At 48.9% G+C, this 57,671-nt stretch carries 47 protein-coding genes (1 of these 47 only partly in view); 14 read left to right on the top strand and 33 right to left on the bottom strand.

Features of this window, described 5'->3' with window-relative positions; translation table 11 throughout:
• Window positions 1–178: 178 nt before the first annotated feature.
• Window positions 179–3,529: a hypothetical protein gene (locus tag L6R44_RS11315; protein WP_237424262.1), complete on the top strand. Its 3,351-nt coding sequence runs from the start codon at window positions 179–181 to the stop codon at window positions 3,527–3,529.
• Window positions 3,530–3,693: 164 nt separating this feature from the next.
• Window positions 3,694–3,999: a hypothetical protein gene (locus L6R44_RS11310; protein ID WP_237424261.1), complete on the top strand. Its 306-nt coding sequence runs from the start codon at window positions 3,694–3,696 to the stop codon at window positions 3,997–3,999.
• Window positions 4,000–4,110: 111 nt separating this feature from the next.
• On the opposite strand, the gene L6R44_RS11305 is transcribed toward L6R44_RS11310, so the two are convergent.
• Window positions 4,111–4,782, bottom strand: coding sequence for a DUF6884 domain-containing protein (locus tag L6R44_RS11305; protein WP_237424260.1), 672 nt, complete (start codon window positions 4,780–4,782; stop codon window positions 4,111–4,113).
• Between the two features lie 169 nt (window positions 4,783–4,951).
• On the opposite strand from L6R44_RS11305, the gene L6R44_RS11300 reads away from it, so the two are divergent.
• The 6 genes from L6R44_RS11300 (at window position 4,952) to L6R44_RS11275 (ending at window position 10,695) form a co-directional block, all read left to right on the top strand.
• Window positions 4,952–5,482: a hypothetical protein gene (locus L6R44_RS11300; RefSeq protein WP_237424259.1), complete on the top strand. Its 531-nt coding sequence runs from the start codon at window positions 4,952–4,954 to the stop codon at window positions 5,480–5,482.
• 132 nt (window positions 5,483–5,614) lie between these two features.
• Window positions 5,615–6,349, top strand: coding sequence for an HNH endonuclease (locus L6R44_RS11295; protein WP_237424258.1), 735 nt, complete (start codon window positions 5,615–5,617; stop codon window positions 6,347–6,349).
• Between the two features lie 95 nt (window positions 6,350–6,444).
• Entirely contained in the window at window positions 6,445–7,344 is a 900-nt protein-coding gene (locus L6R44_RS11290) for an ImmA/IrrE family metallo-endopeptidase (RefSeq protein ID WP_237424257.1), read from the top strand.
• Window positions 7,345–7,464: 120 nt separating this feature from the next.
• On the top strand, window positions 7,465–7,899 hold the full coding sequence (locus L6R44_RS11285) for a hypothetical protein (RefSeq protein WP_237424256.1): 435 nt from the start codon (window positions 7,465–7,467) through the stop codon (window positions 7,897–7,899).
• Window positions 7,900–8,484: 585 nt separating this feature from the next.
• Window positions 8,485–9,831, top strand: coding sequence for an ISNCY family transposase (locus tag L6R44_RS11280; protein WP_237424288.1), 1,347 nt, complete (start codon window positions 8,485–8,487; stop codon window positions 9,829–9,831).
• 60 nt (window positions 9,832–9,891) lie between these two features.
• Window positions 9,892–10,695, top strand: a complete 804-nt coding sequence (locus tag L6R44_RS11275) for a hypothetical protein (RefSeq protein WP_237424255.1) — start codon at window positions 9,892–9,894, stop codon at window positions 10,693–10,695.
• Between the two features lie 69 nt (window positions 10,696–10,764).
• Here L6R44_RS11275 and L6R44_RS11270 read toward each other — a convergent pair whose 3' ends face one another.
• From L6R44_RS11270 to L6R44_RS11115, 32 genes are all read right to left on the bottom strand, one after another.
• Complete coding sequence (locus L6R44_RS11270) at window positions 10,765–13,296, bottom strand: DEAD/DEAH box helicase family protein (RefSeq protein WP_237424254.1); 2,532 nt, start codon at window positions 13,294–13,296, stop codon at window positions 10,765–10,767.
• 517 nt (window positions 13,297–13,813) lie between these two features.
• On the bottom strand, window positions 13,814–15,211 hold the full coding sequence (locus L6R44_RS11265) for an RES domain-containing protein (protein ID WP_237424253.1): 1,398 nt from the start codon (window positions 15,209–15,211) through the stop codon (window positions 13,814–13,816).
• 60 nt (window positions 15,212–15,271) lie between these two features.
• Complete coding sequence (locus tag L6R44_RS11260; RefSeq protein ID WP_237424252.1) at window positions 15,272–15,895, bottom strand: DUF2913 family protein; 624 nt, start codon at window positions 15,893–15,895, stop codon at window positions 15,272–15,274.
• Between the two features lie 86 nt (window positions 15,896–15,981).
• Window positions 15,982–17,328: a VasL domain-containing protein gene (locus L6R44_RS11255; protein ID WP_237424251.1), complete on the bottom strand. Its 1,347-nt coding sequence runs from the start codon at window positions 17,326–17,328 to the stop codon at window positions 15,982–15,984.
• 34 nt (window positions 17,329–17,362) lie between these two features.
• Window positions 17,363–17,812 (bottom strand): type VI secretion system baseplate subunit TssE, encoded by a 450-nt coding sequence (tssE, locus tag L6R44_RS11250; protein WP_237424250.1) that lies wholly within the window; start codon window positions 17,810–17,812, stop codon window positions 17,363–17,365.
• Window positions 17,813–17,858: 46 nt separating this feature from the next.
• The gene (locus L6R44_RS11245; protein ID WP_237424249.1) at window positions 17,859–18,221 is read right to left on the bottom strand and encodes a DUF6201 family protein; all 363 of its coding nucleotides are present in this window, start codon (window positions 18,219–18,221) and stop codon (window positions 17,859–17,861) included.
• Window positions 18,218–19,084 (bottom strand): DUF6402 family protein, encoded by an 867-nt coding sequence (locus L6R44_RS11240; protein ID WP_237424248.1) that lies wholly within the window; start codon window positions 19,082–19,084, stop codon window positions 18,218–18,220. The genes L6R44_RS11245 and L6R44_RS11240 overlap by 4 nt, the downstream gene beginning before the upstream one ends.
• Window positions 19,084–21,555 (bottom strand): type VI secretion system Vgr family protein, encoded by a 2,472-nt coding sequence (locus L6R44_RS11235; protein WP_237424247.1) that lies wholly within the window; start codon window positions 21,553–21,555, stop codon window positions 19,084–19,086. Before L6R44_RS11235 ends, L6R44_RS11240 begins: the two co-directional genes overlap by 1 nt.
• Before the next feature lie 4 nt (window positions 21,556–21,559).
• Window positions 21,560–22,084 (bottom strand): type VI secretion system lipoprotein TssJ, encoded by a 525-nt coding sequence (tssJ, locus tag L6R44_RS11230; RefSeq protein ID WP_237424246.1) that lies wholly within the window; start codon window positions 22,082–22,084, stop codon window positions 21,560–21,562.
• 35 nt (window positions 22,085–22,119) lie between these two features.
• The gene (gene tssG / locus L6R44_RS11225; protein WP_237424245.1) at window positions 22,120–23,202 is read right to left on the bottom strand and encodes a type VI secretion system baseplate subunit TssG; all 1,083 of its coding nucleotides are present in this window, start codon (window positions 23,200–23,202) and stop codon (window positions 22,120–22,122) included.
• On the bottom strand, window positions 23,166–24,935 hold the full coding sequence (gene tssF / locus L6R44_RS11220) for a type VI secretion system baseplate subunit TssF (RefSeq protein ID WP_237424244.1): 1,770 nt from the start codon (window positions 24,933–24,935) through the stop codon (window positions 23,166–23,168). The genes tssG and tssF overlap by 37 nt, the downstream gene beginning before the upstream one ends.
• 41 nt (window positions 24,936–24,976) lie before the next feature.
• Window positions 24,977–26,584 (bottom strand): type VI secretion system protein TssA, encoded by a 1,608-nt coding sequence (gene tssA, locus L6R44_RS11215; protein WP_237424243.1) that lies wholly within the window; start codon window positions 26,582–26,584, stop codon window positions 24,977–24,979.
• Window positions 26,585–26,630: 46 nt separating this feature from the next.
• A complete protein-coding gene (locus L6R44_RS11210) occupies window positions 26,631–27,533 on the bottom strand; it encodes a hypothetical protein (protein ID WP_237424242.1) in 903 nt (300 codons plus the stop codon).
• Between the two features lie 66 nt (window positions 27,534–27,599).
• Complete coding sequence (locus L6R44_RS11205) at window positions 27,600–28,613, bottom strand: AcrVA2 family anti-CRISPR protein (protein WP_237424241.1); 1,014 nt, start codon at window positions 28,611–28,613, stop codon at window positions 27,600–27,602.
• Between the two features lie 2 nt (window positions 28,614–28,615).
• Complete coding sequence (locus L6R44_RS11200) at window positions 28,616–31,987, bottom strand: ImcF-related family protein (RefSeq protein WP_237424240.1); 3,372 nt, start codon at window positions 31,985–31,987, stop codon at window positions 28,616–28,618.
• Window positions 31,980–33,188, bottom strand: a complete 1,209-nt coding sequence (locus L6R44_RS11195; protein ID WP_237424239.1) for a hypothetical protein — start codon at window positions 33,186–33,188, stop codon at window positions 31,980–31,982. Before L6R44_RS11195 ends, L6R44_RS11200 begins: the two co-directional genes overlap by 8 nt.
• A 2-nt stretch (window positions 33,189–33,190) precedes the next feature.
• The gene (locus L6R44_RS11190) at window positions 33,191–33,454 is read right to left on the bottom strand and encodes a PAAR domain-containing protein (protein WP_237424238.1); all 264 of its coding nucleotides are present in this window, start codon (window positions 33,452–33,454) and stop codon (window positions 33,191–33,193) included.
• A gap of 100 nt (window positions 33,455–33,554) precedes the next feature.
• Window positions 33,555–34,388: a hypothetical protein gene (locus tag L6R44_RS11185; RefSeq protein ID WP_237424237.1), complete on the bottom strand. Its 834-nt coding sequence runs from the start codon at window positions 34,386–34,388 to the stop codon at window positions 33,555–33,557.
• 7 nt (window positions 34,389–34,395) lie between these two features.
• On the bottom strand, window positions 34,396–37,308 hold the full coding sequence (locus tag L6R44_RS11180; protein WP_237424236.1) for an N-acetylglucosaminidase: 2,913 nt from the start codon (window positions 37,306–37,308) through the stop codon (window positions 34,396–34,398).
• A gap of 10 nt (window positions 37,309–37,318) precedes the next feature.
• Window positions 37,319–37,801, bottom strand: a complete 483-nt coding sequence (locus tag L6R44_RS11175) for a DUF3828 domain-containing protein (protein ID WP_237424235.1) — start codon at window positions 37,799–37,801, stop codon at window positions 37,319–37,321.
• A gap of 75 nt (window positions 37,802–37,876) precedes the next feature.
• The gene (locus L6R44_RS11170) at window positions 37,877–40,234 is read right to left on the bottom strand and encodes a type VI secretion system Vgr family protein (protein WP_237424234.1); all 2,358 of its coding nucleotides are present in this window, start codon (window positions 40,232–40,234) and stop codon (window positions 37,877–37,879) included.
• Complete coding sequence (tssH, locus tag L6R44_RS11165) at window positions 40,231–42,903, bottom strand: type VI secretion system ATPase TssH (protein ID WP_237424233.1); 2,673 nt, start codon at window positions 42,901–42,903, stop codon at window positions 40,231–40,233. Before tssH ends, L6R44_RS11170 begins: the two co-directional genes overlap by 4 nt.
• 164 nt (window positions 42,904–43,067) lie before the next feature.
• Entirely contained in the window at window positions 43,068–43,559 is a 492-nt protein-coding gene (locus tag L6R44_RS11160; RefSeq protein ID WP_021241774.1) for an Hcp family type VI secretion system effector, read from the bottom strand.
• Between the two features lie 2 nt (window positions 43,560–43,561).
• Window positions 43,562–45,241: an OmpA family protein gene (locus L6R44_RS11155; RefSeq protein ID WP_237424232.1), complete on the bottom strand. Its 1,680-nt coding sequence runs from the start codon at window positions 45,239–45,241 to the stop codon at window positions 43,562–43,564.
• Window positions 45,241–45,930 carry a type VI secretion system protein TssL, short form gene (tssL, locus tag L6R44_RS11150; RefSeq protein WP_237424231.1) on the bottom strand — a complete coding sequence of 230 codons (690 nt, stop codon included), beginning with the start codon at window positions 45,928–45,930 and terminating at the stop codon, window positions 45,241–45,243. Before tssL ends, L6R44_RS11155 begins: the two co-directional genes overlap by 1 nt.
• Window positions 45,927–47,276 (bottom strand): type VI secretion system baseplate subunit TssK, encoded by a 1,350-nt coding sequence (gene tssK, locus L6R44_RS11145; protein ID WP_237424230.1) that lies wholly within the window; start codon window positions 47,274–47,276, stop codon window positions 45,927–45,929. The genes tssL and tssK overlap by 4 nt, the downstream gene beginning before the upstream one ends.
• Before the next feature lie 13 nt (window positions 47,277–47,289).
• Window positions 47,290–48,843, bottom strand: a complete 1,554-nt coding sequence (tssC, locus tag L6R44_RS11140; protein WP_237424229.1) for a type VI secretion system contractile sheath large subunit — start codon at window positions 48,841–48,843, stop codon at window positions 47,290–47,292.
• Between the two features lie 36 nt (window positions 48,844–48,879).
• Window positions 48,880–49,377, bottom strand: a complete 498-nt coding sequence (gene tssB, locus L6R44_RS11135) for a type VI secretion system contractile sheath small subunit (protein WP_237424228.1) — start codon at window positions 49,375–49,377, stop codon at window positions 48,880–48,882.
• Between the two features lie 984 nt (window positions 49,378–50,361).
• A complete protein-coding gene (locus L6R44_RS11130; RefSeq protein WP_237424227.1) occupies window positions 50,362–50,640 on the bottom strand; it encodes a hypothetical protein in 279 nt (92 codons plus the stop codon).
• Window positions 50,641–50,702: 62 nt separating this feature from the next.
• Window positions 50,703–51,026, bottom strand: coding sequence for a hypothetical protein (locus L6R44_RS11125; protein WP_237424226.1), 324 nt, complete (start codon window positions 51,024–51,026; stop codon window positions 50,703–50,705).
• Between the two features lie 41 nt (window positions 51,027–51,067).
• On the bottom strand, window positions 51,068–51,880 hold the full coding sequence (locus tag L6R44_RS11120; RefSeq protein WP_237424225.1) for a hypothetical protein: 813 nt from the start codon (window positions 51,878–51,880) through the stop codon (window positions 51,068–51,070).
• A 128-nt stretch (window positions 51,881–52,008) separates the two neighbouring features.
• Window positions 52,009–52,539 (bottom strand): thermonuclease family protein, encoded by a 531-nt coding sequence (locus L6R44_RS11115; protein ID WP_442876506.1) that lies wholly within the window; start codon window positions 52,537–52,539, stop codon window positions 52,009–52,011.
• Between the two features lie 277 nt (window positions 52,540–52,816).
• Between L6R44_RS11115 and dcm the strand changes: the two genes are divergently transcribed.
• From dcm to L6R44_RS11085, 6 genes are all read left to right on the top strand, one after another.
• On the top strand, window positions 52,817–54,235 hold the full coding sequence (gene dcm, locus L6R44_RS11110) for a DNA (cytosine-5-)-methyltransferase (RefSeq protein WP_237424224.1): 1,419 nt from the start codon (window positions 52,817–52,819) through the stop codon (window positions 54,233–54,235).
• Between the two features lie 12 nt (window positions 54,236–54,247).
• Window positions 54,248–54,424 (top strand): hypothetical protein, encoded by a 177-nt coding sequence (locus L6R44_RS11105; protein ID WP_237424223.1) that lies wholly within the window; start codon window positions 54,248–54,250, stop codon window positions 54,422–54,424.
• A 121-nt stretch (window positions 54,425–54,545) separates the two neighbouring features.
• A complete protein-coding gene (locus tag L6R44_RS11100; RefSeq protein ID WP_237424222.1) occupies window positions 54,546–54,857 on the top strand; it encodes a hypothetical protein in 312 nt (103 codons plus the stop codon).
• Between the two features lie 350 nt (window positions 54,858–55,207).
• Entirely contained in the window at window positions 55,208–55,462 is a 255-nt protein-coding gene (locus tag L6R44_RS11095) for a hypothetical protein (protein ID WP_237424221.1), read from the top strand.
• Between the two features lie 174 nt (window positions 55,463–55,636).
• Window positions 55,637–56,197, top strand: coding sequence for a hypothetical protein (locus tag L6R44_RS11090; protein WP_237424220.1), 561 nt, complete (start codon window positions 55,637–55,639; stop codon window positions 56,195–56,197).
• Between the two features lie 779 nt (window positions 56,198–56,976).
• Window positions 56,977–57,671, top strand: the 5' portion of a protein-coding gene (locus L6R44_RS11085) for a DUF1173 family protein (protein WP_237424219.1). 595 nt of this gene lie beyond the right edge of the window; only the first 695 of its 1,290 coding nucleotides appear in the window; the start codon lies at window positions 56,977–56,979; its stop codon lies beyond the right edge, outside the window.

Below are 57,671 nucleotides of genomic sequence, written 5' to 3'. Positions count from 1 at the left end.
TCTGTCGTAAAACATCATATCAAGTTAATTAGGTAATTCTACCGAACCCATTTCGACGGGTCTGGCTTAGTTAGATAGTCCGCACATTTCCGTCAGGCTGTTTTTCAGTGTCACGGGGTTATTAGGTGTTCAGACTAAGTTGGTATGCTATGACCAAATCGAGGCAGGTAAGGAATAAATGATGGGTGAGTTGATCATCAAAAATAGCGTAGAGCGTATTGAGCGCTTTCAGTCTCTGGCCTCTGGGGAGTTCTGGTCTGCTTTAGTGGATATCCCTGAAGAAGGCATAAGTGCCGGTGACACCCTGCTTATCGTATCGTTACGCTACGTAGAGAATGAACTACATACGGTGATCCTTCGCTCCCATCCCCGTGTTTATGGCAAAACCATTGCTGTTCAGATGACTAATAGCCAGGGTGAGGTTCACGAGCGTGGGAAGACGATGACAGAACATCGCTTCCTGAGGCAGGATTTTCTCAACCGCTTCCAGTTTCAGCCAGAGCATAAGCAGATCCGTGCTGCCGAGCTGCGGCATGTTCAGGAGGAGGTGGCCAGGCTTCAGTCTGAACTCACCGGACTTGTCAGCAACCCGCAAGCCCTCAGAAGTCTCGCTCTTGAGCAATTCGAAGAGGAAAAGTGTAAGGCGGATTCCTCTGATCAGCGTGGTGGAACTCTGGCCCTTCCGGCTCAGCAACAGACGATTGCCTCCCTTGCCGTGGGCAGCGTCCAAAATGCGCTGTCATCGGATTTAACTGAGGCGCGTATCGATGAGATCCGAAACGCCGCCAGGCAGGAAGGTCGGGTGAACGAAATTATCAGCCAGACTATCTCCGCAAGATCGAATGACATCACCAGAGCCATTCAACGGATGACGCCGTATTTTGAAGAACAGGGCGCGGCGATGATTGCGACGTCTGAAGCCTCACGGGAGCATGTGAAAAAAATTCAGGATGGTGTTGGGAGTCTGGAGCTCTACGTTGGCAAGGATGTTGAGGTAGTGACGATTTGCGAGGGGGAGTCAGCCCCGGAAAACATTCCACTTCAGATTGTTCAGGCAAAGCTCATGGTCGATGAGGAACTGGCCGTGTGGACCGATCTGAACCAATGGTTTGATTTCTCAGACATGGACAGATTCCATCAGACACTGAAAGCGCATCCTTCGCTGGTGGACCAGATTTTCCCGTCTGAACGCGCCATTGTCTGTATGGCCACAACACGCCGGTACATTGACTACCGTGACCCTTGGGAAAACCGGGAGCGCAACGCGCAGAACAAAGTGGTGTTCCTGCTGGTAAGGGATGGACAAAACGTTTATCAGGTCTTTTCTTCTGTCGAAAGCCACCTGGGTGCCAACCAGCTGTTTCCTTCCGAAAGTGAGCAACAAGCCCATTTCAAGGGGATGGATGGCAGCACCATCAAATTCGAAGATGTCAGTTACACGGACCGGCTCAAGGCGCATGACCTGATGGCTCTGCATTACCGCCGCTTTTTAATCCTCATCTGCGGGCTGGATCACCGGCTGAAGCTCTTTGGTGCTTTCTACGACAAACACACACCCTTCAGCTTCCTGAGCCTCGAATTTCAGGAACAGTTCATGACCTTCCTGCATGACAGTGACGGCAGCGGATTACTGGCTGCACCTGAGCTTCGCCCATCGCTTAGCGAGTTCGTAGATCGTGCCAATTCTGCGTTACAGTCCGGATCACGGGTGCTTTGCGCCTGGCGGGAACTGATTTCTCCTCGCACGGCGCCAGGCGCTGCACAGGAAGACCGCGATTATAACAGCAGCTACCGGGGCTGGAGCTGGAAAGCGAGCCCGCTCAAAGATTATGAGATTGTCATTGCCAGTAGCCAGGGCGAAGACCTTATCGTGAATGCGCTGTGCGAAAGGCATTCCACAGGTAAAAAAATCAGCTGTAAGGTCAATGTGTCGAAGTTCCAGGTCAGGGATACCATGGGATACCTGTGCATGGATACCATTCTGCCAGAAGACCTTGAGTGGTATATCCGCCGCCGGAAGTTTCGCAACAACCATATTTACTACATCCGGATGTTTAAGATGGCGCTGGAATTTATCCGGCAGGAACGCCTGGAAGAACAGGCCTATCGTATTGAGCTGAATCAGGCATTGGTCGATGGCCATATTGGTACACCGGAAAGCCGCCCGGGGATCATTGATAAATGCATCATCACATTCCGGGCCAATAATCGTGGTGAGCCGCTCTCTATTGCCATGGCGACCCAAAAGGGCAGGGAAGGGCTGCTGAATCAACTCTATCAGCTTGGCGGGGCCGGAAGAAGCCAATTACCGGCGGTGAAGGCCTTCATTGAACAGAAGGGGTTAACGCTTATTCGTCTATCGGTAAATGCCACGGGTAAACTGCTGGCTTACGCCACACCAGCTGCCTATGAATGTGATAACCGACTGGAGGCCCATGCCTGGGTACACAAGCTAACGTTGGCATCCAGCACCAAAGGGGTTATTCGGCAGGCTAATAAGGACTGGGTCAAACTGAACCCAATCACGCCGTCTGAAAATACTCTGTTTGAAGAGCCGCTGCTGGTGGCGGAATGGGCAGGTAAAAAAACCGCATTTTCAAGTTATCAGGAAAAGCAGCGCCTGTTTGACCTTTGCAGCCGGGGTCCAGAATTACTCCGCCAGTTCGTGGACATGAAGAACCCTGAAACCTTTCTCCAGATGATGTCTCAATGGCTTGTGGCTTATGAGGAAATTAATGAGACCGGATCAACCGTTGAAAACCCAGCAATGATGGTGCCGGTTGCGGTAGAGCGTGTTAAAGGGAAGGCACAATTGGTGTATCTCGGGACCAAAAGTCCTGAAGTGTGGTTTATGCATCATGCCCCGAATGAGCAGATGCGGGAGATGTTTACCGAAGAATACATTGAGTTCTACGAAAATGCGGAATCAATGCGAACCCGGCTGTTGGCGAAATTAGAGGCTGGAGTGTCGCCCGGGTTGAGTTTTTACACAAAAACAGAAGGCGAAATTCAGGAGTCAGTCTTTGATGGCAACCGTAAATCCGGTTATAGCCTCTGGTCTACCGGTAACCTTACTGAATTGCCGACACTGCTGAACGATCAATGGATCTACCTAGTGTCTGGTTTCGACCGAAATGGCCAGCTATATTTGACGCCATCATTCATTGATGACGAGGGTACCGTCATGATTGACGAAGCCATCGAGTATCCACGGCCAGCGGGATTATCACCTGTTACCGTCTGGGAATTTGAGCGCGACCATTTCGCGAAAACGGCGGTGGATCGTGATGGAAAGCCGGTAATGCTGACGCACTGGTACGATATCGCCCCTGAAAAACTGACGGTACAAGATGTCTTAGGGGGGATCTCCCCGGCAGATTTTGTAGTGCGGACGTACCGAATGGACTCAGAAGAGCAGGCAATGAAGAATTTCAGCCGGGGGTCGGGCCGACTGCGGTACGCATCGGAAAACGAGAAATGGCCGCAGCCGCCGGAGGGGGTTACGCGGATCGTTAAACGCGCCTGGTGACTTGTCTGTCCCGATTGCGACACAATAGCTCTAAAGCCACTCAGGCCCGCTGAATACATTTTGAAATGTGAGAAGTGTGGTGAAGAATATCTGATGAATAAACAACAAAAATCTGGTGCCGTGAAGTAAGAACGGTGGAACAGAGAAACAGTGAGGTGACAAGCATGAAAGAACTGATTTCGGTAGCGCAAGCAGCTTTGGACTATATCGACGCCTTACCCAGTGACGTAGTGGCAAAACTCCCTGCGATGCCAGGTTTTGATCGCGATTGGGCAACGAATGTTATTGCCGACGCAATTGTCGAAAGTAACGAGAACCATGAGCTGGTGAAATCTAAGGTAATTACATTGCCTGAGACCGATTTCTTTAATGGTCAGGACAACACGAATGAGGCGTATTTCCTCGCCGATGATATCAGAGAATTACTTCGCTCTAATGGCATCGAATTTAGTGAATGCGAATTCCCTTAAGAAGTATGTTGCCCCTGCGATAGACCGCGAGAAAAGTTACTTTACCCTACGGCCCTCCAGCCGGTGATCGGGATTTCCTGCAAGGCGCCAAATACTGTTAACCTAAGCGCCTTATTCGATTTTCATTTGCTCGTAGAGTGTTGAAACAAGATGTTTTGCATGTTTGATATTGAGAGTCGTCATGTTTGCACCCAGCTCGCCCATCATGGACTGATTTGCACATTTCACATACGGCAGTAGGTTACCGGCATAGGCTTTAGTTGTGGCAATAGTAACCTGTGTAAACGGATCTGATAGCTTATTGATACCTTCAAGCAGGTCCCGCTCTATCGCTTTCAGATAGAGGGGGGATGCAGCCAGAACAAACCGATCCGCGCTGTGGATACCGAGAAGTTCAGAAAGCGAACTAATGTGGCCTGGCAAAATCGGTTCACGAATGTGCAGTGCCCATACGTCTGACGAGTTGTGGGGCATGAATGAGAAGCTTGCTTCATAGGGCATTGTGGGATCGGAACTATGACGAAGTCCGAGACCTGCGGAAATAACCCAAAGCGATACATTCGGAAAGTGATTGCTTATTTCTAACGCAGTTTTCCAGTGTGCACCTCGATACAAATTTTTTGCTTCAGTAATGTCTTTACGTAACTGATACCGGTGTCTGACCATCAATGACCATTCTGAAAATGCCTGATGGATATCAGTAATATCACTTGGAAAAATAGAGTCTTTCACGTCGCCATTTTTACTTTTCGCACATGTTGTTATTAAATGAATATTACTCATACTAACTCCATTAAACTACACACACGTTTTATTAAATACGTTGTAAGATATTTAAAATTTGGTGTGCAGGCATTGTTTGGGATTCATTTGATTATGCTAGCATAACTATTACGGAGAGAGTATAAGCCAAAATAAAAATCAAACAATGCAAAACGCAGGAGTAAGTATTATGGATTTAATTGACAAAGAGATCAGTAAAATTACGATGGAAGGATTTGGCTGGAACTTAGACGAGTTTAACCATGCAACACCTGTAACATCACATTTCGTGTATTTCAGAGATTGGTGTTTTAAAAAGACATGGCTTGTGTCGTTAGCTCAAAATGATTTTAATAACACAAAAATCACGACTGCGGTAAATTTTGGAGATGTGGTTGCGGGTGTTGCTACAATCATCAATAAAATTGTAAGAGGTCAGACGTTAAGTCCTGAAGAAAATGAAGCATATGCTCCGCTGTTGACCAACTACATTAAGCAGACTCAGAGCTATCAAGCATGGCGACGCCAGTTTTCTTCTGACCAACGATTGCATTTTATCATTAATGTTTATGCTGATTCGAAAATCAAAAAAAATGCAGTGAAGTTACGACCATTTATTATTAATTCGTATGAGATCATGCTAAGGTCGGAAGAGGTTGAGGAGTACACAGCACAGGTCCAGCGGGTCGATAAACAAAAGCATCCCGAATGGTTCCGTTAAGAAGAGTTGACGTATTCACCATTAAGAACTATCGCCAGCAAGAGTTCGATGCTAAAAATAATACTCAGATCCGGTTCAAAATGACGATAGAGTAGGGGGCTTCTTGCTCCCTAAATGATAGACGAGGTAAAAATGAGTTTGCCAATTCCCCAAAAAGGGTTACGTATATACGACCTACTAAAAATGGCAGGTATGTCTTTATCTCGTTGGCCTCACGCAAATTCCCCATATCTCAATCAGTGCTGGGCATGGCTGGAAGGTGATGTTGCTGTTGTTAACGTATGGATGGATAACATTCGTCATCCGACAGAACTGAAGGCTCATTATTCAACCAGCTACCAAGCTCGCGGACAGAACCATAAGGGTCATAGAACTGATGAGATATACAAAGAAATAATTCGAAAGGGTTTACGAGTCCACGTTATTTTAAAAGAGCGTACGACAAGTAAACGCATTCTGGATACCGAATTATGGTGTGCAACTTATGATGAGAGTACTGGAGTCCTGACACTCGTACGCGGTGAGGCAAATCAATACGAAGATCAACATGGTGATTTTAGTGTTGAAACAGAGGAGATACATTATGAAGTATCACGCAGGAGTAGGTCCCTTCGCCTTAGGGCATTAGAGAGAAGTCGGGGAATTTGTGAGTATTGTGGCGAACTTGGATTTCGAACTCCTAAGGGGACAGTATTTGCTGAAGTGCATCATATCCAGCCTTTGAAAGAAGATGGACCCGACAGCTTAGATAATCTTGTCGTGCTTTGTCCCAATGATCACCGGCGAGCGCATCATTCGACAGAACGAGATAAAATGAAGATATTATTTTTAAAGTTGAGAGAAAGTGACCGGTATCTGGGTAGATAGATACTCTGAGAGCGAAAAATTTGAGTGGATGTTACTATCAACGGTATCATTTGGCCGCGAATAACAAAAGTTAATTTTTACTAAAGGATTGAGAAATGGCTAGGTATTACTACGAGGATGTATTCAGAAAAGCTATAGCAGATCTTGAATCATTTTATAAAGAGGAATATGGATTCTCTGTCAAAGTTAATTATTCTGATAATTTGTGGCAACATGCTTCAATTGTTGGAAGGAATGAAAATTCAACCATTAGGTTTTCTCAAGATTGTTGTGTTCGGGAAGTAACAGATTCAACAGAGTTATTTGTGGCATTATTAATCGTATGCCATGAACTTGCCCATTATTTAAATCATCATAACTATTATAAATCAATAAATGATGAAGATAATCGAATTATAGAGGCATGGGCAGATAATTTCGGATCAAAACTTTTCATGGTACTTATAACATATGGCAGTAATATTAAACGTATGTGTGAAATGTTTTCTGTGCCGAGCGATTCGGGTGATAGGGTAAACTTAATTGGGTCTGCATTTAAAAAACTCTGCAATATGTTTTATAAGAATGAAAGCAAGAAGTACCATTATCGTATTGAAAGGATGATGCATATTTGCGCAGGAATTAGTAGTTTTCTTCAGTTTTATTGGGGGAAATTAGATCTTCAGTTAACTTGTGATATTTATCTAAGACTTTACAAGCATTCGGGAATGTATGACTTAATTGAAACTGACTTTAACTCATTCCCAATAAGCAATGATGATTTTGATAAAGTAGTTGACATACACCTTCCTCTTCATAACGGTAATCCTGCGATTACTTTGGGTCTTAAGAAAAGATATAGAAAATATATTGACACGTCATTCGTTGAGAATATTTCTGTAGCCAATTTTTATAGGGATGCATTCTCGTTTAGTGCCCAGGCTCAACTGAAAACTGGTGAATACCCCGAAGAGTTTAAAAAAATGATGATTGATAAGCTAGAAAGGAAAAATTAGTGAACTGTTGTAACTCAGCCGGGAAAGAGGACGGTATAAATTTGGCTGTATATGTGCGCCGACAAAATTTAACATAATCCTCGTTATTTTATTAAAGAGTAATAATAAAGGAGTCACCATATGAATAAACTAGATTTAGCAACCATAAAAAGGTTAAATTCCCTAATAGTTGGTATTTGGGTGGTGTGTCTACCTCTAATCATCTTGCTCTTAATCCCTGGCTTTATACAACCTGATGTTAATAATGGTTATTATCTGGGGTTTTTGTTCATTTCAGTAATGTTGACGCCAATATTAAGGGTGGGCACACTAAAGGAGAGCAAAAACGAATTTCGAAAATTTCTTATAAAAGTATTTTTGGGGTATGCGGTAGCTGTGGTTATTGTTATTTTGATTCCTTACATAATCGAGACTTCACTCACTCGCCATCAGATAGGTGAGATTACTATTTTAATGCTCTTGGTTATTGCTGCGGTTGTTTTTTTATTTTTCTTGGTTGTGCTTATCTCTGGGATGTTTGGATTATTTGCACGAGAAAATAAAAAAGATTTGTAATATAATTTATTGGTACATATAAATTATATTGTAAAGTAGATGCTTACCCTCTCAATTGAGAGGGCAATGATATGGCTGGTTGGTGGATGACAATAAGGTTAACTACAGGTACTTTCGGAATGAGCGCCGGGGCTGCTCTCTGGCGGGATAACAAGGGACGTTTCTTTTAACAGTAACCCAGCGGCTTTCTCATAATTTCAATCTTCAATACTAAAATCTGCCCACATGCCCACATGCCCACATGCCCACGGCATCGGGCAGAGTGTTTGGACATTTTCTGCAAGCTGTACATCCGATGTAGTAAAACGAGATTTAACGGGGAAGGAACTAACGTGCGAGCACAGTATTGAGACTTAATCATCATCGTAAGTCCACAACTAAACTTTAGCATCTGACTGATTCATCGCGTACTGTGGGCGGTTATGAACTTATTTACCACAGTAGGTGATTTAACATAATCCTGATTATACGCACTTATAATGTTATAACCATTTAGTAATGTCACTTTTTATCCAGATAGAAACGTCACCTTAGAGTAAGCTAAACTGAATGCAATTCTAAGGGACTCAACGGATGTTGGTGACCATGTCAGATAAAGAGATCCACCGTTTGCCGGTGATACAGGCTGTTTGTGAAAAGCGTCTACGTCGCCGCGATGCAGCGTCACAGCTTGGCATCTCAGAACGTCAGGCGCAACGGCTTATCAATCGTTACCGTGTTTCTGGTGCTGAAGGACTTGTCAGCCGTAAACGCGGCCAACCCAGCAACCGCCGGTTGACTGAATCTCTCAAACTACGCGTGCTCAAACTGATACGTGAAAACTACAGCGATTTTGGACCCACGCTGGCCGCTGAAAAACTCAGAGAGCGCCATGATATCCGGCTTTCAATCGAGACCGTCCGCAACTGGATGACGTCTGACGGACTCTGGGTTCCGCATGCTCGTCGCAAGTCACGGGTTTATCAACCCCGACATCGGCGTGATTGCTTGGGTGAACTTATCCAGATCGACGGCTCCCACCATGACTGGTTTGAAGGCCGTGCGCCAAAATGCTGCCTTCTGGTATTTATCGATGATGCCACCGGCCGTCTGATGCATCTGCGGTTCAGCGAGTCAGAAACAGCCTTTGACTACATGCTGGCAACCCGTGAATACATTGAGCAGCATGGGAAGCCGGTATCGCTGTACAGTGACAAACACGCAATATTTCGCGTCAGTGGTCCGGAGAACCGCAATACCACCGTTACCCAGTTCGGACGTGTCCTCTATGACTTGGCCATCGAGCTAATTTGTGCCAACAGCTCTGAAGCTAAAGGCCGCGTGGAACGTGCGAATCAGACACTTCAGGATCGGCTGATCAAAGAAATGCGTCTGGAAGGCATTACCGGCATTGAAGCCGCGAATGCCTGGCTTGCCACTTTCATCGCTGACTTTAACCGCCGGTTTTCACGACCGGCAAGGTTTCCGAAAGATTTGCATCGTCCTGTGCAGGAAAGCCCCGATGAATTAAGAGACATCTTTGCCTGGCATGATGTTCGTACCGTGTCGAAATCACTGACATTCCAGTACGATAAGATCCTTTATCTCATGGACCCAACAGAAGAAAATAGCCGTCTTGCCGGTGAAAAAATTAAAGTACTGGATTATCCCGATGGCACCCTCGCCTTCCACTATGGACATCGGAGCCTTAAGTGCCAGGCATTTGATAAGCTGGCCTGTGTCGACCAGGGGCAGATTGTCGATAACAAACGTCTCGGAACTGTACTCAGACTGGCTCAGGTAAAACAGGATGAGCGGGAAAGCGAAGGCAAACGGGAGCGAAGCAAAAAATCGCCCAGCCGTAAGGCTCAGTTGCGTGTCCAGGAACAGCTCCGGGCTATCAATCCCGTTCTGGCAGACCCGAGCTTGTTTGTGGCAAGTTCAAAGCGGTAGAATCGACCATCAGTGCTGCAAAGTACCGGGTAACGGTAAGCACCCAAAAGGATACTTGAGATGATTAAATTCCCGACTAAAAAGCGCGTTGATTTATATAAAAATGCTGTCAGTTCTGAGCAATTACAGTTGGATCTGGCTGCGGCTCAGGAGTTTATGTTCGATGCCTGGGAAACTGATGACCTGGACGTTGTGCTGAAACTCATCAGAAAAGCTATCAAGAAATCCCCACTCTGTGCTGACGCATACTCATTCTACTGCGAGATATCTGAAGACCCCCCTGAGTCAAAAATCGGTAATCTGGAAACGGCTTTGTACGCAGCCAGCATTGCTCTTGGCGAGGATTTTCAGGAGTTCGCTGGACGTTTCTGGGGATTTGTCGAAACTCGGCCATATATGAGAGCAAAAGGAGCTTTGGCTGAGGCATTATGGGAGTCAGGTAACTTCTACCCAGCTATGGCTCACTGCCGCGAAATGCTTAAACTCAACCCGAACGATAACCAGGGGATCCGTCATTTATTAACTGGCTATTATCTCGAACTGGAAATGGTGGACGAGCTGACCTTACTACTGGATGATTATTCAGAAGATGTGCGCCCGTATCTTCAGTATACACGCGCCCTTCTGGCCTACAGACAGTCATCCCCTGATGCCGGTGATATCGCTAGAATTGCGATTGATTCTAATGGACACATCCCCAGCTTGTTATCGAAGCGCAGATTGCAACCAAAGTCTAACAGCGGGTATATCACGTTAGGTGAAATGGATGAAGCAATTGATTATATAAACCATAATATTAAACCTTGGGTCAGAACACCTAATGCTATTGAATGGGTCATGAATATTTCCTCGGCCAATAAATAATCAGAAAGTATCCGATGGTTTGAAATTCGGCAGATGTTTTTGTTAATCAACATCTGCCGGAGCTAAAAATTATTTTTTTGCCTTGATTATTGATTCTGTGTAAATAGAAGTTAGACTTTCAATATCTAAATTATGTGGCCTAATAAACCTGTGGATAATGGTCTCATCCAACGATTGCAAGTCATAATCTTTGAACTCTTTGAAAAAAGATCTTACATTATCTTTTAATAGTTTAAGTTTTGATTTTCGCATAACAAATATTTCATCATTGAAATCACCCTGATATGAAAGTGTTCTTGTATTTATTATTATGATTTTTTTGCACTTTGCATTGCCGTATTCGTCTGCGAACCAGCCACAGTGGTTATTCATCTGACCAGCTTCTGTTTTATTAATTTCAGCTCGGTTTTCATCAACTTCATTTTTACACTCAAAGAGGAAATACTGTCCATCTACATCCCCCCAAAGATTATCAGGTCCCTTTTTGATTTCCTTATCCGGTCGTTGGCAAACAAATCCAATAGAGGACCCCAAGTTATGCATAGCATCTTCAAATTTGTCAGATTGAACACCAAAGGAAATGTTTTGCAAAATGCTATCAACGGATATCATAAGAGATTGATAATCAGTATGTGCGCTAACCCATTTATTTATTCTATTTACCCTAGTAGCATTTATATTGTCAATTTTTTTATATACAACTCCGTCTTTAGGTTTGAGGAGATTACAGTTTCGCTGGAATGCTGATTTTTGAATTTTATTAGATTCAATTTTACTTATGTTATATTTATACCTCGCTTGAAGTTGAAGATACCAGCCTTTCTCCATTTCATCCTCAACATGTCTATCACAAATATCTTGCAATACATCACATGCTTTGTCTAAATCACCTTTTATAAATAAATTTTCAGCTTTGTATTCTAGTGAAATTAGATCATAAAGATTATCTTTTCTATCGCGAATATCAATTTCATTCATGCTTTCAACATAGTACTCCTTCCAACCTTCATCACGTTGCAAAGATTTATTAATTAATCCGGCGAATAACTTATCAGCTTCTGCACCTTCATCAATTTCATCTTTAGCAAAACCTACAATTTGACTTCCTATTTCAATTTGCATTCTGGTTTGAGGAGAGAAATATTTTGTAGTCAATGGGCTTTTTAAGAATTGAACAAGATCGCCACCGGTGATTATAATAACGCTATAATCCTTTTCGCCCCTCACGCTCCGGCCTAACCCTTGTTCAACACGCTGGGCTGTTTTTACATTAATGATATCACTGCTTGGCCTGCATTCCTCTTCATATCTATCTGTTAAAGTTTCAGAGTATGGCTTAGAGTCAATAATTAAAATACGACATGAATTATCAGGTAAGTCTATGCCATCGTAGCGGTTAGCAAAGACCATAGAATTGGAAAATACACCTCTTTTTAACTGTTCAATGCAGTCGTAAATTGTTTCTGTAGTTGCTACTGTAGCCCCAATTCGCTGGAATTGTTTTATATTAGCAAAGCTAGGTGCTAAACATACTGTTCCAAATGCTCGTTTGTCATATGGACGAAGCAACCAGTTTATTATTTTCTCACGGTCTAATGTTTCATCAATTAATGATGGTATTAGAATCATTTTTTCTCCTGACCAGACAAGATCAGGATTTACCAAAGGTTTTTTAACTGCTTCGACGTTAAAACCTAATCCTTTGATAAAAAATGAATCATCTTGCGTAGTAGCGGACATAAGGAAGCGATGGTTAGCCTTACTGAAGCTACCAAAGGAATCTATTAGTGAAAAAATTGGTGAAATTTCTAAATATTCACCAGATAGAAATGCTTGGCAGTTGTGTATTTCGTTTTTTATTAAAGGCCAAATAAAAGACACTCTTTTATCTTCAATGTTTTTAATTAATTCTTGCGCCACTAACTCTTTTTTATCAATCCATGACCAATATGGTATTGGAAGCAATGTGTTATTTCCAACTCCATTTTCCATTTCTAAATAACTACCTTCACCTTGTTCGCGTAGTTCATCAGAGAAAATATTTAACATTGATTTGTAAAGAGCGCTTTCATTATCTACTTTAATAGTAAAGCTGTTCTTAATTGAGTCGATGCATGCTTGTGAGTCATCTAAAATGATTGAATTAACATGAATTGATTTGCTGCCTAAGCCAAAAGCAGTTTTTCCATTGAATAATTTTTGAACGTGAGTAATTAGTATTTTTCTCCCGGCAAGAAAATCATCCGGTATCATTTTACTATGATCAATTATACAATAAGGGATGCCAAATTTTTCTGCATCTTTGACTGCTTGTTTTGCTAAATAAATATTAGGGCAAACATACAAGCAAGGGCTATTGGTTTCATTGATTTTAGACTGTAAAATTAGCAATCCAATTAATGTTTTACCTTCCCCTGTGTGTAGCTTAATTATATTATCCCTTTCGTCACGCCTACTGTTAAACCATTGTTCGAGAATACTTTTTTGGGAAGGACGTAATGGGCCAGCTTCGCTACGTCTATCTAATGACTCATATATTTCAACTGGGTTTATTCTCTTTGGGAGTTCTTTTTTCTTAAGTTTATTTGTGAAATCTATCATTTCTCATTCCATTTGTTCGTTCGGAAGATAAGTAAAAACTCTAATCCTACTAATGTATTGAAAGTTAGCCGGTTAGGCAATGATCCATGCCTCAGAACTTCACACTAATCCAGTCATGAAACAGCCACCGATTGAGATCACATCTACAAAATCTCCCAAGAATGTTTTTGGCAGGGGTGCCGGTGCTCTTGATAGAGGTGTAATCAACTATCGTTTCAGCATTCTGACTAGATTTATGGGTGTAACTAAGGAACAACTTAGTGCAGAAACGAGGGGGAACGAATGCATTCAAATACAGGATCTCGATTGTGAGACACTTCTATCTTGCAGATCAAGGTGACACTTTAAAACTGCATTGACAAAGTTGTTGATTTGTAAGGGGTTTATGATTTGTGGTGCGCACTGATTAATGTGCGTTACGAGGTTGCAGTATTGAACCTACAACCTCATTTTGAAAACGTAAGAGCCGCGACTGGTGCAGAGTTGTTGCAATTTACGGTCTACTAGAACTTCGTTGTTAGAATGGGTCTATTTCCTCTGGGGGCTGGCTTTCTGTACGTCTTTTTACCGATTCTCCCTGAGTAATATTTTTCATGGATTTTTGAAAAAGAACACCATCAATTTTATAATATTTCAATTCTGAAACTATAAGCTCAAGCGTTTTGCTATTATTCATAAATGATGAGTGTGACCATACATGTTGAGACACAGGACTAGCTTCGACCAACTGAATTGTTGGATTAAAGAAATCCCTGTCATCGTCCAGATTCTCCATCAGACTAACCTTATAAGCCCTCTCATTTCGGCCAGAATACATTACACCTGAGGATTTGTTAAATAGCACCACATTATAGCCATTTTTTTTGGAAACTCTCCGCCGACTCACGGATGAATCTTTTTTTACCTGTGTGGAGCGGAAACTAATTCCATCTAGATTATATTCCTTCGAAACACTCAAATATTCGGCGATAACTTGTGTGATTAAGTATCCTTTGTCCTGATTATCAAAAACGGGTAACGTCAGTTTGTGAGAAAATGTTTTCAGGAAGGCAGTATTTTCCAGACTTTTGATTGTCTCAGGGTTGAAGACGCTTTCTTGACTAAATATCAACGCATCTAATGCAGATAGATCTAAAATCCTTAAGGATTTACGCGGAGAAAATGGAGCCACGATGACATGAGCCCCTACCGGTGGACGGATCTCAGCAATAGCTATTTCTGGGGTGGTCGCACCATAAAACACTGCTATACCATGAGCGTTCATGCGACCTGAACGGGCTAGAGCTGAAGGTGGCGGACCGAAATTTCGTTCAGGATGTCGTAATTCTCTTTCTACCGAATGTAGACTTTCAAAGTATCTAGCTCTATAGAGTCTGAAATCTGCATCAATTGTCTTAATTGGTGTTTCTGATTGGTCAGTTCGGAATTTATCTAAATCCGAAAACAAATCGTCAAGAAAAAACTTCACAGATTGATTAAAGTAACGAGTTTCACTATTTAGGGAGGTTTTCATATTCTCCCATGCTTGATTTACTCGCTGAGATGAAAATTGGCGACGACCATATACAAACTCTTCGTCATAGACTAATCCATCATCCGGATAACGTGGATTATGCTGTTCACAGAGTTCTTGGTAAATATCATCTGCAACATTTTCCTCAACGCCTAATTCATTTTGGATTACATCACTCGCTGAATCTCCTACATCCCTTTCGTTATAATAATACGCATTTTCAGGAATGTAGTAGTTATTAAACACTTGATGCATTAAATCGGCGACTTCATATATTGGAATGTTTTTTCTTTTTCGCTCGCAATAGCTGCATGGAACCGCTGCTGTGCCTTGAGCTTTAATCACCGACTTAACATATTTCTCTCCCACACACTGATGGCAGATTACCGTTTCGCCTTGCATATTCATCCTGAGTGTTTCTCTCACCTGATACGCCTACTTTGCTTCATAAAAGTGAGATTTTCAATATTTCTCGATGGCGGACATGTCGTCTGGTTGTAGAAGAAGGATCGTGTAGCCCATGTTCACAGACTGCTTAAGAGTCTTGAGCCCGCACTGCATTAGTAATGGAAATATTCCGTCAGGAATCCCAGTAAGGCGCACCTCAAGAGGGTGCATAAGCTCTCCAGCCTCTGTAAATGAACGATGAAGTTGTGATTTTTGCGTATATACAGCAGATACTTCAGTACTGCATTTCCAACCCTCCTGCCACTCGGTATCAGATAATAGGTGATCTTGCCAGCCCATTGAGCGCAGGGTGTCGATCATGCAAGTAAACCGAAACAGTGTGCTCTGGCTGGCTAACTCACCAGAGCTGGCTAACCAGATATATTCAACCTTACTGTAAAGCCGTGCAGCTGGTCCTTTCTGTTTTCCTTGTGCCTGTAACCATATAATGTCAGGTGCCAAAGATTTAGGAAAAAGCTTGCGCTTTTGAGCGGTTGAAAGCCACTGCATTATGAACATGTGTGTTTGAAGAGGCGTGAGAGATTTTCCCTCTTTCCGTGCAAGCTTTACCGCTACGATGATGCACCAGGCAAGATGAGCCAGTTCAGTGTCAGGGCGCTTAGTAGTTAGCTCAGTCAATCCTTTCTCCACGACTGTTAGGGGAAAATTTAAGGGCCGGAGATTATCACGAAATGTGCGACGAGCGAATAGTCGATAATCGTCATCTAATCTGAGTTTTTCGATTTAACGATCATGTAGGAATTGTTGAGTTGCTTGAGCTGTAGGTCTGCCCTGTTGAGCAGATCTCTGGATAGCGGTTGGTCTTGCGGGAATGCCTGGATTTGCCGGATTAACTCTTCAACCGGTACGGCATTATTGAATGCCTGTGAAATTGAGAACACTGCTGTTTTAAGCTCGCTGACAGTCATATATTTCCCGTTCTTCTCATCAAGCTGATTGAGTCGGTTCTGAAGTCTGTTGAGCTCAGTCATTCCCTGATTCCACCCATTGATGTTGGCGTCTGGCAACGAGTTGGCTTTGAGCCTTGACTGCCAGTCTGCTGACATCTCCTGTGCAAGTTTGGTGTTGGGATAAAGATGACGGGTTTGCTCAACCAACTGAGAGCCGTACTGCAACGGCCAGTATGGTGGAAGCATGCTTAATTCGTTCAATCGGGCGTTTACTTTTTCCGCGTAGGTATCACTGGATTTAAGCCACGTCGGAGCGGCCTGGCGTAGCTGATCGACATCCGGAAAAGGCATGCTGGTTGGTAAAGCTGCTAGAGAGTTGTTTACCGCATCTTCTCCGGGGTGATTGAATAATTTTGGTATGAAAGTAAAGGCGGCTATGCTCAGTGCGCCAGCGGTAAAAATGCCGCCGATGAAAGCCGTGACTGGGCTGATTCTGGAGGCTGACTTTCTAGTTACTTCAACTTCAATCGTTGGATCTGAATTAACTACATACACCCAGCGCTGACTATTTTGTTTTCCGGCCCTTACCGGCAGCACACTGTCTGTTAAATTATTCTCTATCTGGCTTGGGACGTGTTCACTATTTTCCAGCTTTACGGTGGCGTTATGCAGCATTTGACGGAGAGTATCAACTCCGCTTGCATTGTGAAGCTCAAGCCGTTGCAGAGCCTCTCCTGTTGAGCTCAAAAGTCTTATCCCTTGGTTCAGGCTCGGCAAATCTGACCTCTGGAGTGATAAGGTCCGGAAAAGCTGCTGAAGTCGTTTACTCAGGCTGCTGAGTATTTCAATTCGGGCATGTGCAGAAGCGGGCCACATTGATGACCATTGATAGCGGATCAGAGCATCCAGAATCGCTAAACCTTCATTGAAGCCCTGTATACCCGCCTGTTGTGCCCTTGCCAGCGTATACCAAGCCGCCGTCTGAAGCTCGACACCATTGGCATCGAATAGGTTTAACGCCAGTTTTTCAACATGCCCCCAGTCCACATCCGGGCGGGCCGGATGGGACAGTTTTGCCAATTCCTCACGCAATGCTGAGTAATCGGGCAATGTACGGGGATCGCTCCCGGTTTTAAGGTGGTGTTCGCTTGAATGGGGCATTGTGAAATCCGTATCGAAGGAAGATATGAGTGGTTTAGATAAACTGGTTGTTTTCAAGATACTGCTGTTGTTTCAGGTGTCTGATCATCACTTTTCCCTCTGGCATAAACTCAGTGCCATACCGGATAAGTCCAATACCTCTCAGTTCCGCATCAATAGCGTAACGCAGTTCACCAGGCACTTGCTGTTCGAGTAAAGTGACATGGAGGGACTGCAACCTGGGTTCATACTTGAGCAGGACACCGGACAGCGTATCGATCAGCTCGTGGGCTGTCCCGGGCATGCCTTGCAGAATTTTGGTCATATCCGGCAGACCATAATCTGGTAGATGGGAAATGGTACCGGCCCGGGCGTTCAATATACGCTGGATGTTATCCAGTACTGATAAAATGACCTGGTCGTCTTCGTTTACAACTTCAAGGGGAAGATCCCCTGTAAAGTTGCCAGTAAGTATTTCGTATAGAGACGGTGATTTATATCTCATGCTTATGGGGTTTCCAAATATTTTACGCTAGTCCGCCTTAAAAAGGTTATTTATTTAACTCGACGGAGTCGTAACCGTTTTGTCCAGGGTAGAAAAGATAATGTTTTTCATTATAAACATATTCTATACTATCAGAAGCCCCCAAGTCTGAGGTACCATAAAACATTGATGGCTTAAATATAACACGCTGATCTTCACCATAGAGAATAAAATAGTAGTTTTCGTTTTGTAGGAACTTGTAAAGTGAATACGGTGATATGATTTTTGTTCTATACACTACCGCTGTATATTTTTTATCAGGGCTGATATGCGAGAAAGCTGCATCACGATCACTAACAAACAATGTTGATGGCAAAAATACCCATATCATAAACAGGATAGCGATAATAATTAAAGCTTTCAATCTCATAATTTTATCACCTTTTTGTGAGGTAATGGCTCAGTCCAGTACACGTCTGAGAAAACAATGTAGTCTCCTCCAGCGTTATGTTTTTCCTGCCATTTTCGGAAATCTTCATTAAACACCGGAACAAATCCTGAAAATTGGCGGGCCAAACGCCCCCAGAACTCTGATAAATAAGATGATATATATACAGATGATTCCGCTTTACTTAGAATTCGGTCTTTACTCCAAATACCTAAAGGTTCAGGGTATCCATCATCAATAAAGTCGTAAGTATCTTTTAAATAATAGCCAACCGATTCAACAATAAAAAACACACCTTCTTTACGGCTTTCAGTAGTTCCACGAACGCAGACTTTTAAGTTGGCATTTCCTATAGCTCCATACCACTCATTAACAGTATCTGTTTTTTTTCCTATTAATGTCACATTGACTTGCGCTGTGTCTTCCAGTTCTCTGATGTCATCAGAGTAACCAATTGATACATTGCTTTTTAGATAATCACCTTTTTGGGAAAGCCTCTTTTTTAGTAATTCTCTACCTTTTGGGCTATCCCATGTGCCGCTTAAATATTCTATTCCTTTAATTACTTGTTCAAACTGAATAGCCCAAGCCATTTTTACAATGTCACAATTAACTATGCCATCAGGAATATCCAGTGCCTTCCCATTCTGATATTGGTCTTTAGTCTTTATGGTAAATGCTAACGCTGGTTTTGTATTAAACCAATGCCTCATTAATTTTGCAGCCACCGGCCATTTCATTTTATCCATGGCATCCGGGATCATATCGATATGAAAAAATTCCACTTCGACCTTTTGTTCCTGCTTTTCTTTATCGTCAGATGTTGTCGTCGTTGCCTGAGCCATTAACGTGTCCCTGCCCTTATCTGGAAGACATAATCGAGCGCTACCGGCTCCTCTGTATCCGAACTCACAGCATTCGTCAGTGAAGAATCTGTGGTTGCCTGTATCGCGCCAGTGGATGTACTGAGCTGATATGCAAACTCCATATCTTCAGTTCCTGTTAAGGAATCTATGACCCTGAAACATGCGGTATTCGGACCACATGATAAATTTGGTAATGGAGCGGGCATTTCAACCGGTCCCTGATCCAGGGTATTGCTTCCTGCTGCCATTGTCCGCTTCACTTTGCGCATATACGATGCTGTCGTACCGTACTCGACCTTTCCTGCTTCAAGACGCAGGTAGCTGCCCCCGCCGATCAGCGTGATACGTTTTTTCCCGGCAAACGAAATGTTACTCGCCGAGCTCAGCGTCAACTTCTTCTCTGCAAACAACCGCATGCTGGCGTTTTGCGCCTGGACATCTACCGGCCCTTCTCCGGACTTCAGGCTCAGTTGGCCCGTTCGGGCAAACAGACCCAGCTTCTCCCCGGCCAGCGTGGTCATGTAGCCCATTGCTCCAATGCTGATATCGCCCCCAGCGTTTACTGCCACGTTTTGGGCTGCGGCCAGCTGCATATCTTCGCCGCTGGTCAGGGCCATGCCCTCCGGCGCCGAGAAGAGCACTGTCTCGTTAAGTGGCTTCAGGCGTTGCTCAAACATCTGTACCTGGCTGTCGACGTCTGCTTTTAGTGCCTGCGCTTTTTCGGCGGCTATTTCCAGCTGTTGCAGATGTTGATTGAGCTGTTCGATTTCCTTCAGTGCGGCATCCATGTCCAGCGCTTCGCCCTGCGCTTTAGGCTGCGCATCCGCGCTGACAAACAGCCCTTTCCCGGCTCGCAGCGTTCCCCACTCGTCGGTACGCAATTCTGAGCCCCTGCCGCGAGACTCTCCCTTGTTGTCCACAAGATGTCCGCTGTTGAGCTGCGTCTTGCCGTATTCGGTGGCGAGTTTGATGTGCTCCTCGCCGCGTTTGTCTTCCATCCGCAGTTTTGAGTTAGCGGGCGTCCTGAGGATATTTCGGGTGTGATTGTCCTGGTTTACGTGATCCGGATGTTCAGAATCGTGCAGAGCGTACGCGATGTACGGCAGGTCAATATCGCCATTGCTGTACGCAATGGCCACTTCCGTTCCGTCGATGAGCGGCGTGTGCCAGCCCAGCGTTTCACCGGCAACCGGCTTCGCCATCCGCAGCCACAAATACCCAAAGCCCGGCTCTGTTCCTTCGCGGTCGAAGTCCAGTTTTACCCGGTAGCGCCCCTGGTCATCCAGATGCGCGTACAGGTCGTTCTTTTCCCGACTCTCGACGCGTGCCGGAAGCGTGCCCGGGATTTCCGGCCGCGGGACTTCTACAGGACGGAAACAGTAGCGTTCGGTGTAAGGCATGCCCCAGACCGACACATGTAAACGGGAGTCGCGGGCGCCCCGGAACGTCACCAGCGTCATAATGACTCCGTCCTTCAGCGCAGTGATGTCATTGCCCTGAGGCTCCAGCACCTGCCCGGGAGAGAGGTGTGCCGCATTGCTGAACAGGTGAATACGGGCAGTCTTGTTCAGCTCACGCTCATGGTGGAGTCGGGCGTAGAATGCTCCGCTTTCGGTGACCGGCTCCGGGTCCGTATCGTCACCCGCTTCGCGATACGGCGCGGCGTAACGGTAATGCTCCCCGGTCGTCACCGCGTCATTGCGTACACTGACGGTGGTATCCATCGGTGCGGAGGCGGTGCGATAGTTGTAGTCGCGGGTCCTGACGGTGCCGGTGGCAAGGTTATGCCAGGTTCGCACATCCCATACTGACTCCGCTGCACCGTCGAACAGGCCTGATGGCTCGCTGTAGGGCAGATTCACGTCAAACTGATAGTTCAGCTGGCTGTCGGCAAAGATAAACGTGTCCAGCTCGCGGGTGTTGTCCATTTCCGTGCGCCAGTAAATACCCACCTCAGACAGAATGCGCTGGATGAACTGCAAATCCGTTTCCCGCCACTGGGTAATCAGCTCACGCGACGGATAACTGCGTTCCAGACGAAATTCAAAATCCGGGCCTTCCAGGCCATGTTTACGCAGAACCTGCTCTACCACCTCCGGGACGGACTGATTCTGGTAGATGGCGCATTGCCGGGTGTATCCCAGAAGCGTCAGACGGGAGCTGAGCGTGGCCCGGTAATGTGACTGATCCTTTGAGGTGGAAAGCCATTCCAGGCGGGTAATAATACCGTGGACATTTTTACCGCTCCGCATCCGGAAAGAGGCATATTTCATCAGGACCTGTTCGGGGGGAATGTTCGCCTGTTGGGTGGTGAACTCAATGTCCCATTTAAACGGTTCGCTCAGTGCTTCCCTGCCCCGGAATCGCAGAACATCCGGTTTTACCTGGCTGTCGTTGATATCCAGAAAATAGCGGGTCTGCCCGTCAAAAAGCGCCAGCCAGTTATCCATTATGTTACTCCTTTACCGGCACAAGGCTGAGCCAGCCGTCACCCAGCTCGATGGTCCGGGGTTTGTCCGGATCGAGGTTGTCACGGGTCAGTACCAGACGCCAGCGGTTATTTTTCTGATCGGGACGATTAAACAGTCCCACCACCGCCACGAACTGTGCATCTTCATCCATGGGCATATTCAAAGACACGCTGCCTTTGGGCATCACCAGTATTGCCTTTGAGGCCAGGACATCGTCTTTCAGCACGGTATCGGCATTGCGAAGCAGTGTCTGGTAATCGGCGGCATCAACCGCTTTACGATCTTTGAGCTGATAGACCCGCACCATTGTTGCCAGCGGCGTTTGAGATCCATCGGCGTTAATGGCCGTACGCGGTGCAAAATCCAGATGCAGCGTTTTGATTTTCTTGTAGAAGATGGATTTCGTGATGCTGACCGTACCGTCCTTGACGGTCTGCGTCAGACCGCAGCCTGCGAGCAAACCACAGGCAATAAGCGTCAGTGCCCACCAGCGGGTTACTGTTGCCATTCAAAAGTTCCTTTATTGAGAGAGGGAATACGTGATTAGTCGAAGCGGTAATGTCCGTCTTCTGCGGGTTGCAGTGCGGAATAGTGAAGCCCTTCATAGCAACCCAGGCTGACGGTCAGGCTCTCCCGGTTATTGCTGAGTTTGCCTTCTTTCAGACCCAGTAAACCGGTTCTGCCCAGCTGTATACGCCGACCCTTGCCCAGGCGAGGCTCCGGGAGCAATCTCACTGGCACGGTCAGACGCAGACGTGCATCACTGCGGTAGCCGAGATAAACACGGATTAAAACCAGCAGATCGGTATGCAGGATCCCGCCGGGTAACCACCCTTCCGCCTCGTCCGGATCTTCCGTTTCCAGCGTCACCAGCACCCGGCTGCACGCCTCTTTGGCCGTTTTGCCCAGCGTGGCACGCTGCGACAGACGGATGCGGTTTTTAGCCCCCAATCCACTGCGATTATCGATATGGACCTTAACCGGGTCGGGTTCGGTAATATTTGCCCGGGTATTCGGTGCCAGCAGGCTCACTAGGGCCCGAATGCCTTCTGCATTGCGGGTGGGCAACCGCATCGTACCGAGCAACGCCAGAAATCGGGACACCGGCGTAGCCACTTGTTCCGCCGTACCCGGAATACCGAGTCCCACCAGTCCCAGCAGACACTGTGATGTGGCATCGCGGCCACCGGCCTCGAAGGTCGCCGGGTACGCGTATTTTCGCCAGATCCGGTAATATTGCGTGGTGATGCGGTGGCTGAAAATATCCAGAAACGAGGTGACAGCCTCATGCCCTTCACGGCGCTGCGCAATATCATCCAGGTACATCGTCGGCAGTGGCGAATCCACGCCATACATACCGAGGAATGTGGTGCGGACGGTCGGCGGCAGTTCCGGATGGTCTTCATCGGTTTCAACCGCTTTCAGGGTGCTGACCGGAAAACCCATACCAGGCCAGGGCCTGAAGCGCACAGGATCGTTGCCCGGGTGGCTGGTGGTACCCAGTTTAGGGGCGTCCGGATCCTCCTGCTCAAGCAGCTGGCAGAAACGGTAGAAGTTGGCCCGCCAGATGTCCTTATTGAGGGCTAACGTCAGCCCGGTATGTGCTGGCTGTGATTCTCGCGCCATCTCAGTCGTTTCCCTGTCGGTTGCAGCACCAGCGTGAGCTGGTTGAAAAGGTGAATATCCGCATAGAGCGCAAAGAAGCGATGTAACATCTCTCCGAAGAGATTCACATCCCCCTCACCTGCAAAATTATCCATATTCAACGTGACCTCGATGTCCACGCCCCGGAGCATAAAACCTTTTTCAAAGCGGCGGATCAGGGTGTGCTTCACCGCCACAATCGCCTCAAGTCGGCGACGGTTCATCTCGTCATCGGTCCAGTCGTACAGCGCCAGCGTCCCCCGGAGGACTTCAGGGTTGTCCATCATGCTGAGGAAGTTTGATCCCAGATGACTCATGACACGCCAGTGGAAGCGGTCGTTTGCCGGGGGATACAGTGGCATGGTGGGGGCCGAAAGGTTCAGGACCCTGACGGGCACCTTGCCTGCTTTTACGGCCCTGTCCAGCAGGGTGCTTTCCAGCGCCTTACGCGGGAGTTGTCCGTTGGTGCCGGTAATGCGCATCGACAGCGATTCGGGCTTCTCAGACAGTTGTTCCAGCTCGAAGGAGCGACCTCCGAGTATGAGCCAGGTGTCATACAGTCCTGACGGACCCCGCTTCACGCGGGTATGGAAATAACGCTCAGGCGCATCGTGGCGCATCATGCCGCCCCGGTGGCGGAAACTGGTGAATGGCACGTAAGGGTGCTTGCCATTTTTTACCGCACCATGGATGTTATCGACGCTGTAAATCTCGGTATGGCCATCCTGAAGACGCAGCGGCCTGAGCAGGTATTCATTTTCCAGCGGGTCAAGCGTCAGCGGGTCGGCTTCCAGGGTGAAGAGATTAATGACCGACGCACAGTGCAAGCGGAAGTTTTCTGTCTCGAAAGGCAGATCAGATGACCAGGCTTCACTGAGCACGATGTCGATTTCAAACCAGGTGCTGGCCGCAGTGAGCCCGATGATGTCCAGACCGCGCAGCTCAACAAACATAAACTTCGGACGGAAACTGAAATATTCCAGCAGCAGCTGATAACCACTGAAAGCGGTGTCGGCTTTCTTCCAGAGACCGTCATTGTCATCAAAGCCCATGGGTTTGCACCAGCCATCAAACTGATGACGTTCGGTGTGGGTTCCGGCGTGACGGGCATACATCGCGTGTACCCGTCGGGTCATCGCCAGATGCAACGCGGAACTGACGGGGCTTTCTGCATTGAGGAAGATGGCGACTTTGTCGATCCCGGCTTTGCTCCAGTCCACTTTTTCCGGGCATTCAAAACGCAGACGAATGGCTGAGCGGCCGTCGGTTTCCGTGTGCAGGCGTGCATCCGCAAGGTGCAGAGGTTGTAACGGCACATCACGTGTCGTCCGGTACTGGCATGCTGTCTTTTGCGGTCCGACAGGGCGTGACAGAACTGAAAAGCCTTCTGGCAGCATTTCAGACTGACGCAGACTGCGCCAGTCAGGCGAAAACTCAACGATGGCAAGCGAAGGAATGGTTCGCATATAGTGTGGCCACAGCAGGCTCACCAGGCCTTCGGTCAGCTCCGGCAGGTCGTCATCGAGCTTTTCGCGCAAACGCCCCATCAGGAAGGCAAAGCCTTCGAAAAGACGTTCCACGTAAGGATCACGCGCCCCGGGTTTATCCAGATTCAGCATTGCGGCCCGATCCGGATAAGCCCGTGCAAATTCTTTACCCGCCTCACGCAGGTAGCGCATCTCTGCTTCGTAATACCGCAGGGCCAAATTATCCATGCACAACATTCCTGAAAGTTTTAAAGAGAAAATAGAGAGAATTAACCACAGAGCACCATGGCACGGGCAGGATCGATGGCGATCAAACCTGCAAGCAAGGACTCCATTTCGGGCATCAGACGGGTTTTATCGGACTCACTGCGGCTGGCTTTCATGCGCAGCAATTTAAGACGGCGGGCCTGCACCTCAAACAACAGAGCAGGCTCCCAGTCACTCAGCGTCAGCTGAGGGGCACAGGCGGTCAGTTCGCCAAGCAGGTGGAGCGCCATTTCATTACGGCCATACTGCTCTGCCACCCGGGCCATCAGCAGGCGTATTAGCCAGCGATGGCGAGGGGTATCCATTCCCGGTCGGGACTGGAGCCAGGCCAGAGCTGCCTCTGGCCCTTCCGTGTCCCCCTTCTCCATGGCTTCGGGTTCAAGGAGCAACACATCATCAGCCTGACTGTTAACGACGGTAGCGGGTTCATCGCCGAACATCAGGCCTTCTTCATTCACTTTTTCAGCAATCCAGCTGGTGGTCACTTCATCAGCAAACGGGGTGCCGTCATTCCATGCCAGTGTTTCGAGCCCCGGGAGGCGCTTAAGCAGAAGACGCAGGTCGAAAAGAACGGAATCGGTCCAGGTGTCCCAGGGGTGACCGGCATGGCTGAGCCCCTGCCAGAGGTACCACTGAAGATCGAGCCAGAAATGATTCACGCCTTCGCAATACATCTGGCTGGCCTGCTCTACCAGCTCAGTCCAGTTTTTCTGGAGGTAGAGACGCTTCAGCTGTGCGCGGTATTCCGGTTTCGGTGGCACCAGACGGGTTCGTCCGCTGCTGTCCAGCGGCGGGATCTGGTCGACCGTATCCCATCTGACGGTCTTTATCAGCCGATGGGAAGCCAGCCAGCCCTGTGATTGATCGCCGAGCCAGCGGGAAAGTAACTTTGCCTGGTCAAGCAAATCACGACCTGATTTCACCGCAGACAACTGCGGTGAGTCCGGACGTTTTGTCTCCCGCACACTGTCCGGCACGCTGCTGTTTTGCGGGACCAGGGCTTCCATACCGCCTGAACGAGCGAGTCGGTTTTCCAGCGCCGTACAGAGGCCAGCAAAAGAAGGCCTCTCCTCTTCAGGCCAGTCCGAAACGGCGGATGCCAGCAGGCTGATGGCTCCTGCGGTCATTCCGGCATCATTGCTGTCCACTTCCGGCCATAGCTGCAAGGCATCGATGACCTTTGCGCTGTTCAGCCACTCCAGTGCCGCTTTACGTGCAACCGGGCGTTGAGGGTGACATGCGATACCGAAACGCTTCAGCAGTGCGACCAGCAGGAGCAGGCCTTCTGACAGTCCTTTCTCACCGTCCTGGCTGAGGCGGGCCTGAATGTACCAGGTGACGACGCGAATATCTTTGGCGGTGCCACAAAGACATTTCTGCGCCAGTTCACACAATCTTGCGGGATCCGTACCCGACAGCTTATTGATCTCTTCCCGCATCAGCTGAAAATCATCGTCGTAGGCGGGATCCTCTCCGGCTTCATGCCCGGAACTGAATGGGAGCAGCCAGTTATCCCAGAGTGACAGGGCGTCACTTGCCCGGGATATGAGGTTTTGCTGTTCTTCCTGGTTTGTAGCACATACAGATAACAGGGCTTGCGGCGAGCTCATTTATTTCCCTAACCATAACAAATGAAAAGTTAAACACATCCAATGATCACTGTTTCGGACAGTTGGCACTGTAATCAGTGACTGTATAATCATCCCCCATTGTAATGACATTCAATGAGATCCCTCCTTCACGTTGATAATTGAAGCTACAGAATCCAAATCCTGTCCCGGAGCATGAATCCACTTCTACAATTCCTTCAGTATTTAACTTTTTGGCAATGTAGTCGCCCTGATCTGCCTCGATATTTTCAGGTTTCCACTCATAATTTTTAAGTAATTTTCTGACACTCTTAATATCTTTTCCATAAATGTTTGGTACAGGCGCTATCCCATTACAAAATGGCTCTACCGGTGCAATTGGCTGAACGCGAGCAACATTACCGTCATAGAACAAATCTGCGACGGCGGGCATGCCCGGAAAAAACTCTCTCAGTCGAAAGGTGTTATTCAAGTTGGTTTTGGAAACTGCACCCAAAAGCGAATTTGAGTCATCGGTGATTTCATCGCCATAAATTAAAGCCTGAAGAACTCCCTTGTTATAAATTGCCACATTTCCATTTTTGACAAAGCAGGACCCACTCGTACCGTCCTCACCTTTGCTGAAAAATCCAATGATAGTTAAATCGCCGCTAGTAATTTCATTAATCACTTTCCATCCGAGTGATGAAACAGCTATTCCCTCCGGACTTACAGGGGGGGCTCTATCACAATTTAATACGGGCTCATCCGTTGATGCTTCCTGAGGTGCTACTGGCAATTTATTTATGGCGACAATATGCAAGCCATCTACCGCTGATGATACTTTAGATATATTTGCTGAGGCATAGGATGAAAATCCGAACATTAAAAAAGAACATACTAAGCGGTACGAGAAGCGACTGATAAAGTTTAAAGTCATAGATGCCACATGTTTTTTAAAGTCATAAAATTCCGCATGTGGAAAAACCATGCAGAATGGGAAATATCCTTTTTATCCTTAAAGAATATCCAGGCATTTAAAGAGATGCTTCTTAATTCACACTGATTTGTCGATATCTTTCATAAATCTCACGACGGCTTCCAGTGAATCGTCGTCCTGGCCATTAACAATCTGTGGCGGCTTCCACTTCAGTAATACTTTTTTTTCTTCCCCCTGAGTGGGCTTGCCCTTCCAGTAGCTTTGCCAGTGAGCTTTTCTGACATGGGGGCGAAGACGCCGATGGGGTTTGGCGGGACTTCCCCCGGAGGTATTTGCTTCCGGGGATCGCGGTGCCTGCCTGAGTGCAGAACCGGCCCGGGCGCCTGCAAAAATCTGCACAGGCTTGTCCGGTGGGATGAGGCGTTGATGCTTTCCGACACGTCTGGGGGCGGGACGCACGGGCTTTCCCTGTTTACCCCACTCGCTGTTTTCCGAGCAAAGCCAGAACAGCACCGGTAGTACGGCGTGCCAGAAGTCCTGGATCCCCTCATCCTGCTGGTCTATCGCGGTGGATATCGGATCAGTCAGGGCGAGATACTCCATGCCAAGCGGTATGTTCTGTCCGGGGAACGGGTCCTGTGACAGCGTCAGCGCAAGCAGTGCATCCGTTTCGCCGCTATGATCAGCCAGTGTGAAAAATGCGCCCATCAATGCGCCCTGGCCTTTAGAGAAGACGGTGTCTGCCGGAAAATCGAGCCAGAAGCCCCAGAAAGGCAGACGTCGAAGCATTTCCCCGGACAACGTATCGGTCTGACGGGTTTCTCCCAGAACCTTAAAGAGTGACTCATCACAGTGAAGGAGCGTCTTACCAGTGCGCCACGCCGCGAGCGTCATGTAAACGATATGCGGCGGGAAACGCTTCATGATCACAGGAGAAAGAAACCCTTCTGCGGGCGCCGGATTATGCTTCAGCCAGTCTGTAATCCAGGCCCGGCACTGTTGAAACGTCATAAAGCGCCAGGGGGCCGCTGATTCGGTCTCCCGCCACCGATCCACTTTGCTGAAAATACCCGGAGACCAGCTTTCCACCAGTTTGGCGAAACCCAGCGCCGGATGCAGATCCTTACCCATTATTACTGGAGCTCCTCTGCGCCAGCGCCGACGTTGAAGATAGACCCAGGCAGCGTGAACCCCTGAAGCTTAAGTAATGCCAGGGGACCGGTACCGAGCTCGCTACGCATCACAAACTTCAGCGGGTTGCCATCGGCGGTGATCCACACCAGTTGAGTGCGGCTCGCATCAAGAGGCGTGATCAGGGCTTTGTCCAGCAGGCGAATGAACCCCCAGTTGCCCTGGTTGTTGGTATACAGCTGCATACCACTGCTCACACTGCGCCAGCTGAGCGACACGCCCGGATAGTAAGTGTTTCCAGGCCATGTGAAGCTTTGCCAGCTTTCCATCTGGTTGAAATAGTCAAGGTTTTGCTCATCCAGCGTCAGCTGCACCCGGGCAACATCCCTTGAAGGACGGGCCATCAGTTCAAAGTGAACGCTCGCGTCTCCCTGTGAAAACACGATATCTGACAGTTCCGCCAGCTGATTAATCGCCCGGAGGAAATCCGGACTGACAACCATCCCCTGACTCGCTGAAGGATCAACAACCCAGCGGTTTCCCTCCTGATGAAGGATCCCGCCAAGGTTCGTTTTCAGGAACGTGGTGATTCGACCCGAGTCACTCCGCAGGAACTGAGCCAGCAACGGCAACGAGGCATCGCTGCCGGTGGCTTTAAACGGATAGCGTCCCGCAAAGGCCTTATTCCACTGATCGACAATGGTCGACTGCCAGCGGGCATTGAGACTTCCCGCAGCCGGAGCAAGTACCTGTCGCCAGGCCAGATCCAGTGGCTGCACAAACAGCGACTGGCCGAAGCCGCTCCACTCCTGCCCGAGGCTTGCGGCAACCAGACTACCGTAATCGCGGGTGTCGGTCAGATCGATAGCTTTCCCCTGGAATACGGTCTGAGCCAGCATCTGTGACATGGCCTGTGGATCCGGGGCGCTGGTAACCTGCTGGAGTTTCAGACGCACCTGCGTGACGCGGGCAAGCCATGACTGGAAGCTGAGGTTCCCGTTGGTTCCCGTCCCCTCTTTGCCTTCCATCAGCCCCATCAGTGGGCCAAAGACGCCGTCGAGCGGCCCTTTAGGTCCCTGAGCTTGTTCAATGAACTGTTTTGCGTTCTTTTTCTGACCGATCAGCTTTTTCGCCGAATCCACTATCGAATCCGCCAGTGCCTCGCCCTTCTGTCCGGTTTTGCCCTGCCAGGCCAGCGTGTTCATCAGTGCCACCAGTGGCGACTGGCGAACATCGCCAATCAGGTTGAGTTGGGCAATCGCCTCAGAAAGTGACGTGGCTTCCTGCCACTGAATGCTGTTGACCATGTTCAGCCAGGCATTGCCAAAGTCGGTAAAATAGCGCTCCGTCAGGCGGGCTTTCAGCGCTTCCGGGGAGATATCATTCCCTGTCTGGTGGGTCTTATCCGTCAGTACCCAGTCAATCTCGTCGCGGCGGGTCTTGACCACCTGATCAATCGCATCCTGAACCTGTTCATCCCAGGCCTGGCGGGTAAACATTCCCGGCACTACTTCGTCGGTGCTGAAAACCGTTGAGGCATCGGTATCGCCGGTCATATCGGCCAGCGTTAAATCAGGCCAGTTGCTGGCTATACGTTTGAGCATGTCCTGATACAGGCCTGATTCAGCATTACGCTGCCCTATCTGCTTGAGCAGGATTTGACGTACGGTGCTGATGAGCTCGGCGTCAGGCTTAATTTTCCATTCCGGGTGTGATGGCAGATTCTGCGCATAAAAGCCCAGCAGTTTCGGCGCCATTTCCTGCCAGGCACCATTCTGTACAGCCTGACGTTTTGGCCATGAGGCCAGCACATTTTTTGCCAGCCACCCTGCATCCGCTTTGTCCGGACGGGCCATCATCAGGTAACTTTTGAGTACGTCGTAGGTATGCTGAGTGCCCTGTGTGCGGGCGTCACTGGCCGGTGGTAACTTCACAAAGGCGGTCAGTTGTTGCTTCAGATGGTCTGCGGTGGCATCCCTCATCAGCTGCGTGTTGTTCTTTGCATATAACGGCCAGAGCGCGGCAAGCGTGTCGCTGTCCTGATTCAGGCCAAAACGGGTGTACCACGGGGCGCCAGTGGCTTCACGATGTTGCAGACGGGCAATGGATTGCTGGAGCACGAGCTGGTTACGCAGACGTTCAGTCAGCGGTAATGAGGCATCTGCCGCTTGCCTGGCCGTCTCCTGGGCCTGATAGATCTGAGCCCGGTTAACGACGAGAGACAGCAAAGTACCTGCACCCCATAAGACAATCAGAGAAAGCAGGATGAGTCGTAGCACTTTCCGCCAGTCATAACCCAGTTTTTTTGCGCTGACGGCATCACAATCCTCAGTAACAGCTGCCCAGCCTGGAGTTTCGGGACGCGTGTTGGGTATGGCTCCCGCTACTGCCAGTTCCGGACTGAATATGACTCCCCGAAGACGCCAGGCGGCAGACCCCTGCATCAACCCACTGAGCAATGCACTCAGACTGGATTTTAGTTCGCTTTGCAGACGCGAAGAGAGCTGTAGCAGACCGTCATGTGCCGAATCATTCACGACCTGTGCTACCCCGGCCTCACGAAGCCGTGGGATCAGGGTCTGAACGGCTTCATTTGCGGCCCTGGGGGTTCCCCCTGGCCCGAAAATCGCACCGATAGCAGGCGGCTGCGCTTCAGGTTGAGCGCCGGTAGCCTTATCAGTCAGCCACAGCCAGACGGGGGCCTGCCATCCCAGCTGGTGGTCTGCTTTCTGGCGGCTACGCAAAAACGCATCCCGCTCAATATCTGTCGGGAGTGCCGAGGAGTTCAGCACCTGGACGATGCCATCAACGGGATGGCCGGGGCGCAGACGTTTCAGTTTTGAAAGGAAGCTCTCATCTGGAAGAGACTGGGCATCTCCTCCATATATCAGCACATTTCCGTCGCCTTCCTGCCAGAGGTCAGCACATAAGCCCGGGGCAGCTTTATGGACCTCATCCGGATTACCCATCACCAGAAGGATACGTACCTTACGCTGCCAGCGACGGCCATAGCGGAAACGGAGATGCTCAGATACGGCATCCTCACTGAAGACAGGCTCTTCTTCATCATCTTCGCTCGCAATGGTGCCTGTTGTCGGGGCGACCATCTGAGCCTTTTTCTGACCCCAGTGGAAATACAGTCCCGATTTACCGGCAAAGTCGAAGGCCTTTTCAATCAGCCAGCCGAATAAAAGCATCGCGGCAACCAGGATGGCGCAGAATGTAAGGATCCGTTGCCCGTCATACGGCCCAAATCCCGTGGCCGACGCGACATTTTCCGGAAAGGCATAAAAGAGAAATGCCACGATGACCGTCAGAAAAAAGGCGACAGTCACAACGGAGCCGATGAGTGTTTTTACTTTTACCTTAGACATTCTTAGGCGTTCCCTTGCGAACTTCTTCTTTGGTGATGACCGCTATCCAGATGTCGTCTTTGTCAGCGGCGGGCTGTGCGGCGATAACCTGCACTCCGCGCTGTTCAAATGCCGCATCGGCAAGCGTGATGGCGACCCATGGAGCTGCATGGCCGGTGTAGCCCAGCACCGGATCTATGCTGAGATTATTTTCTGAAAGGCTGAATCCCACCCGATTACCTTCACAGGCTTTATTCCAGCCACTGCCCACGGTCAGGCATTCGCCAGAAATCCAGCTGCCCTGAAGAGCGTCAGCGGTAGTGTTTGCCCAGAGTAAGGCCCGGGACAGGGTTTTTGTCAGCGTGGCTTCAGAGCCTCTTTCCGGGCGATGCAGACGTAATGCATCCGGATACGCGTGAGCTTTGCGATTGCTGAAAACCACCATCGACACGGCGTCAGCGTCTCCTTCCTGAGGAGATGCAGGCAAAGACAGGGTGATGGCAACCAGGATCCCCGGGTTGTCCCATCGTTTATCCAGCCAGGCATCCAATGCACCCAGCCCCTTACCTGACATCAGGCGGAATACTCTGCCCGTCTTCTGAGACAGTTCAGCTTTAATCAACTCTTCTGCCTGTGGATACACATCGCTGTCACAGTCCAGCATCAGCCAGCAGGGCAGACCTGCCGGAAGAGGTTGAACGATCCCCTCTACGCGAGCGGTCAGTTTAGCGACGGTTGCTTTTAACGCTTTCACAAAATCTGACTGGTATGCCGTCAAAGCCGCATATCTGACAGGTTTGTCGCATCCCCTTGGCTGCGAGAAATCGACTGCGGGTGCGGCAAGTTTTATTGCCTTCAGCAGTTCACCGGCTTTATTTCCGGCCGGTGCCTCGATTTGTGTTCCGAGGATCCAGGCGCAGCGCTGACCGCGCTGAATTTCACTCTCGAAGATCGCTTCGCGTTCTACATTTCGTGATTCCGCCGCAACCTGCTCGGCTTTATAGGCACCCCGGCGCATTCCGAACAAAACACCCCAGGTACAGAACGGGAGGCCCAAAGCGCAGAACCAAAAGACGAATCCAGTTCGCGCTGAAGTCCAGAACCATAGCGTGAGAGCAACTCCCCCCAGCATGATAAACGCCAGAATCAGGAGCCAGCGCCGGGTGCCGGGACGGGCAATTTTGGGGGCCTTTTCAGGGATGGCATCCAGCCAGACAGGCATAATCAGCCAACCTTAGCCGCTGCAAATGAACTGATTAGCGTGCAGCCGCAGCCGCACTTATGGCCATGAAATGCCACAGGAATACCATGATCGAGATAATCAGGATTACCCTCTACAATGGTCGTGGGGCCGTGTCCTTCCACCGGGCAGGAAACCTTATCCCCTTTTCGGGCAACACCAATGCCACCGAATTTCATCGTTTCGGAAGCGCTCATTACAGAGCCGCCGTGGGTAGTCTTATCGCCTTTTCGGATTATCTGAAGCATATATCTATTCCATATAAGCTATTTAGGAAATAGCATCAATGTTCTGATGCTCGCCATTTTTCAACCTGCATCAGGTTATGTGAGTAATTAACTTTCGGAGTTATTGCTCCGGTATTGATGACATTTCAATTGATGTCACCGCATCATTTGATAAATTAAAAGTCAAAGCCATTTCACCCAGGTTATAAATAATTTTTGATTCTGATTCAGTATGTTTTATACCATTATATTGCTTTAAAATGTCTTCTTTCTTATCCCCAACCTTGGCATTTCGAATGGTGTGGTACTTGGGAGTCGTTAAAGTAATGTTGGAAATTATATAATCATCATCAATTGTCCATAGTCTTTTATCGTAATTCACATTTGATGAAATGACATTGTAATCTTTGTAGGTGTGTGAATAGAATTTATCTAAACCGCCAGTGTCGTTCGGGAAGTCGCCGATAAACTCTGATGATAACTCATGATTTTTAGCTAAGGACGGAGAGTTTGAGAATGAATTACCTAAACCAAACCAATCATTATTGTTCATAACTATAAAATCTGTGATATTCAAGTTGTTTTTTATCGATGTTGTGGTTGTAGGGTTAAAGTTTTTTAATTCAGAGCTATTCACCCATCCCTTGACCTCACTGCCTTTTGCGGTTAAGTAATTCACATAGGTAAAACCTTCATGATTTTTATAAGCGTAAAGATAATCGCCAGCTATTACAAATTTATCTTGTTGTTTACAAGATGAATCAGGAGCTGTATGGAAATATATTTTATTCTTAACTGCAACAATAAATGGATTAGCTGGTATGTTGCTCTGTCCATTTGTTGTCTCTTTTTTAACAATGCTTTGAAGTTGATCGCAGGATGGACTGCTTGCCGTCGCGATAAACGGCAAAAAAACACTTATAAGCGCTATTGCTTTTAATGATCTAAGTTTCATCTTGCTCTCACTTTTTATAAACTGGAATATCTAGTGGTAGTGTCACGTCAGGAAATGAATCACATTCTTTTTTCAACGATTTTGTTTGAGCAAGTGCCCAATTTGCAGCTGTAGCATATTGGTGCGTACCTGGTTTTTCAGGATTCCATCTCATTTTATAAAGAGTGTTTTGCTTAGCCTTGATATAATGGTTTGCAATCCATGCTGCACCACCATCTATGGCTTTTTCCGGGGTTGTCCAACCCATTTTTCTTGCCATTTTAGAGCCGGTTTCCACAGCTTTACCATCTAAGGCACCAATTCCATACATATTATACACTTTGATGCCATCAACAATGATTCCGGTTCCTAGCGGGCTGGTCCCATTGCCTGTCTCAAGGGAGGCATGTACTGCAAGATATATTACATTAACACCATATGACTCTGCTGCATTGAGAAATGTTGCCTCATGACCTGATAAAATTCCTTTAGTTATCAAGTATTTTTTCATTTGATCATTTGATACGTTTACTTGAGTAGATATATCTAAATACTGAAATAAATCTGGTTCAGACATATGATTTACTGGGTCAAAATATGGGCGAGTTTCTTCCTTCGTAATCCTTGGGAAGCCTCGACCTTTTTGCATGGTCGGACCACCATTGTTGCCAAGCTTGATCTGTATATCTAATGCATCTTCTATGGTGATTTCATAATTGGAGTACTTGTAAGAAAAACGACCGCTAGACCTCATCATTCCCAAGAACATAATTGGATGCATATGCCATAATGAAGGACCCAGTTTCTCCGTCGTCACATCCTGCATCCAGGCCATCTTGTCGAGAAAATCTTCGCTGTATTTCTTCCACTCAGGCGCTTCCTTCTTCAGAGCATCCAGAAACGGTTGCCAGATAGAATCCCCTTTTTTGAAATACCAATCACTGGGATGCTTAACAATCGTTTTCTGGATGACGTCACGATAGTCCGAGTTATGAAGGGCTCTCCAGTACTCCATTGGCGAATAGTTGTCGCTTCCGCTATCAATTTTATCCAGCAAGCGTTGGTAATTATGCTTCACCAGAGCATGACTGGCTCGCGTATCACCGGTCGCAGCCTCGTAGAGCGAGTTGATAAGGTTGCGGAAGAATCCAATGGGCTGGTTTTTTCCATCAAGATAATCAAAGTTGGTAGGCTCTGAGGTTTCAGTTCTAAAGCCCAGTTTTGCAAGGTCAAACTGTGACAAAAGTTGAGGCTCTGCCTGGCCTTTTGGCACGTAGGCATTTTCAGGTCGCAGCTGCCAGTATTCTTGTTTTGTTGATTTATCAGTTTCAGTAGTGACCTTACTCAACGGAAGAATACCCGTCCGAGCTGTCGACGTGTTCCCCTTCGTAAAGGTGCCTTTTGCGACATCTTTAGTGAAGAGAGCAAGGCCCGGGGCATACTTTAGCCAGAGGGGATTTTTCTCTCCAACTTTGTCTGGGTTAGTCAGGAATTTCTCCAGGTTGTCATCCATGCTGGTGCATTCGATATGTACCTGATACCGTGCCTCATAACCCCCATCCTTCGGTGCCTGGTAGTAGCCCATATGTCCAATAGGGTCACCGGCCTTGATAGAAAATGGTGTACTGAGACTTACCGTCTTATCAAATACCATGACTTCCTTTGCAGGAGGAAGCAACTCTCGCCACCAGCTTGGACCGGCCCCTGGCGCTGACTTAATATTATTGTTATCCACAACAACCCAATAGCGCTTACCGAGCGTGAGAGTGCTTTGGGTATCTTCTGGTAAACCCTTAAGCGTTACAAGACCATATTTTCGTTTGTTATTCCCGGTTGTATTAAGATCGTTATCTGCTGGATCCCACTCCACTTTTGCCCCTTTAGGCATGTGCCCGGCGATCTGTGGAGAAGTTCTTTCTGAAGTAAGTTTTGCCGTCAGCCAGTCCATTTCAGAATATGCTTTTAGCGTATCCTGAATGACCCACTGATTTTCTGCGTTGGCCTCATAAGCTGAATACGGCGCAAGATGCATGTACAGGGTGTAGAAATGTAACCCGCTGGTTTCTTTCTCACCCGGCTGGATATAGTGTTTCACCAGAACGAATGAGCCTGAAAAACTCAACGGGCCGGATTCCCACCCCAGCGTCAGATAATCTTTGCAGACGCGATAGGCAACAACTTCACCATCCGCCATGCAGCGTATCGCCTGTTCACCTTTAAAAGGTACCGGGAAGTCCATCACCTCCAGCGGAGCTTTACCACTCAGAGCACACCATGGCGTTGTGGCTTCGGTGATATGGATCCCCCCATGCCACATTCCGCTGCGGCCAATCGTGTACTGCCCGGTAGACTCGCCTGCTAAATGAGAGAGGATACTTTCCTGATTGCTGAACTCGATTCCCCGGCTGTTTGAGGGGATCGGCCAGACTATTTTGATTTTTCCTTTTTGAGAAGCAGATGCATCCTGAGCAGGGCTGTTGTTGTCAGAGTAACGGTAAAGCTTATAAGGAATGTTGTTGGTTCGATAGGCCTGTGCCGGGTAAAAGCCTTTGTCCTGGACAAAGTCGGAGACCCATTTTGTTCCATTAAACATAGCCATGTGGCCATGCTCATGGCCGGGTGCGGCCTGAATAACAACAACATCCCCTGCCTGCTGCCCTGAGATGGAAAAAACATTCCCTGCATTGACGGTTGCTGCGCCGTCCACAACCTTGAAATTATTTTCCTCAAGCCACGGACCGTAATCTTTAGCCGAGTTAATTCCTGAATGGCTGGAGGATGCGCCGCCCTGAATTAATGCAATTTTGACATAATGAGCGCACTGCGACTGACCATATTTCAGGTGATCATCCAGGCCACGCCTGAAGCGATTTTCGTTATTTCTGGCGATGACCGCTGCATTCGAATTCAGCGTAGTAATAGCATTTGCTTTGTTGAACATGTCGTCACCGTTAATTATCGTTACAATGGCCAGTCGCGTTGGATACAAATAAGACTGAGTCTATGAGCCATTTTCCGTTAGCCCGGACAAGGTTGATTTTATATTTTGACTCACTAGCGCTGTGACCTAGCATTAGTCCTATAACGGCTTTCTCTTTATCTAACGATGAAACATTCGTAGAAATTTCATTCACCCACTCAGGACAAATATCCTGAACATTCGTGAAGTAGTCAGCCCCTGAGTCATCCTCACTTTTGAGTTTCTGAAGATGTTTTGTTGTAAAGCTGTCTATAGCGCTCTGGCTTTTTTCGAGACCATGACCAACGTCCGGGTCATTCCAGGCTGTCAGGTAGTCAGCATAGAAATGCTGAACGACAGATTCTGGAGAACTTTCAATTTTCGCTGCCCCGGACTCATTTCCGAAGCTAAAGCATGAAAAAATGGATAAAAGTAAGGCACAGAATATCGACGTTAATTTTAAACTGGTTTTCATGGTATTCGTCTTTCCTTGTTATGAACGGCTTCACTTCAGAGTGCTTAAAAAATCGACCACTAAATGATTTTCTGCTCAATCATTAAAAGATTTGCTGCTGATTTTGCTTTCCTGAGTAATATCCGTCAGGCTGAAGTTCGGTGTTTCATTGGGAAGGTTTGCGCCGGTACCCGGCACCAGATAGTTTGAAGTTTTCATGATGAAATCACCGGAAGAACCGTGTTCAATCCCGTTCTTACTCAGGCGCAGATAAGAACCACCACCATTAAGCGTCAGTGTTTCAGGCGTGCTGATAATAATTTCGTCTTCACTGCTGGTCACCGTCAGCTGCTTTTCTGAAAACAATGCCATGGTGTTGTGCTGAGCCTGGATCTCGATATCTCCCTGGTTAGCAACAACCTTCGCCCCGCCTTTATGCACAAACATCCCAAGGGCTTTTTCCACTGTCACGGACAGGTTTTCCATAGCCCCGACATCGAGGTGCTGGCCTGCATTGATCATCGTATTACGGGTGCTGCTGAGCTGGAGATGTTCACCTGAGGTGAATGCCACGCCCTGTGGAGCACTGCCCAGCAGAACCGACGACTGAAGATCTTTGATTTTGTCGGTGACGAGGCTAATCTGGGTATTGATGTCGGACACCAGAGCACCGGCCGCTTCAGCGGCACTGTTCAGCGCCTGCATCTGGCTGTTTGCCTGATTAATCTGGTTAACGGCGGGGGCCATTTCCAGTACAGGTCCCTGTGCTTTAGCCTGCGCTTCAGCTGTCAGGAAGAGGCCTTTTGCTGCACGAACTGCGCCATGCTCATCCGTACGCAGCTCGAATCCGGCACCGCGCTTTTCACGCTGGCCATTGACCAGGTGCCCCATGTTCAGCTGCGTTTTGCCATACTCTGTTGCGAGCTTGATATGCTCTTCCTGCCGCTTATCCTCCATCCGCAACTTATTATTCGCCGGAGTGCGCCAGACGTTCCGCGTATTATTTTCACTGGTGACATGGTCCGGATGTTCTGAGTCATGCAGGGCATAGGCGATGTAAGGTCGATCCGGATCCCCACTGTCAAACACCACGGCCACTTCAGTTCCGTCAATAAGCGGAGAGTGGAACCCGTAGGTATCACCGGCATAGGGTTTGGCCAGCCGAAGCCACAAATAGGCATAGCCTTGTTCCGGACTGTTGCGGTCGAAGTCCAGTTTCACACGGTAGCGCCCTTCCGGGTCGAGCCAGGAGTAGGTATCGCCCTTCTGGGTGCTTTCCACCCGGGCTGGAAGAGAACCGGATATGATCGGGCGATTGAGTAAAGCAGGACGGTAGCAGACGGTTTCGCTGTAAGGGATCCCTTCAAACGTCAGAGTAAAGCTACTTTTGCGTGAACCGCTGGTGCGTACACTGGTGATGACGATACCTTCTTTAACCGCATCGGGTAACGTTCCGTCAGTTTCAAGCACCTGGCCCGGGGCAAGATGAGGGCTGGAGGAATGCCCACTGACGTGGTATTGCGCGTTCAGGAGGCGTTCGTGGCGCAGACGGGCGAAATATGCCCCGGTCTCAGTGCTTTCAGTGTCACCCTCTGTCAGGAAGGGTTCCGCATAATGATACGTTTCCCCGATTGTGATCCCTTCTTTGCTGAAAATACTTTCGGCGCTGTCCTGAGGCGTCAGTGCATCACGGTAGTTGTAGTCACGAGTGGCGACATTCCCGCTCACGACATTGTAGGCAGTCTGGATATCCCAGATGCTCTCCTGCCCGCTGTCACTCATCCCGGCCTGGTTGCGTAATGGCAGAGTGACACCAAATTCATATTGCTGCTGGCTGTCCTGAAAAATCACCACGTCCTGTTCAAGACGGCTGTCCATTTCATAGCGCCAGTAAATACCTACTTCTGCCAGCAGACGCTGGATAAACGCCAGGTCAGTTTCCCGCCACTGGGTGATGAGCTCGCGGGAGGGATATTCCCGGGAGAGCCGGAACTCAAAATCGGGCCCTTCGAGACCGTGTTTACGCAATACCTGTTCAACCACTTCAGTGACCGACTGGTTGAGGTAGACCTCGCTCCCTTTCGTATAGTCCAGAAGGGCGATACGGGGAACGATCGTCAGCGCGTAATGGGTATCATCATTCGAGGTGGACACACGGCGAAACGACTCCACCACGCCAAATACGGTCCGGACCGGCAGAGCAGGAGTGCCGTCAAACATTGGGGTCTGGAAGGTAAATGACGCCGGTTTCAGCAATAACGTGTCGCAGGCAATATCCGCAGAGGCGCAGGTCACGGCCACATCATAGCGCCATGGCTGGCTGAGTGATTCAACTGCGCTGTATCGCAGAACATCAAGGAACTCGCCACATTCATGCACATCTACCCGGTAACGTGACTGTCCTAACAGCTGCTGCACCGCATTGGTTGCCTTATTCATCAGGGAACCGATCATGACGCCTCTCCTTCTGCCTGTTCATCAAATGCCAGCACAATGCCCTGTTCATCATCCCAGGTCAGTTGCAATGAGGACGGTTTTTGTTTAGCCGCCATATGGCTCAGCAACTGCTGGCTCAGAACGGGCAGGATCTGCTGGTTAAGCAAGCTGTCCACGTTGCGGGCTCCGGTATCCGGCAGCAGACAGGCTGTCGTCAGCGTGTCGATGAGGCTTTCGCCGATGTGAGTGGAAATGCCGTAGTGACGTTGCAGCCGCGTGCTCACCTGGGCCAGCTTCATACCGACGATGGTGCGCATGGCATCCGTTGCCAGCGGGCGGTAAATCACCGTCTGGAAGCGAGCCAGCAGCGCTGGCTGGAAGTGATCGCGCAGGATCGGGCGTAACAACTCATGCAGATCGCTTTCAGTGGCTTCTGGTTGCTCTTCCAGCAACTGCATCAGCGGGTCACTGCCCAGGTTGGAGGTCATCAGGATCACGGTATTGCGGAAATCAATTTCACGCCCTTCCCCGTCGCGCATAAAGCCCCGGTCGAACACCTGATAGAACAGGTTCATCACATCCCGGTGTGCCTTTTCGACTTCATCCAGCAGCACCACGCTGTACGGCCGCTTACGTACAGCCTCGGTGAGAATGCCGCCCTGGCCGTATCCTACATACCCCGGAGGAGAGCCTTTCAGTTGCGAAACGGTGTGCGGCTCCTGGTATTCCGACAGGTTGATGGTGATAAGCGACTTTTCACCGCCATACATAACGTCAGCCAGCGCCAGCGCTGTTTCGGTTTTCCCCACGCCACTCGGGCCTACGAGCAGGAATACGCCCTGCGGCCCGTTTTCCGGCGTCAGGCCGGTTTTTGATGCCCTCAGGCGTTGGGCAATGGCATTCAGGGCAGGACTCTGGCCGACAACGCGGGTTGCCAGCTGTTCTTCCAGTGTCAGTAGTTCGGTTTGCTCATCCTTCATCAGTGAGGAGAGCGGGACACCTGTCCAGTCGGCAATAACGGTCGCAACGGTGCGGACATCAACATCCAGACCCAGTAATGGGCTGTTATTCTGTACCTGCGCCAGCTCCTGCTGGAAGGCAGAGATCTCCTTCTGGCGGCTGATGTCTTCACGGCAGGCTTTCAGCGAATCGGTGAGCTGCTTTTCGGTCTCATATTGTGACTGAAGGGCAGCTTTCTGCTGGTTGAGATCCAGCGTGAGTTGTTCGATTTGCGGCAGACGGCTGGCATCAACGGCGTTACCCAGGGAAATATCTTCCAGTAACTCCTGCTGCTCCATGGCAAGCGATGTCAGCTGGGCCTGCAACCGGGTAAGTAGTTCAGGTAACGTGTCCAGACTCATCCGCACCCGGGCCGCTGCGGTATCCAGCAAGTCCACGGCTTTATCCGGCAGCTGGCGTCCGGTCAGGTAACGACGGGACAGCGTCACCGCTGCGCGGACGGCCTCGCCGGTAATGTGGACGCCATGGTGTTCGGCATAGCGGGATTTCAGGCCACGCAGCATCAGGCAGGCGGTGTCATCATCGGGTTCATCAACCTTGACCATCTGGAAGCGGCGCTCCAGAGCTGCGTCACGCTCAAAATACTGTTTGTACTCGGACCAGGTGGTTGCGGCGATGGTACGCAGTTCACCGCGAGCCAGTGCCGGTTTCAGCAGGTTGGCGGCATCAGCCCCACCCGCCTGATTACCGGCGCCGATGATGGTGTGTGCTTCATCGATAAAGAGCAGCACCGGCACCGGGGATTGCTGGACGGCGTCGATGATATTTTTCAGGCGCTGTTCAAATTCACCCTTTACACCCGCACCCGCCTGAAGCAAGCCCAGATCCAGAGTCCTGACGATGACTGGCTTCAGACTTTCGGGCACATTGCCCTCAGCGATGCGCAGCGCCAGTCCTTCAACAAGGGCCGTTTTACCCACGCCGGGTTCACCGACCAGGATTGGGTTGTTCTTACGGCGTCTGGAGAGAATGTCCACCATCTGACGGATTTCGTTATCACGTCCAAAAACGGGATCAATCTTTCCTTCCCGGGCACGGGCGGTCACATCGACCGTAAAGCGATTGAGAACGGCCTCTTCCTGTGAAACGGCGGGAAGAGCACTTTCGCTTTCAGGCGGGTTTTGTCCTTCCCGCATCAATGGCGCTGCTCTGCCCATCATGGTGACATTGCCTGCTGATTCGCTGAGGGCGGCGTCTCGACGCTCATCGGACTGGGTTTCCAGCAATGGGCGCAGTCTCTCCAGCTGGCTGGTGGTCAACGTCATTAATGGCCAGAGGCCCTCACAGCGCGTCAGCCCTGACGTATCAATCATGGCCGTAAGCAAATGTATGCTGCGGATCTGCTCATCTCCGGCGAGCGTGGCGGCAAGCCAGGCCTGTTTCAGCAGGGTCTGTAGAGAGGCAGAGAGCTCCGGTCGGCTGCGTACTGAACGTGGCTGTGCATCCAGCCAGCTCAGGAGTGACTGCCAGACGGCGTCCATATCCCATTCATAGCGACGGGCAAGAACGGTCAGGTCACCTTCACCCTGCTCCAGCAACTTTAACAGCCAGTGCTCCGGCGTGATTTCTGCATGCGCACGGGTCTGGCATAAAGAGGCTGCACCTTCCAGCGCTCTGGCGCAGTAAGGATTAAGTCGTCGTAGCAGGACTGCTGAATGATGTTCCATGTCGTTCCCTCTTGTTCAGGCACGCTACCGCCCATGGCCGTTAACCGATGCCCATAAGGTTCATGCCGATAAATTGTGAGACTGCTCTGCAAAGCGTCCGTCTGGCAGGCGCTGTGCGGAGCAAAACAAAAATGGCGGACAGAGGGGATCTGTCCGCCAGGGTCTTACGCGGTGGTACGTTCGTTCCAGGAATCGGAATGAATGATGTTGCCGTCTTTGTAGGTCCAGGTGATTTTTTCGTAGCGCAGCTCGATCTGCTCAAGGTGGTTATGCTTCTCGAAGGAGGCATCCTTAATGTCGTGCATTTTCGGTGCGACTTTCACCAGCTTTACGTTTTCCAGTTTGGTGTTGAAATACTCAACTTCCTGGCCTGCGTCGTTGATTTTGTACCACTTGAATTCAGCAGACTTCAGCGTCTGGCCGGTGGTCACTGCTTTGTACAGATACGGGCTGGAAGAATCGATTTCCTTGGTAAACAGGAACGGCGTGTGAATGCGGGTGCCGGTCAGTTTGCCAGTGTTGTTATCAGTCGGGATATACAGGTTGTGTTCCTGAGCAACAACTTCGATGCTTCCTTCGCGATCTTTCACATCTACAGAACCCTTGATGTCAGCGCCGCCATCGTCTTTCAGCCACAGATAAACTGGGATTGCCATGTTTACTTCTCCATTTCTTGAGTTGAAACGTCACGAACATCCTGTGACGCAAGTTTTGTGCCTGGCAGACGACAGGCGTCAGCCTGCGGTACCAGACTGATCTCGACACGCCGGTTATGCGCACGGCCATCAGGCGTATCGTTTGATGCAATCGGTCGGCTGTCACCGTAACCCTGCACGGCAAAACAACTCTCCGGGACGTCCCCGGTATCACGCATCCAGTTACGAACGGACTCAGCGCGTTGCAGAGACAGGGTCTGATTGAGCTGTACACTGCCGGTATTGTCTGTGTGGCCGCTGACCACAATAAGCCAGCCTGGTTTGGCTTTGATTCCGACCAGCGAGTTGACCAGCATTTTGGTGGAGCCAGGTTTGAGCACGGCCTTGCCGGAATCAAACAGCGACATGCTGTCGAGACGAACAATTTTCGGTACCGGTTTTGGCTTAGGTGCTGGTGGAGGTGTCCAGGTATCGATAGCCTGCTGCAAGGCCAGCCACAGTCGTTGGCCCGGGTAATAGCCGAGGCTGTAACGCAAAGGCTCTCCCTGACGCTGCCAGCGTTCAAGCAGGAGTGCATCCTGTTTCAGAGCGGCCAGCGATTCTGCTTTCGGACGGTAGTGATTCATCGGGATCGCGTTCCAGCGCTGTAAATCGGCACTCACCTGACGGATGAGGTCACGATTATTGAGTGCAGAAATACCCAGTGCGGTCAGGGCACACAGCCACATCAACAGCACCAGTCGGCGGGTACGTTGGCCACCCTGCACTGTGGAAGCAAAAGGTGCCAGAAGTGGCAGAATGGAATCCGGGAACGAACCTGTCGGAACTGACTGACCGGCTTTTCGGGTAAATTGCAGGCAGGTCCGGGAACAGAGCCAGGTAGACCAGACTGACTGAGCCTCTGGGTTGACCACGCCGAGGCGCATGGAGACGGAAAATACACGCACGGGCGGCGTTAGCCGGTCCGGTTTCTCCAGCTCATCTGTCAGAGTGTGACGGATAAAGGAAAACGCCTGTTTGACCGCGGGTAGCGCCACGATATTGTCATCCGCCTGCTGCCAGTCAATGAACGCCTGAGGCGAATCATTAACCGGACAGACAATCGGCTTGTCACCGCGTACGATTATCCACGGTGTTTCAGGACCGGAAAATTCGGCACTCACCACTACTGGCAGTGTGAAACCCGTCAGGGATTTTATCTGTCGACTCTGCTGGCGGAGAGCCTTCAGCGTGGAGCGCAGAACGGCTTCATCCTGATGCTGGTCTGGCAGACAGCGATACATCACCGAAAGCTGACCTACCTGGCGTGGGAACTGTTTCTGTATGCTGCGGACAACGTCAGCTAAACGGCTGACGTCATCGGCCCGAAGCCACCATCCCTGGGCTGTTTTACGCAAAGGGCTCCCCTGGAACAGGGTATCCAGCATGTCACCACACACCAGGACAACGGGCCCCTCGGTGTCGAGTAATGGCAGGTCATCGGCGGTGACGCTGGTATCGGACGCTGGCTCGTCACGCCGACAGTTTTTAATGACTGCCCAGCCTGCCAGAAGGAGGATCAGCAGGGTGGTCAGTCCTTTAAACACGTTTCCTGCCGGTATGAAATACCAGAGCAACCACAGCAACGTGGCCACGGCGAAAAAGGTGTGCAGGACAACCGGTATAATGACTGATCTACGCATTAGCCACGCAGCTCCGGTATGTGTGCTGACAACAGTGACTGGAGCCACAGATGACCACCCCACCAGATGATGCCGGTCAGGATGACGGCGAGCGCTATCCAGAACCAGACTGAGCGCATCAGACTCCAGCGATGTTTCCCTATCCGGTGAACAACCAGAGACAGGCCTGCATCAGGGGGAGATACCCGCTCAGAGAGCGCTTTGACCACCTCATCCCTCTGCGACTGACTGACCGCTTTCAGGCTGTACAGTCCCTGAAAGCCCAGGGCGATCACCCGGTGATAGCACGTCAGAACGGCCGTGTTCGGTGAGGGCTGACGCAGGACCTCGGCAATGCGATCCCACAGTGCCTCGCCTGCCCGGAGCGATCCGAAAAATCGCGCCTGGAGCGGCGCTTTACGCCAGGCGACCTGGCCCTCATCAATCTGGGGCTCCTCTTCTCCCTCACCTTTTTCAGGCTTACGGCTCATCACCGTCTCATCAAGCAAAGCGCACTGTGCATAGGAAATATGCTCAACACTGGCCTCGTCATAGCCAGCACGCTCCAGCGCTTCCCGTACGCTTTCAACCTGTTTAACGCACTTGTCGTAAAGCGCGTTGCCGTTGAGAGTGACGGCGCCTTTCTTCAGCATGGTGACGGTGAGCCAGGTCTCCGTCATCAGCTGGTCGATATCGATATCCTGTCTCATGAGCGCAATACCGCGAACAGTTCAAGTTCAAGAGCACCAAGCAACTCAGGCACATAGAACATGCACACGCCCTGCTCCTGCATTTCATGCGCAGCGGGACTTTCCATATCAAGTGCGAAGTACTGGTTTTCCATACGAACAGGCAACGCAGCCGGAACCCTGCTTACCGGGATCAAAGGGATACCTTTGAGTGCAGCACCATAGATCTCGTTAACGTCATCAGGCGAACCCGCCTGACAGAGTGCAGGGAATTTATCGGCAACCTGCCAGGCAGGGATATCCGAGCGTACAGAGAGATAGAGATCGGCTTCTTCACGCAGGCGGATATCGTGGAGGTTAGCCTTCCAGGTCTGCCCGTCCGGGCGGGACATTTCCAGAGCAATGACCCGGGATGGCAGGCTGGCCTCCAGCAAGCCTGTTATCAGGTCAAACAGCGGAGGGAACGACTTGGCCGGTTCCTCATGGTCATAACCCGGGATAGCGTCAAGATCATGGTCAAGGGAAAAAGTCAGCATACTGCCTGCCAGACGTGCGAGCTCGGCCCAAACCTGTTCTGGCGGACGGGAAGGAAAGCGTTCATATTCCGTCAGCACTCTGGCGTGAGAATTCAGTGCATTCAGCAGCCAGAAAAGGGAAACGTCAGCAACAGCGAAATCGGCAAGTCTTTCGTTACTTTCACGACGCATCGTCATAAGACGCTGGCGCCGGGACCGTAACTGGCGATTGAGCAGCACGAGGCGTTCGCGAAGGACCGGGCTTGCCGCAAAAGATGCAACCGGCGGAATAAAGGACGGATCCAGTCGCCATGCATTTTGTCCATCACGGATCAGTCTGGCCACAGGGCAAACTTTCCAGGAATCATTGCTTTCATGGGCAAACCGGATGGTGAAATTATACCGGGCAACGGCCATGGATTCTTCTTCAGACCCAAAGGCATCCTGCAATGTCACCCATTCTTCACGATAACGAAGCGGCCGGTCTGCGGTAATGCCTTCCTGTTCTACGTTGGCAACACCCGGCTGCATGTGAGGCAGTGCGATGACAACGGTTAGAGAATCGAGACCTGTCAGCTGGCTGGCATCTAACTCACGTGGTGCCGGAGGCAGATCGCTCTTTTGTGCATCAATCAGCGTTCCGTCTTCCAGCCAGAGGCGTAACTGCGTAATCTGGATCAGACCAGACGAAAGAAGACTGTCATTAAACTCAATTTTTTCCACACCCCAGGGGAACGGGGATGCCAGTGCTGATGCACCGGCACTGCGAAAAGACTCCCATTCAGCCTGCTGCTGGAACTGCTGAGGGGACAGTAAAGCCCCCTCGTTCCACAGTGGACGATAAATTTTCATCCCTGCTCCTGCCTTAGGCTTTTGCTTTCGGCATCTGAGACACCAGCGACAGATTGACGTCCATACCTTCGACCTGGAAGTGAGGAACTGCGAAGAGTTTCACGCGGAAGAACCCCGGGTTATCCTCAATATCTTCGACCATAACTTTGGCGTCCCGCAGCGGGTGAGAAGCCTGAAGGTCATCGCCCGGATCGGTCATTTCAGTCACCAGGCCTTTAACCCAGGTGTTGAGTTCCAGCTCCAGCAGGCGACGGTCCTTGGTGGTACCGATATTTTCACGCTGAATAAGCTTCAGGTAATGAGCAATCCGCGACAGCAGGAAGATATAAGGCAGGCGGGCGTTAATACGGCTGTTGGCTGTAGCATCCGCAGTATCGTAAAGCGCAGGTTTCTGAGCAGAGTTCGCCGAGAAGAAGCATGAGTAATCGCGGTTCTTGTAGTAGGACAGAGGAATGAAGCCGAGATTTGCAAATTCAAACTCACGGGTTTCAGGGATCATCACTTCAGACGGGATTTTTACCTGATTGCCGGTACCGAGGTCATACAGATGAATCGGCAGGTCCTCAACCGCTCCGCCAGCCTGAGGGCCGCGAATTTGCACACACCAGCCGTTGTTGATAAAGCTTTTCACCATATTGGCGGCAAAGGCAAACGACGCATTGGTCCACAAGTATTTCTCGTGGTCAGGGCCTTTCACTTCTTCAACGTAGTTGAAGCTGCGTACTGGTACGGTATCCGGGCCATATGGCAGACGTCCCAGAACGCGTGGCATTGTCAGGCCGATATAGCGGGAGTCTTCAGAATCGCGGAACGCCTTCCATTTGATATATTCTGCACGGTCAAAATAGTTACCGATGTCTTTGATGGCCGCGACCTCTTCCATGCTGGATTTATGGAAGAATTTCGGTCCAACGGAACCAATAAACGGCATATGTGCGGCTGCTGATACTTTTGAGATATTGCGCAGCAACGCGACATCCTGGGCAGAAGAATCGAATTCATACGACGAAATGATTGCCGCAATTGGCTCTCCACCAGGCTGATCGTATTCCATCGAGTACGTATGGTGATATAGTCCGCTCTGGATGATTTCCGGGGCGTCCTCAAAGTCTTGGCGCAGATCGTCTTTAGAAACATCAAGTAGTTCTATTTTTACATTCTGGCGGAAATCTGTGCGATCAACCGTGTGCTTAAGTCCGCGCCAGAGTGACTCTACGCGTTGAAACTCCGGGTGATGCATAACCTCATCAAGTTGACGGCTGATCTGATGATCAAGCTCGGCAATATGCTGATCTAAAAGATTTTTATCAAGCCTCTCTACTTTCTGTCCTGATTTTGTAATGACCTGCATGAAAACCTGAATTGCCGCTGTGACGCGTTCATCGGCGGAGACGTCAGCCAGTGCGTTATTATCCTGGAATTCAGTGATAGCACTCAGTTTCTTCACCGGCGTTAAATTTATCTTTTCAAACAACGACGCATAAACGCCGTCAGAAGGCTCTGTTTTAAGTACAGTAGTCGCAGTCCCCTGCGCGGGTTGTGTTTCAGTATTTACAGACATCAGCATTCTCTCTGTTAATCCATTAAAATAAGAACCCTGTACTTACTCCGCAGGGGCAAGGGCGTTCAGTTCTGCTCTTAATTCTTCACTCAGGGCGGGGTCTTTTAAAATAGACTCAAGCGATTTGCGAAACTCAGTGTTGTCCATCAAATTGGATTTCAAATCACGAAGCAGATTTCTCATTGCCAGCATGGCGCGTAATTGTGGGATCTGTTTCGCTACAGCTTCAGGTTCGAAGTCCTTAATCCCAGAGAAACTGAGGTGAACATTTTCTTCTGAACCGTCACCTGCTAACGTGTTACGAACTGCGTAGCTGACTTCAGGCTTCAATTCAGCAAGCACGTTGTCAAAATTTAATTTATTAATGTTGACAGGCTCACGCTCTGAAAGCGGGCGGGATTCTTTGCCATTAGAGAATGATCCCAATGCCAATAGCTTCAAAGGTAATTCTACTTTCTTCTGAGCTGATCCCGTGTGCAGGTCCAGGCGGATGTTAACGCGAGCCTTCGGTATCTCGCTTTGGAAGGTCGATTCAGCCATTTCATTCCCTTAATGCTTAACAGTTTTGACAGATCCCGTGGAGTTTCTTTACAAAAGCATGATAGAGCAAAACACTCACCGAGATCAAATTGGCAGATCAAAATCCTCAGTTAGAAAATTCCTAAGAATATTCCTCTAATTGTTAACGGAAGACACTGCCGTGGATAGTGTAATAAAACCACAACAGACCTGGTTTTGGGCGTTCTGCCAGTGGATTTAACTGCAAGTAAACAAACGGGTAGTTAAACGTTGCGTAAATGAAATTAAATTGATCTAGATCATGGTGTGTTGAGTGCGCAGATACGACGGGCTTCGTAGGGGTGTCAAAGTTTATAAGAATATTTTCTGATATTTAGAAAAGTGAGGAAAATTCCTAGAAAATACTCCGAAAACGAATTTCTTATATTGCAACAAAATGATTCTATACATTCATAGAGTGAATGTTTTTGGGCTTTTTGTTGTTTAAATCGGGAGGGTGAACAGTTTTTCGTAGTCATGTGGGGATAATGACTTCAACAGTGTTCTTATATGTTCTGTTGGCAATATATCTAGTACTGAGTTTAAGTGCCATTTGAGAGGCAGGTCTCCTTTCACAGGACGCAGGCTAGCCCGAATGTTCTAAAAATGATTCCTGTGACTGTTTCTGCATGCCTAAACCTTTAGGTTGGATTTCGTTAAGCAAAAGTTTGCTTGAAAGGATTACAATTCTACTAAATTGTCTTCTTCTGTCCAATGGACCGGCTCACCCAAAAATTTCGTAAGAGATCCCTTTGCATATTTGGGCTCTGTGTAAAATCTTGGGAACCATCCATCAAAGCTCTGTGTGCCGTTGCGACGAAATTCGGGCTCAACAGTCAGGCTGTAACCGCTGCCATCTGGTGTGATGAAGAATGTATAGCCATTCTCTGTGTTTGATTTTAATCGGTTGGAATTCATGTTCAGGTTAAAAATCCATACTGGTGAGATCCCTGAAAGTCTGGCACTTCATCCAGTCGCATCGGTAAATTCTCGGCCAAGAGCAGTGGCGACAGGTTGCCAGTGTACTCGAAGGTTGGGCAAAAGCTTCAAGCGCTGCTGGTAATGGGCTTCGCATTCCCTGGTGACTTCCACCCCTGCAATACGCACGACCCAGTGGCTGGAGCGATAAGGATAGTCATCGACGCCTTCGCGAACAAAGCGGCAATACCATGTGCCGTCCGCTGACCTGAAATAAATATTTCCTGATCGACGCCATTCATAGATGGCGTGAATAATGTCTGGCAAATTGCACTCTCCCGTGAGGTTTGGAAATGTACACAGATGCTGTCCCTACCAAGTCATAATGGTCAGGCGCCATAAATGCCGCCGGGATCCCAGCCAGCTTCAGCTAATGCTTCATCGCTATTTCTGGGGCCGGTTATCCACATACATTCCCGGGACGCTCTGGATGCAAATGCCCATGGCTCATCAGGATCAAGAATGACCGTTTCTTCAGTGTTCTCCGCACCTTCTGGTTCAGCAGGCACATGCCTGTTTGTATCGAAAATCCAGGATTTCGCTTCCTCATGAGTACTCACCAGAAATCGGTAAAGCTGGCAGCTTCCACCATCATTAATGGCGTATAGCCTGGACCTATCCTCAAACTCAACAATGACGACATTATGTGACATAGTTCTTCATGAAACCAGAGTGGTACTCTGGCATATACGAGTCAGTTGGAGCTGGCGCTAACTTCCGGCACAGAGGCCTGGTTGCCTTCCGACTGGACAGGCTTATTGTATTTTGCATAAGCCCGTACCGCATTAATACAGGCTAAGCGAACAGATTCAAAAGAACGTGAGCCCGGAGGAACAGCATTCCCCGTGTTATCTAGCAAAAGGGTGCTTCCCAGGGAGCGAACCAGCTGATATTCGTGCGTCGATTTATCTGCTGTAACCTGAAGGATAAAGATGGTTTCGCCGAGCTGGCTGTTTTCAATGCCGGTTACGGCTGCATTAATGGTATTCCCTCCCGTGGCCATCATATCGCGGGCATACCATTCAGACGCTGGCGAACGCCATTTAGACGTGTTGCCACTCTTATCTGGCCACTTAATCCACTCTGAGGCTGCATTAGGCGACATCAATAGGGTATTCAGCAAAGTAAGTGGATTGTCATGTCCCCCGGTTGCCCAGCATTCTTTGAAGTAGGGTATGAAGATCTCTGGATTAATCACGGCAATGTAATCGAAGAGTACTTTATTCACCTTCCCCGCTCTGTCTGGCATGAAGAACACCCCCATACGCGACCCCTTCGGGCTTTTCCAGATGGCTCCGGCTGGTTCGTAGGCAGAGTTTATATAGGAACTCACAGCAAGGCCTACAGGGGCCACCACGAGTGCCGGTACCACTTTCCGTTGCCCATCCATCACCGGACGCACGAAGACCCGCTGCCCTTCGGATATACACTGAATAATGGCCTTTGTGATGATGACAGTCGGTGAAGGAATGCATGCCTGGCCATTGCTCGTAATATGTGGAAGCATAGCCCCTGTTTCTGACCTCACGACAGACCTCAGGCATGTAGGGCATGCCAACGTCTGCATCCCGTTGACAGAGCTGACAAGTAGGCCTCCCTCTGTCTGGTAGATCCGCTCAAATGGCGAGACGCTTTTCACAAGCTTGCCCTCGATGTTTTCTTCTCCTGCTTTTCACTTTTCTTGTTGATCTGCCGCCACTCCCAGGGAGGGACCGGAGATTTTTCAGACCACAAACCCAAAGACGCATTTTTGGCCCCGGTTTCAAACTTGATATAAGCAGGCACGATAGCCTCATCCTGAAACCTGTAGACCCATGCGAGGCCACTGTCGACCATCGACGCATTGATGTCGTATCCATCCAGCCAGATAGTACCGAGTTCCCGGCCGTATACGTCGAGGCCATGCTCCACAACCTTCACGGTTTTACCGGCTACGGCATTGCTGAGTGCCTGCTTAGCCTTCTGGCCCCACGGCTGTTTGCTTTCAGGGGCATCGATGCCATAGAGGCGTACACGGATATTGGAGTTCTGATTGTCCAGAATTTGTACGGTATCGCCGTCAATGACTTTGACGACCTTTCCCTCAAACGACTCTACTGCCGCGAAAGCCGCGACAGGGATGGTCCCCAGTAGGGATAAAAAAAGTAACTTTGGAAACATTTTCACAGTCGACCATCCTTCTGTTGAGTGAGCGGACCGGAAACGGCTATCGGCGTGATGGCAATTATATCAATTTGATTAGGGTTCCCGAGGTAGCTATGGACCCCAGATTTATCCCTAAAAATCATGGTGCAGATAAACCAGACGGATTGAGCGCTAATAAGGATTTAAATCCGCCCACTGCTAATCTGGAAATACAGCTAAATTAGTGGGCTATCGTGAAATCCCGACCAATTCCCCCGTGTTAGCCTGTTACTCATCTTGAATAGCAGGTGCAAAAGTCATGGTTGAGAATGCAATTACAAACGAGGCTCAAGAGTTGGTCTCGGATGCGGCCCAAAATTATGAATTGCTCCACAAACTCGCCGTCATTTATGATCTGAATAAGCTGGCCGATCTTCTGAATACTGTCACTGGGAGCGGATGGACACGAGACCGCATCAAAAAGTGTCTTTCAGCCGCACCCGATAGTGTTGTCGTATCGCCTGATGAGTCTACCCTGCTCTCCTCCCTGCTCCCGAAACGCCCAGCCTGGTATTCACAGCCAAAATTTCGATTTATCGACCTATTTGCCGGTATTGGGGGTATCCGCAGCGGCTTTGAGGCGATTGGCGGAAAATGTGTGCTCACCAGTGAGTGGAATGCATTTTCCGCAAGGACCTACCGGGCCAACTGGTACTGCGATGAGCAGGAACACTTCTTCAACGCAGATATCCGGGAACTGACGCTGAGCGACCAGGATGACATCAGTGAAGACCAGGCGTACGCCCATATCGACAGCCATATTCCCGACCATGATGTCCTGCTGGCTGGATTCCCCTGCCAGCCCTTCAGCATCGCCGGAGTCAGCAAAAAGAACTCACTGGGGCGCAAGCACGGGTTTGAGGATTCGACGCAGGGAACCCTATTCTTTGATGTCTGCCGTGTGCTCAGAGCCAAACAACCCGGCGTGTTCGTGCTGGAAAACGTCAAAAATCTGAAAAGCCATGATAAGGGCAATACCTTCCGGGTGATTATGCAGACACTGGATGAACTTGGGTATGACGTGGCGGACGCCAGGGTGACAGGAGTAGCCGATCCCAAAATCATTGATGGACAGCATTTTCTGCCTCAACACCGCGAGCGCATCGTCCTGGTAGGCTTTCGCCGCGACCTGGGCCTGAGTGAGGGTTTCAGCCTGAAGAACATCCATAGCGAGTTCCCGGCTGAGCGGCCTGCGTTTCATACGCTGCTGGATGAGTCCGTGGATGACAAATACATCCTGAGCGAAAAGCTCTGGGAGTACCTGTATCGTTACGCCGAAAAGCATAAAGCCAAAGGAAATGGCTTCGGGTATGGGTTGGTGAATCCGTCGGATAAAAAAGCTATATCCCGTACCATCTCTGCAAGGTACCACAAGGACGGCGCTGAAGCGTTGGTTGATAGAGGTTGGGATAGCATAATCGGCAGCAAAAACTTCCGCGACCCGGATAATATGAGACGACGTCCGCGTCGGTTAACCCCCCGGGAATGCGCCCGCCTGATGGGCTTTGAACAGCCGGGAAAAGTAACTTTTCGGATACCCGTATCGGAAACACAGGCTTATCGCCAGTTCGGTAACTCTGTTATCGTACCAGTATTTGCTGCCGTGGCCAGAATGTTGGAGACCCGAATAGTCCGGGCCGCAGAGATACGCGAAGCAGCCTTAAAGCGCGTTGCCTGAAAGGGGAAGAAAATGACCTACCTGACATATTATGATTCGGCTGAAGGCGAGAGCATTTCCCGTGATGGGGTGATTCGGCTCTTCAGGCAGCATGGCATACCGGAAAGCGAATGGGCGGACTTCTTTGAGGAGTTCGGGCAAAATACCGTATATGACGGCCAGGCCGTTTTACGGTGGCTGGGCTATTAGGTAACGGGCCTTATTCAAAATGGCTCATTTACTGAAGGTTTTAGGGACCAAACGGATTTTCCGTTCTGTTGTTCTGTGCAGGAGTTAACCTTGTAAAATATGGCTTAATTGAGGTGGAGTTATGGATGTACATCAAAAATATGGCACAGTAGAACACTATCATTTTGATTGGTTAACACCTACTGGCGATTATCCAAATTCAGCGGTTATGATCGTTGGTTGTCGTGATGGCCGCTGGATTATTGTTCAGGAATTTGGGGGTGATTATGGTAACTTCGATGGCGTTTTAAAGAATGGTGACGATCTTATAACTCAACCTACCTTTTATCTCGATTTAGAAAGCGCAGCGGAAGCCGCTTTTGGTATGATGAAAAAAATACATCCAAAGTACGAAGATAGTACCCTACGAGAATTCCTCGCTGAAAGATCATAACGTATTCGTGGTAGGTTCGTTCCACCTCGCCAGCCTTGAACGTTAAGGAAATCCTGCCCAGAAACTTAAAGGTATACGAAAGGTTAAATAATGCAAAGCATCGGAAAATACAAGAAACAACTCAACGATGAAAAAATTGATGCGCACTTATCACGTGCTGTTTTTGTAGCATTTGCATTCGGAGGAATTATTGCTCTGTTGATTATAAATAGCTTATTTTTTTTCATGAAGATCGAAAGAAAGCCAAACAGTTCACCTGGCCCTTCCCGGATATACAGGTGATTCCGCCCGGCTCCGCTGGCAGTGCAAGATCTATCCTGATATTATTGAATGATCTAAAGAGGAAGAAGATGAAAGGAATGAAACCACTTACATTCATAATCTACAATTATTATCTCGCAAGGGCACAGTACAGAAATATCAAAAGCGGATTCCTGGCGCAAGTTGAATTCGAGCAGCCGCTGAATGGTTCTGACGTAATCGGACGTATTAAGCACTGTTATTCCGTTGCCTATTATGAAGCGTATATTCTCCCTATCCAGCTCGAAGAACATGAGCGAATGGTTGGGGAGTATCTGGCTCAGGCTCGCCAGAACAACCTGTAAGAAAACATGCACACAAGCCGCTATACAGCTTTCTTTCTCACCTCCTGGGCACTCCGGTAATTTTGTCCAGTTCTGCTGGTAGTGGGTGATCTGGCCTAGTATAATTTCACAGGCAGGATATACAAAACCTTCTATTTAAATGTCTAATTAGAATTTGACCCAGGAGATCTGTAAATGGATTATAGAATTAAATTATCATCTGTCATTATCATGCTTGGGGTCAGTTGTGCTGTGTCTGCTGTCGGAGTTCCTATTGTCGATCCCAGCGCACCAATAAAGATTTCTAAAAGTGCTATTTATAGTTGTGATAGTAATGGTAATGCGCTAGAAGAAGGTAGTGCCATGCGCTATAAAAATCAAACTGTAATTTGTCGCAACGATAATCTATGGGCTGACGGGAAAGCGTTAAACTTTGTGGATGTAACCTCGGAATTTATTAGTGAAGCTATAAAAAATCAAGCGGATATGAAATCCAATGTTAATAGTGTTGACGTTATTAATATTAACGCTATTTATAAAAATGGATCACAGACTATTAAATTTAGAAGTGTAGACAATACTTGCGACTACTACGGTAAATCTCAAGCCGTTAAAGATGAAGTAAAAGTGATAGCCGTTACACACATGGTTTGTAAAAATATCGACACGTCAGTGAATATGTTCGCTCAACTACATTCCCCAATAAATCTTGATTCTCAATGGGTTCCAGCTGGTTCAAAATGGACACTCAGATAACTAACACGCCACAAAATGTTGCATGTGCCTAAATGTTATATGAATTGCTGGCATTCTGTCAGCTCCAGCTCCAGCTCCAGCTCCAGCTGCGCGGCCAAGCTCCAAAATGCTGGCGTAATTTCCTCTCCGAATGCGCAGCCGGTCGCAGAACTGCTGGCTGTATGGGTTCTGCCCCGTAAAATATTTCACATACACATGAGGACTATAAAATGTTTGATGTTTCAGGGCTGATCAGGAAATATTCAATACCAACGAACCGATGATGCTATTTATTGTTGCAGCACCAATATATATGGCAGGTTTATACATGATAGGTTACATACTTAGTCCAAATAAACCTGCAACTCATACACCAGTTGATTAACACACACTCTCCCGCCACCTGGACGTTTTGGCAATATTGGAATAAATATCCATTTTATTTTGTAGTGTTCCGGATTTTATAGGGCTCGATCATTCCCCCCCGGCACCGCGATAATAGCTAACACTGGCAACCTGAGCCTGGATAGTCGGCGAGAGCCCTGGCGCCAAAATTTTTGGGAAACGCCTCTAAAATATGCTTCCTGAACAACGGTAGCATCTAATCTGACGTGTTACGATCTGCTGGAGACGAATCCTTTTTTTGTGAGTACGGTATTCGCTATTTCAAACCCTGTCGTCTGCATGATTACGAGTCGCCTGATTGGACCGTAGTAAATGGACAAGGCACATCATATGGCGGTCAGTCCATGTTAAGAGGGCTGGGCTATTAGTCGCGGAGTTTAAACCAGGAGGCACCAGTGGGCCAGAAACATGCAGTGTTGATTGACGACGGTAAGGGAGACAAACCGAAACGGTACACACCGGAATTCCAGACGAGCGATGAATTTGCCCGAAGCTGGAAGTCTGTGCTGGAGAAGTCGCATCACCGAAACGGCCCAAACATCACCGTTACCTGCTGTTGTCGCGGGGCGGGGAAAAAATCACTATCAGTCCGTCATATCTCCGGCTCTGACAGCTATTATCTTGCCCGCTTTCCATCATCTGGTCCTGACCATGATCCCCTGTGTGAATATTTTGGACTCGATGATAAATCCACCGGTCTTAAAGGTTATGAATCGGGGGTTATCCGGGATACTAAAGACGGCATGCTGGCCATCAAACTCGACATTGGACTGACCGAAAAAGACCCTCCTGTGCAGTCTGATTGCCCACCGCCGCCAGCCATTCAACGCCCTGCAAACGGGCAAAGCACCATGTCGTTGCTGGGATTGCTGAGTCTTCTCTGGTCCGAGGCTCGACTGAATTTCTGGTACCCCGGTATGGCCGGTAAGCGGGATTTCTCGTTGGTTCGCTATAGGCTGAACGATGCCAGTACCCATATTCGCAGCGGGCGCACTACTATTGCTGACCGGCTCTTCATCGGGACCGACCCAAATTCTAAAGCCGCAGAACAGCAAAATGCGAGGCTGTCTGTTCCTGACGGTCAGGACAA

This window comes from Enterobacter cloacae complex sp. ECC445 (assembly GCF_021892025.1).
GTDB classification, from domain to species: domain Bacteria; phylum Pseudomonadota; class Gammaproteobacteria; order Enterobacterales; family Enterobacteriaceae; genus Enterobacter; species Enterobacter chengduensis.
The sequence above is the reverse complement of the archived record's forward strand: the minus strand, read 5'-3'. Positions and strand labels throughout refer to the sequence as shown.

Excerpts from the sequence above, each read along its gene's own strand:
- L6R44_RS11205 (WP_237424241.1), bottom strand. The coding sequence starts at position 28,613 with ATGGGTAAGGATCTGCATCCGGCGCTGGGTTTCGCCAAACTGGTGGAA.
- tssC (WP_237424229.1), bottom strand. The coding sequence starts at position 48,843 with ATGCTGATGTCTGTAAATACTGAAACACAACCCGCGCAGGGGACTGCG.
- L6R44_RS11305 (WP_237424260.1), bottom strand. The coding sequence starts at position 4,782 with ATGAGTAATATTCATTTAATAACAACATGTGCGAAAAGTAAAAATGGC.
- L6R44_RS11160 (WP_021241774.1), bottom strand. The coding sequence starts at position 43,559 with ATGGCAATCCCAGTTTATCTGTGGCTGAAAGACGATGGCGGCGCTGAC.
- L6R44_RS11275 (WP_237424255.1), top strand. The coding sequence starts at position 9,892 with ATGATTAAATTCCCGACTAAAAAGCGCGTTGATTTATATAAAAATGCT.
- L6R44_RS11190 (WP_237424238.1), bottom strand. The coding sequence starts at position 33,454 with ATGCTTCAGATAATCCGAAAAGGCGATAAGACTACCCACGGCGGCTCT.
- L6R44_RS11210 (WP_237424242.1), bottom strand. The coding sequence starts at position 27,533 with ATGGTTTTTCCACATGCGGAATTTTATGACTTTAAAAAACATGTGGCA.
- L6R44_RS11095 (WP_237424221.1), top strand. The coding sequence starts at position 55,208 with ATGAAAGGAATGAAACCACTTACATTCATAATCTACAATTATTATCTC.
- L6R44_RS11120 (WP_237424225.1), bottom strand. The coding sequence starts at position 51,880 with ATGCTTCCACATATTACGAGCAATGGCCAGGCATGCATTCCTTCACCG.
- tssB (WP_237424228.1), bottom strand. The coding sequence starts at position 49,377 with ATGGCTGAATCGACCTTCCAAAGCGAGATACCGAAGGCTCGCGTTAAC.
- L6R44_RS11255 (WP_237424251.1), bottom strand. The coding sequence starts at position 17,328 with ATGCCCCATTCAAGCGAACACCACCTTAAAACCGGGAGCGATCCCCGT.
- tssH (WP_237424233.1), bottom strand. The coding sequence starts at position 42,903 with ATGGAACATCATTCAGCAGTCCTGCTACGACGACTTAATCCTTACTGC.
- tssF (WP_237424244.1), bottom strand. The coding sequence starts at position 24,935 with ATGGATAATTTGGCCCTGCGGTATTACGAAGCAGAGATGCGCTACCTG.
- L6R44_RS11245 (WP_237424249.1), bottom strand. The coding sequence starts at position 18,221 with ATGAGATTGAAAGCTTTAATTATTATCGCTATCCTGTTTATGATATGG.
- L6R44_RS11125 (WP_237424226.1), bottom strand. The coding sequence starts at position 51,026 with ATGTCACATAATGTCGTCATTGTTGAGTTTGAGGATAGGTCCAGGCTA.
- L6R44_RS11180 (WP_237424236.1), bottom strand. The coding sequence starts at position 37,308 with ATGTTCAACAAAGCAAATGCTATTACTACGCTGAATTCGAATGCAGCG.
- L6R44_RS11315 (WP_237424262.1), top strand. The coding sequence starts at position 179 with ATGATGGGTGAGTTGATCATCAAAAATAGCGTAGAGCGTATTGAGCGC.
- L6R44_RS11170 (WP_237424234.1), bottom strand. The coding sequence starts at position 40,234 with ATGATCGGTTCCCTGATGAATAAGGCAACCAATGCGGTGCAGCAGCTG.
- dcm (WP_237424224.1), top strand. The coding sequence starts at position 52,817 with ATGGTTGAGAATGCAATTACAAACGAGGCTCAAGAGTTGGTCTCGGAT.
- L6R44_RS11290 (WP_237424257.1), top strand. The coding sequence starts at position 6,445 with ATGGCTAGGTATTACTACGAGGATGTATTCAGAAAAGCTATAGCAGAT.
- L6R44_RS11200 (WP_237424240.1), bottom strand. The coding sequence starts at position 31,987 with ATGTCTAAGGTAAAAGTAAAAACACTCATCGGCTCCGTTGTGACTGTC.
- tssA (WP_237424243.1), bottom strand. The coding sequence starts at position 26,584 with ATGAGCTCGCCGCAAGCCCTGTTATCTGTATGTGCTACAAACCAGGAA.
- L6R44_RS11185 (WP_237424237.1), bottom strand. The coding sequence starts at position 34,388 with ATGAAACTTAGATCATTAAAAGCAATAGCGCTTATAAGTGTTTTTTTG.
- L6R44_RS11240 (WP_237424248.1), bottom strand. The coding sequence starts at position 19,084 with ATGGCTCAGGCAACGACGACAACATCTGACGATAAAGAAAAGCAGGAA.
- L6R44_RS11090 (WP_237424220.1), top strand. The coding sequence starts at position 55,637 with ATGGATTATAGAATTAAATTATCATCTGTCATTATCATGCTTGGGGTC.
- L6R44_RS11280 (WP_237424288.1), top strand. The coding sequence starts at position 8,485 with ATGTCAGATAAAGAGATCCACCGTTTGCCGGTGATACAGGCTGTTTGT.
- tssL (WP_237424231.1), bottom strand. The coding sequence starts at position 45,930 with ATGAGACAGGATATCGATATCGACCAGCTGATGACGGAGACCTGGCTC.
- L6R44_RS11175 (WP_237424235.1), bottom strand. The coding sequence starts at position 37,801 with ATGAAAACCAGTTTAAAATTAACGTCGATATTCTGTGCCTTACTTTTA.
- tssJ (WP_237424246.1), bottom strand. The coding sequence starts at position 22,084 with ATGGCAACAGTAACCCGCTGGTGGGCACTGACGCTTATTGCCTGTGGT.
- L6R44_RS11265 (WP_237424253.1), bottom strand. The coding sequence starts at position 15,211 with ATGCAAGGCGAAACGGTAATCTGCCATCAGTGTGTGGGAGAGAAATAT.
- L6R44_RS11285 (WP_237424256.1), top strand. The coding sequence starts at position 7,465 with ATGAATAAACTAGATTTAGCAACCATAAAAAGGTTAAATTCCCTAATA.
- L6R44_RS11105 (WP_237424223.1), top strand. The coding sequence starts at position 54,248 with ATGACCTACCTGACATATTATGATTCGGCTGAAGGCGAGAGCATTTCC.
- L6R44_RS11235 (WP_237424247.1), bottom strand. The coding sequence starts at position 21,555 with ATGGATAACTGGCTGGCGCTTTTTGACGGGCAGACCCGCTATTTTCTG.
- L6R44_RS11155 (WP_237424232.1), bottom strand. The coding sequence starts at position 45,241 with ATGCGTAGATCAGTCATTATACCGGTTGTCCTGCACACCTTTTTCGCC.
- tssG (WP_237424245.1), bottom strand. The coding sequence starts at position 23,202 with ATGGCGCGAGAATCACAGCCAGCACATACCGGGCTGACGTTAGCCCTC.
- L6R44_RS11295 (WP_237424258.1), top strand. The coding sequence starts at position 5,615 with ATGAGTTTGCCAATTCCCCAAAAAGGGTTACGTATATACGACCTACTA.
- tssK (WP_237424230.1), bottom strand. The coding sequence starts at position 47,276 with ATGAAAATTTATCGTCCACTGTGGAACGAGGGGGCTTTACTGTCCCCT.
- L6R44_RS11300 (WP_237424259.1), top strand. The coding sequence starts at position 4,952 with ATGGATTTAATTGACAAAGAGATCAGTAAAATTACGATGGAAGGATTT.
- L6R44_RS11270 (WP_237424254.1), bottom strand. The coding sequence starts at position 13,296 with ATGATAGATTTCACAAATAAACTTAAGAAAAAAGAACTCCCAAAGAGA.
- L6R44_RS11195 (WP_237424239.1), bottom strand. The coding sequence starts at position 33,188 with ATGCCTGTCTGGCTGGATGCCATCCCTGAAAAGGCCCCCAAAATTGCC.
- L6R44_RS11100 (WP_237424222.1), top strand. The coding sequence starts at position 54,546 with ATGGATGTACATCAAAAATATGGCACAGTAGAACACTATCATTTTGAT.
- tssE (WP_237424250.1), bottom strand. The coding sequence starts at position 17,812 with ATGAGATATAAATCACCGTCTCTATACGAAATACTTACTGGCAACTTT.
- L6R44_RS11310 (WP_237424261.1), top strand. The coding sequence starts at position 3,694 with ATGAAAGAACTGATTTCGGTAGCGCAAGCAGCTTTGGACTATATCGAC.